The sequence below is a fragment of the Bacillus sp. F2HM genome, assembly GCF_019266135.1.
GTDB lineage: Bacteria > Bacillota > Bacilli > Bacillales > Bacillaceae > Bacillus > Bacillus safensis.
Genome location: NZ_LRMO01000007.1, coordinates 57,672 through 98,979 on the forward strand (window position 1 = coordinate 57,672; position 41,308 = coordinate 98,979).

General features: G+C 40.4%; 40 protein-coding genes, 4 tRNA genes, 3 pseudogenes and 1 other annotated feature (1 of these 48 running past the window's edge). Of the genes and pseudogenes, 40 read left to right on the forward strand and 7 right to left on the reverse strand.

Annotation, left to right across the window (positions count from 1 at the left end):
• Together AWT60_RS04805 and AWT60_RS04810 are read right to left on the reverse strand one after the other, a co-directional pair.
• Nucleotides 1-135, reverse strand: partial view of a 2,3-dihydro-2,3-dihydroxybenzoate dehydrogenase gene (locus tag AWT60_RS04805; protein ID WP_041105831.1) — the start only. Its footprint begins 651 nt before the window's first position; 135 of the gene's 786 nt are visible here — the first part of the coding sequence; the start codon lies at nucleotides 133-135; its stop codon lies beyond the left edge, outside the window.
• 4 nt (nucleotides 136-139) lie between these two features.
• A complete protein-coding gene (locus AWT60_RS04810) occupies nucleotides 140-1,024 on the reverse strand; it encodes an alpha/beta hydrolase (protein WP_218676979.1) in 885 nt (294 codons plus the stop codon).
• 533 nt (nucleotides 1,025-1,557) lie between these two features.
• On the opposite strand from AWT60_RS04810, the gene AWT60_RS04815 reads away from it, so the two are divergent.
• On the forward strand, nucleotides 1,558-1,776 hold the full coding sequence (locus tag AWT60_RS04815; RefSeq protein ID WP_218676980.1) for a hypothetical protein: 219 nt from the start codon (nucleotides 1,558-1,560) through the stop codon (nucleotides 1,774-1,776).
• A gap of 161 nt (nucleotides 1,777-1,937) precedes the next feature.
• On the opposite strand, the gene AWT60_RS04820 is transcribed toward AWT60_RS04815, so the two are convergent.
• Nucleotides 1,938-2,795, reverse strand: coding sequence for a hypothetical protein (locus AWT60_RS04820; RefSeq protein WP_087976588.1), 858 nt, complete (start codon nucleotides 2,793-2,795; stop codon nucleotides 1,938-1,940).
• Between the two features lie 108 nt (nucleotides 2,796-2,903).
• Here AWT60_RS04820 and AWT60_RS04825 point away from each other — a divergent pair, with 108 nt between their 5' ends.
• From AWT60_RS04825 to AWT60_RS04835, 3 genes are all read left to right on the forward strand, one after another.
• Nucleotides 2,904-3,860, forward strand: coding sequence for a DUF4885 family protein (locus tag AWT60_RS04825; protein WP_218676981.1), 957 nt, complete (start codon nucleotides 2,904-2,906; stop codon nucleotides 3,858-3,860).
• A gap of 252 nt (nucleotides 3,861-4,112) precedes the next feature.
• Nucleotides 4,113-5,477 carry a replicative DNA helicase gene (dnaB, locus tag AWT60_RS04830; protein WP_003214779.1) on the forward strand — a complete coding sequence of 455 codons (1,365 nt, stop codon included), beginning with the start codon at nucleotides 4,113-4,115 and terminating at the stop codon, nucleotides 5,475-5,477.
• A 129-nt stretch (nucleotides 5,478-5,606) separates the two neighbouring features.
• Nucleotides 5,607-6,020 carry a VOC family protein gene (locus tag AWT60_RS04835; RefSeq protein WP_041106759.1) on the forward strand — a complete coding sequence of 138 codons (414 nt, stop codon included), beginning with the start codon at nucleotides 5,607-5,609 and terminating at the stop codon, nucleotides 6,018-6,020.
• A gap of 32 nt (nucleotides 6,021-6,052) precedes the next feature.
• Here the strand turns inward: AWT60_RS04835 and AWT60_RS04840 are convergent.
• A pseudogene (locus AWT60_RS04840) lies at nucleotides 6,053-7,257 on the reverse strand (cytochrome P450).
• 136 nt (nucleotides 7,258-7,393) lie between these two features.
• On the opposite strand from AWT60_RS04840, the gene AWT60_RS04845 reads away from it, so the two are divergent.
• From AWT60_RS04845 to AWT60_RS04860, 4 genes and pseudogenes are all read left to right on the forward strand, one after another.
• On the forward strand, nucleotides 7,394-7,975 hold the full coding sequence (locus AWT60_RS04845) for a TetR/AcrR family transcriptional regulator (RefSeq protein ID WP_041106756.1): 582 nt from the start codon (nucleotides 7,394-7,396) through the stop codon (nucleotides 7,973-7,975).
• A 216-nt stretch (nucleotides 7,976-8,191) separates the two neighbouring features.
• A complete protein-coding gene (locus AWT60_RS04850; protein WP_024424032.1) occupies nucleotides 8,192-9,481 on the forward strand; it encodes an adenylosuccinate synthase in 1,290 nt (429 codons plus the stop codon).
• A 136-nt stretch (nucleotides 9,482-9,617) separates the two neighbouring features.
• Nucleotides 9,618-10,750 (forward strand): annotated as a pseudogene (locus AWT60_RS04855) (DUF418 domain-containing protein).
• Between the two features lie 13 nt (nucleotides 10,751-10,763).
• Nucleotides 10,764-10,973 carry a hypothetical protein gene (locus tag AWT60_RS04860; protein ID WP_041106751.1) on the forward strand — a complete coding sequence of 70 codons (210 nt, stop codon included), beginning with the start codon at nucleotides 10,764-10,766 and terminating at the stop codon, nucleotides 10,971-10,973.
• A 28-nt stretch (nucleotides 10,974-11,001) separates the two neighbouring features.
• Here AWT60_RS04860 and AWT60_RS04865 read toward each other — a convergent pair whose 3' ends face one another.
• Complete coding sequence (locus AWT60_RS04865) at nucleotides 11,002-11,526, reverse strand: peroxiredoxin family protein (RefSeq protein ID WP_218676982.1); 525 nt, start codon at nucleotides 11,524-11,526, stop codon at nucleotides 11,002-11,004.
• Between the two features lie 342 nt (nucleotides 11,527-11,868).
• Between AWT60_RS04865 and AWT60_RS04870 the strand changes: the two genes are divergently transcribed.
• From AWT60_RS04870 to AWT60_RS04920, 11 genes are all read left to right on the forward strand, one after another.
• A tRNA-Lys gene (locus AWT60_RS04870) sits at nucleotides 11,869-11,944 on the forward strand.
• 6 nt (nucleotides 11,945-11,950) lie between these two features.
• Nucleotides 11,951-12,022: transfer RNA gene (locus tag AWT60_RS04875), tRNA-Glu, on the forward strand.
• An 82-nt stretch (nucleotides 12,023-12,104) separates the two neighbouring features.
• Nucleotides 12,105-12,181, forward strand: a tRNA-Asp gene (locus tag AWT60_RS04880).
• Nucleotides 12,182-12,208: 27 nt separating this feature from the next.
• Nucleotides 12,209-12,281 (forward strand) — tRNA-Phe (locus AWT60_RS04885).
• 347 nt (nucleotides 12,282-12,628) lie between these two features.
• A complete protein-coding gene (yycF, locus tag AWT60_RS04890) occupies nucleotides 12,629-13,336 on the forward strand; it encodes a response regulator YycF (RefSeq protein WP_024424030.1) in 708 nt (235 codons plus the stop codon).
• 7 nt (nucleotides 13,337-13,343) lie between these two features.
• Nucleotides 13,344-15,182 (forward strand): cell wall metabolism sensor histidine kinase WalK, encoded by a 1,839-nt coding sequence (walK, locus tag AWT60_RS04895; RefSeq protein WP_024424029.1) that lies wholly within the window; start codon nucleotides 13,344-13,346, stop codon nucleotides 15,180-15,182.
• Nucleotides 15,172-16,551: a two-component system activity regulator YycH gene (gene yycH / locus AWT60_RS04900; protein WP_163114560.1), complete on the forward strand. Its 1,380-nt coding sequence runs from the start codon at nucleotides 15,172-15,174 to the stop codon at nucleotides 16,549-16,551. Before walK ends, yycH begins: the two co-directional genes overlap by 11 nt.
• Complete coding sequence (locus tag AWT60_RS04905) at nucleotides 16,538-17,401, forward strand: two-component system regulatory protein YycI (protein WP_163114562.1); 864 nt, start codon at nucleotides 16,538-16,540, stop codon at nucleotides 17,399-17,401. Before yycH ends, AWT60_RS04905 begins: the two co-directional genes overlap by 14 nt.
• A 6-nt stretch (nucleotides 17,402-17,407) precedes the next feature.
• Entirely contained in the window at nucleotides 17,408-18,202 is a 795-nt protein-coding gene (locus AWT60_RS04910) for an MBL fold metallo-hydrolase (RefSeq protein ID WP_024424026.1), read from the forward strand.
• Between the two features lie 78 nt (nucleotides 18,203-18,280).
• The gene (locus tag AWT60_RS04915; RefSeq protein ID WP_373272897.1) at nucleotides 18,281-19,471 is read left to right on the forward strand and encodes a S1C family serine protease; all 1,191 of its coding nucleotides are present in this window, start codon (nucleotides 18,281-18,283) and stop codon (nucleotides 19,469-19,471) included.
• A 68-nt stretch (nucleotides 19,472-19,539) separates the two neighbouring features.
• Nucleotides 19,540-20,004: a GNAT family N-acetyltransferase gene (locus AWT60_RS04920; RefSeq protein ID WP_065215015.1), complete on the forward strand. Its 465-nt coding sequence runs from the start codon at nucleotides 19,540-19,542 to the stop codon at nucleotides 20,002-20,004.
• Between the two features lie 40 nt (nucleotides 20,005-20,044).
• Here AWT60_RS04920 and AWT60_RS04925 read toward each other — a convergent pair whose 3' ends face one another.
• A complete protein-coding gene (locus AWT60_RS04925; protein ID WP_041106741.1) occupies nucleotides 20,045-20,926 on the reverse strand; it encodes an ABC transporter ATP-binding protein in 882 nt (293 codons plus the stop codon).
• Nucleotides 20,927-21,616, reverse strand: a complete 690-nt coding sequence (locus AWT60_RS04930) for an ABC transporter permease subunit (RefSeq protein WP_025093692.1) — start codon at nucleotides 21,614-21,616, stop codon at nucleotides 20,927-20,929. It abuts the gene before it with no gap.
• A gap of 192 nt (nucleotides 21,617-21,808) precedes the next feature.
• Nucleotides 21,809-22,079, forward strand: a binding site (T-box leader).
• 111 nt (nucleotides 22,080-22,190) lie between these two features.
• Between AWT60_RS04930 and AWT60_RS04935 the strand changes: the two genes are divergently transcribed.
• From AWT60_RS04935 to AWT60_RS05035, 21 genes and pseudogenes are all read left to right on the forward strand, one after another.
• Nucleotides 22,191-23,051, forward strand: coding sequence for an SAM hydrolase/SAM-dependent halogenase family protein (locus AWT60_RS04935; protein WP_024427616.1), 861 nt, complete (start codon nucleotides 22,191-22,193; stop codon nucleotides 23,049-23,051).
• 14 nt (nucleotides 23,052-23,065) lie between these two features.
• Entirely contained in the window at nucleotides 23,066-23,623 is a 558-nt protein-coding gene (locus AWT60_RS04940) for an ECF-type riboflavin transporter substrate-binding protein (protein WP_024424020.1), read from the forward strand.
• A 19-nt stretch (nucleotides 23,624-23,642) separates the two neighbouring features.
• Entirely contained in the window at nucleotides 23,643-25,358 is a 1,716-nt protein-coding gene (locus AWT60_RS04945; protein ID WP_218676984.1) for an ABC transporter ATP-binding protein, read from the forward strand.
• On the forward strand, nucleotides 25,349-26,176 hold the full coding sequence (locus tag AWT60_RS04950; RefSeq protein ID WP_218676985.1) for an energy-coupling factor transporter transmembrane component T family protein: 828 nt from the start codon (nucleotides 25,349-25,351) through the stop codon (nucleotides 26,174-26,176). Before AWT60_RS04945 ends, AWT60_RS04950 begins: the two co-directional genes overlap by 10 nt.
• A 164-nt stretch (nucleotides 26,177-26,340) precedes the next feature.
• On the forward strand, nucleotides 26,341-26,511 hold the full coding sequence (locus AWT60_RS04955; protein WP_008360116.1) for a CxxH/CxxC protein: 171 nt from the start codon (nucleotides 26,341-26,343) through the stop codon (nucleotides 26,509-26,511).
• An 80-nt stretch (nucleotides 26,512-26,591) separates the two neighbouring features.
• The gene (gene rlmH / locus AWT60_RS04960; protein ID WP_025093694.1) at nucleotides 26,592-27,071 is read left to right on the forward strand and encodes a 23S rRNA (pseudouridine(1915)-N(3))-methyltransferase RlmH; all 480 of its coding nucleotides are present in this window, start codon (nucleotides 26,592-26,594) and stop codon (nucleotides 27,069-27,071) included.
• 262 nt (nucleotides 27,072-27,333) lie between these two features.
• Nucleotides 27,334-28,428 carry a DNA cytosine methyltransferase gene (locus AWT60_RS04965; RefSeq protein ID WP_218676986.1) on the forward strand — a complete coding sequence of 365 codons (1,095 nt, stop codon included), beginning with the start codon at nucleotides 27,334-27,336 and terminating at the stop codon, nucleotides 28,426-28,428.
• Nucleotides 28,429-28,438: 10 nt separating this feature from the next.
• Nucleotides 28,439-29,056 (forward strand): hypothetical protein, encoded by a 618-nt coding sequence (locus AWT60_RS04970; RefSeq protein ID WP_218676987.1) that lies wholly within the window; start codon nucleotides 28,439-28,441, stop codon nucleotides 29,054-29,056.
• Complete coding sequence (locus tag AWT60_RS04975; protein WP_218676988.1) at nucleotides 29,053-30,135, forward strand: DUF262 domain-containing protein; 1,083 nt, start codon at nucleotides 29,053-29,055, stop codon at nucleotides 30,133-30,135. Before AWT60_RS04970 ends, AWT60_RS04975 begins: the two co-directional genes overlap by 4 nt.
• 605 nt (nucleotides 30,136-30,740) lie before the next feature.
• The gene (locus AWT60_RS04980) at nucleotides 30,741-31,043 is read left to right on the forward strand and encodes an ArsR/SmtB family transcription factor (RefSeq protein ID WP_218676989.1); all 303 of its coding nucleotides are present in this window, start codon (nucleotides 30,741-30,743) and stop codon (nucleotides 31,041-31,043) included.
• 136 nt (nucleotides 31,044-31,179) lie between these two features.
• Complete coding sequence (locus AWT60_RS04985; protein WP_218676990.1) at nucleotides 31,180-32,346, forward strand: MFS transporter; 1,167 nt, start codon at nucleotides 31,180-31,182, stop codon at nucleotides 32,344-32,346.
• 66 nt (nucleotides 32,347-32,412) lie between these two features.
• Entirely contained in the window at nucleotides 32,413-33,261 is an 849-nt protein-coding gene (locus tag AWT60_RS04990) for an MBL fold metallo-hydrolase (protein ID WP_073979563.1), read from the forward strand.
• A gap of 283 nt (nucleotides 33,262-33,544) precedes the next feature.
• Complete coding sequence (locus AWT60_RS04995; RefSeq protein ID WP_073979562.1) at nucleotides 33,545-33,982, forward strand: helix-turn-helix domain-containing protein; 438 nt, start codon at nucleotides 33,545-33,547, stop codon at nucleotides 33,980-33,982.
• Entirely contained in the window at nucleotides 33,979-34,713 is a 735-nt protein-coding gene (locus AWT60_RS05000) for an ABC transporter ATP-binding protein (RefSeq protein ID WP_073979561.1), read from the forward strand. The genes AWT60_RS04995 and AWT60_RS05000 overlap by 4 nt, the downstream gene beginning before the upstream one ends.
• Entirely contained in the window at nucleotides 34,710-35,447 is a 738-nt protein-coding gene (locus AWT60_RS05005) for an ABC transporter permease (RefSeq protein WP_218676991.1), read from the forward strand. The genes AWT60_RS05000 and AWT60_RS05005 overlap by 4 nt, the downstream gene beginning before the upstream one ends.
• A 103-nt stretch (nucleotides 35,448-35,550) precedes the next feature.
• Nucleotides 35,551-36,057: an LURP-one-related/scramblase family protein gene (locus AWT60_RS05010; RefSeq protein WP_041089480.1), complete on the forward strand. Its 507-nt coding sequence runs from the start codon at nucleotides 35,551-35,553 to the stop codon at nucleotides 36,055-36,057.
• A gap of 16 nt (nucleotides 36,058-36,073) precedes the next feature.
• Nucleotides 36,074-36,580 carry a hypothetical protein gene (locus AWT60_RS05015; protein WP_218676992.1) on the forward strand — a complete coding sequence of 169 codons (507 nt, stop codon included), beginning with the start codon at nucleotides 36,074-36,076 and terminating at the stop codon, nucleotides 36,578-36,580.
• A gap of 21 nt (nucleotides 36,581-36,601) precedes the next feature.
• Nucleotides 36,602-36,752: pseudogene (locus AWT60_RS18640) on the forward strand (LysR family transcriptional regulator); the annotation flags it as partial.
• A 211-nt stretch (nucleotides 36,753-36,963) separates the two neighbouring features.
• Nucleotides 36,964-38,403: a 6-phospho-beta-glucosidase BglA gene (bglA, locus tag AWT60_RS05025; protein ID WP_099663856.1), complete on the forward strand. Its 1,440-nt coding sequence runs from the start codon at nucleotides 36,964-36,966 to the stop codon at nucleotides 38,401-38,403.
• 150 nt (nucleotides 38,404-38,553) lie between these two features.
• On the forward strand, nucleotides 38,554-39,534 hold the full coding sequence (locus AWT60_RS05030) for a restriction endonuclease (RefSeq protein WP_218676993.1): 981 nt from the start codon (nucleotides 38,554-38,556) through the stop codon (nucleotides 39,532-39,534).
• 328 nt (nucleotides 39,535-39,862) lie between these two features.
• Nucleotides 39,863-41,098, forward strand: a complete 1,236-nt coding sequence (locus AWT60_RS05035; RefSeq protein WP_041089489.1) for a TerD family protein — start codon at nucleotides 39,863-39,865, stop codon at nucleotides 41,096-41,098.
• Nucleotides 41,099-41,308 lie beyond the last annotated feature (210 nt).

Here is a 41,308-nt window from a genome sequence, read left to right on the forward strand (position 1 = left end):
CAGCTGCTCTTCATTTGCGTCAACTGCTGCAATAATCGCACCTTCCTCGGCTAGTCTTTTTGCGACTGCTTGTCCAATACCTTGTCCTGCGCCTGTGATCAGGGCAATTTTTTGAGATAGACCATTGTGTTTCATGTGTTCACTGCCTTTCCTTCATGTCTGTGGTTGTGAAAGGATCATGATGATAGAGTGCAAAACGAAAAGCGTCATTCATCAGCACCGGTAAAACGGACGTATGTCCTTCTTCAGGGAATTCATGATAGGACGTATGCAAACCATATGCGGATAAAGGCAGCATACGATTTGCTAGTGAATTTGCATGATCATTCATTTGACATGGATGATGTTTTTCTAACTCACCTACACCTACAAGCAGCCTGACATCCATAGGCACCTGATGTATATGATTGGTGAATTGGTGTTCTTTTTCTAGAAATAATTCTTTGTTCCAGTGGATAGAAGGACTGCCCGCAATATATGTCTGATAAGCATCAGGGTGCTCAAATAGTGTGTGTAATACAAAAAGACCGCCAAGAGAGTGTCCAAACAGTGTTTGACGACTCTGGTTGATCGGAAAGCGCTGCTCGATATAAGGCTTTACAATCTTTTCTAAAAAAGAAAAGAACGCAGAGGCCCCGCCATATGTATGGTTGGAGAAGTCCTTTCTTTTGCCACCAATGGAAGCGTCAGGGCCGGTAAGAGTGAGATCATAATGCCTGAGCGGATGATAGGGCGCTTCTGTCTGATAGCCAATTCCAACAATGATGGCAGGTACAACACCTGTTTTTTCAGGCCTTCTTGACTGTAAACGAAGTGCTTCGACCATTGTGCCAAAAAGTGAATTTCCATCAAGCACGTACATGACTGGAAAACCAGCCGCTGGAGGAGTAGTATTCGGTTTAAATATAAAAAGTCTGTATGGGTGTGCTGTGGTATCCAGTTGCTCCGTCCCGGGTATAAAAAAAGGACGGCTTTCTCCGAAAAGAGAATTCTCAGTACCCATTCCTTCAGGGCGTTTGGACATGTGTAAAAAATCCCCTTCCTCAAATTGACTCTCATACGATGATAAAAGCAGGCTTGCGGATATAGGATGAATGTAGAGATTGAAGAATGGTCTCCTCAAATGAAAATGATTCTCAATTATCACGCAAGCAAATCAAATGATAATGGTTATCAATTATGAAGTCAAATGTTCATTAAGTTGTGTAATTGACAATTGAATTAAAAGATTCAGAAAATAAAGGACTAAATAACTACCAAATGATTGGAAATAGAGAGTGCCGGACCGTGCAAGTAAAAAGAAGAGAAATGCCAAAAAGCCTTGACCTTCTCGGGATATTTATCATTTTCTTCTGTTTGATTCAGGAATATATATAGGTTTTTCTTCTTGAAATCATTTTGAGGAAAAATAAGTCTATAGACCTTCTTGTATTTTTAGGAAAAAAGAGGAGGATTTTTCGAAAAGCTGGTGATCATATCTCACAACTTATTCAATATTATACGTAAATTCATATACAATTTTCTAAGGGAGACAAGAGCGAAGGGAATGTAGGCAGAATGAAAACCCCATTAGGAAAGATGAGGCTGAAATTGCTTGAACATCAGCTCAAACTGAAAAATTCGTTTACAGTGGAAGAATATCATGAAATGAGGCAATCATTACATGAAATACGGATGACATTTGCGGCCTATGAACAATGGGATTTATACCAGCGGGCCACCGATATGATCACCATCCTCCTCTTTCAACACGCCCTCAAGCAAAACCACCATTAACACTTTCACTTTTTATGAGCAGCGTATTTCTTATGAAAGGACGGTGCTGTTTGAAGAGTGGCAAAAGATCATATAGCATCAAAAATGCGGCAATGAAAAAAGTAAGGGAGGTCCCCTTACTTTTTGATCAATCGGTGTACATGTCTGTAAACACCATTCAATTAGAATCCATCTGTGACATCATATTCGTAACGAATATCGGCTTTGACATTGCTCATAGTAGATCTCGCAGTAGCCTTTGCGTTGTACTTAAAGCTCCATTTTTGAGCCACTTTTAATTCATCTTCCAGTGAAATACGATAAGACCCACTTGTTGCAGATGAAAAAAGTGATTGGTTCCAAATTTTGTTTTCATCAGCCATCAGTTTGTGTGTGACATTTCCTTGGTTAGGCGATTGGGTACTAGTTGTTGAAATCGATTTAACGATAGCATTGTTAGGAATAGAAGAATTGGTCGTTAAATCCATTGTAATGACAGAAGAATCAACACCTGCTAGATTCAAAGATGAATTCCCTAGGTTGGTAGCAGTCCCGGTAAAATTGAATGTCCCATTCCCAGATTTGATACGATCTTGAATGGAGACAGTAAAATACATATTCCCTGTATATGAGCCACGGGTCACTTTCACAAAATAAGTTTCTGAAGTTGAAGTAACGTCACCAGTATTTGCAAATATAAAGGGTGTTACTGAATCAGGATTAATCACTCTTGACCCTGGTTTAGAACTCTTCGAATTATACACCTCGATTTTCATTCCCGTATATTGCTTATTATACGAACTTCGCACATAGACCCTTTCACCCTTATTGATCGTGAACTGATAATACGCTTCATTTTCACCTTCAGGTAAGATTGTTGTATCTGGGCGACTATTTTTCCAATATCCCATTGAGCTTGCTGTGTTAGGGCTGTTATTCCCCGTAATAGCCGCTTCTGCTGAATGAGTTGCAAAAAAACTAGTAACAAGCACTAATGCCAATGCAGGTAACAAAAAACGTTTGAAGATAGTATTTGTCATATTTTAACCCTCCTTGTAATAATTACTATATCGGATCAAAACTAACAAATTTTAACTGAATTGCCGATATATTTAATAATCACTATTTTTTTAAAAAGGAGAATCAAAATGAATATTAATACGTCATACACGGCAGGTGCTTCAAACAATCAGAACAGAATCGATTATAAAGGTCAATCAGCTATTAAAAGTACAAATGAGGTGATGACCGAATCTGATAGACGGATGAAAATACTAGATGAAAAATATGAAAAAATAAATGAACAAAATAAACGTTTCAAAAATCCTCATGGTCATATACACGATAAGTATCGAAATCCACGCTCGCCTTATTTCAGGAGTGATCTAACTAAAGTAGAAAGAGAAGCTGCATATACGATGGAGATTGGCTGGGCTAATTCTGGAAAAGGAGGTCAATATGACTTTAATGATGCCATCTTCCGTAATGAAAAACGGTACGATCCTACGCAAGAAAGCGTAGAGAAAAAAATATTCAATCGTCAAAAGGTCAACGAACAATTACAAGATTTATTCTCTAAAAACGGAATATCCATTCCTAAAAACACAAATCTAACTTTTACCATTGACCCGAACAATTTTAAATTGGTGGTAAGTGGTTCAAAAGACGAATCGCTGATGAAACAAATAGAAGACTTATTAAATACAACCAACAATACAAGAGAATTATTTTTCCATATTATGAAAAGCAGAAATGATGATTCTACTCAATTCACACCGGATTCTCTAGCAAAGTTCCATCTTGTCAATCAAATCAAAACGGTGACAGGCTACAATTTAAAGGATTTAAGCATTGTAAATGGTCAATTTGTAACGGATAAAGGAATCAATATTTTTGATATATACAAAGAAGATCTCATGAAAAACCCATACACAGCAGAAAATGCACGAATTGCCGCTTCACATTACGGTGCACAGCTATTTGACCTAGCGAAAAACGGGTTTGATTCTATTCCCGATTTGGTGTTATCTATTGGTTATCAAAACGGTTCCTTACAAGACATTGGGCAAAAAGTGAATTATGGGGTTAAGAAAACGATAGATTAGAAAAACGCACCCGAACATGCCATGTTGGAGCGTCGATTACATGTGTGAACGGCAACAAATCTAAATTCTATTAGCAATAACGAAGGACTCTATAACAATTGATGTTACAGAGTCTTTTCTATTGAAATGCGCTGGTTTGCACAAAATATCCTCATGGTAATTTTGACTATAGTCGATGTTTTTCACTTTTTTATTGATGAAAATGTTAAAATGATGAGTAGCGTATTTTTTTATGAAAGGACGGTGCTTGGCATGACGGAACTTCTCGATGACCGGCTGCCGCCGCAAAATATAGAAGCCGAGCAGGCCGTATTAGGTGCTGTTTTTTTAGAACCATCCGCGCTAACGCTCGCTTCTGAGGTATTAATTCCAGAGGATTTCTATAGAATGTCGCATCAAAAGATTTACAATGCGATGCTTGTACTTGGCGATAGAGGGGAACCGGTCGATCTTGTCACGGTGACATCTGAGCTTGCCAATACAGATTTACTAGAAGAGGTAGGCGGGATTTCGTATTTAACCGATATTGCGAACTCTGTCCCAACTGCTGCAAACATTGAATACTATGCAAAAATTGTAGAAGAGAAATCTATTTTAAGACGTCTGATCCGTACTGCGACGACCATTGCACAGGATGGGTACACGCGTGAGGATGAAGTAGAAGACTTATTGAGCGATGCTGAAAAGACCATTATGGAAGTGGCGCAGCGTAAAAACTCAGGAGCCTTTCAAAACATTAAGGACGTTCTTGTTCAAACATACGATAATATTGAACAGCTTCATAACCGTAAAGGCGATATCACAGGGATTCCAACAGGTTTCTCTGAGCTTGACCGGATGACAGCTGGATTCCAGCGAAATGATTTAATCATTGTAGCGGCTCGTCCATCAGTAGGGAAAACCGCCTTCGCATTGAACATTGCCCAAAATGTCGCAACCAAAACGGACGAAAGTGTTGCTATCTTTAGTTTAGAGATGGGTGCGGAGCAGCTCGTTATGCGTATGCTTTGTGCAGAGGGGAATATCAATGCACAGAACCTAAGAACCGGTAATCTGACAGAAGAAGACTGGGGCAAGCTGACAATGGCGATGGGCTCGCTGTCAAACAGTGGGATTTTCATTGACGATACACCTGGAATTAGAGTAAGTGAAATTCGCTCGAAATGCCGCCGATTGAAGCAAGAAAATGGTCTTGGCATGATCCTGATTGACTACTTGCAGCTTATTCAAGGGAGCGGACGATCAAGTGATAACCGTCAGCAGGAGGTTTCTGAAATCTCTAGGGCACTAAAATCACTGGCGAGGGAGCTTGAAGTTCCGGTTATTGCTTTGTCTCAGCTTTCACGCGGGGTAGAGCAGCGTCAGGACAAACGTCCGATGATGTCTGATATTCGTGAATCAGGAAGTATCGAGCAGGATGCCGATATCGTGGCATTCCTTTATCGTGATGATTACTATGACAAAGAATCAGAGAATAAGAACATTATCGAAATCATTATTGCCAAACAGCGTAACGGTCCAGTTGGTACAGTATCACTGGCGTTCGTCAAAGAATATAACAAATTCGTCAATCTGGAAAGAAGATTTGATGATGCGGGAGTTCCGCCCGGTGCTTAAAGCCCAGCTCAAGAAGCTGGGCTTTTTTGATTGATCTACATCGAAAGAATGATTGAAAAAACAATCAAAATGAGGAGGAGAGAGAAAAAGAGAGAGCGTATACTAAAAGGAGAAAAGGAGTGAAGACTGATGAAATTTCAACAGTTTGAAGCCGCTCAATTACGTATCGCACGCCCAACCGTCAACATGAAAGAGGTTGTTTCCTTTTATGAAGAAGGCTTAGGGCTCAAACGAATAGGCTCATTTGATCAGCATGAAGGGTACGATGGTGTGATGCTCGGGCTGCCTCACCAGCATGTTCATTTAGAAATCACCAAACATGAAGAAGAAGAAAGCCTGCCCGTCCCGCATCCAGAACAGCTGCTTGTTTTCTATATTCCAGATGCAGAGGAATTTGAGCAAATGAAAAAGAGATTGCTCTCATTTGGCGGACGGCATGTCACCTCAACGAATCCATACTGGGACCGGGGAGGAGCAACCATTGAAGACCCAGATGGGTATCGAGTTGTGCTGATGAACACAGATGGAATCACCCCCGTTTAAAAAAAGACTCCCATGCCCGGGAGTCTTTTCTGTTATGAACGAGGCGTGACACACAGTTTTAGCTCTTTCAGCCCATACATACTGCTGCTTGTCATTGGAACGTACGAGAGGAGCTCTAGTGCCTCATATCGTTCTATTAAAATCTTTATAGCTGTACATGCTTCAAGACGTGCCAGTGGTGCACCAAGACAGAAATGGATACCGTGCCCGAAACCAATATGAGGGTTAGGGTGGCGGTGTATATCGAATTCATGTGCATTTGAAAATTGACGCTCATCCCGGTTGGCAGAAGCAAGAAACACAATCACATTGTCACCCTTTTTCAACACTTTCCCTCCAAGCTCTGTATCTTTTGTGACATAGCGGACGATTGTAGGAGCTGGTGCACGAAAACGGACGGCCTCTTCCACCGCACGTGGGATGAGTTCAGGTGATTGCGCGAGCGCTTCATACGCACCCGGCTGTTCTAACAAGCTGAAAATCATATTGGAGATCAAGTTGGTTGTTGTTTCGTTGCCGGCTAAAAGAAGAAGATTACAGAATGGAATTAATTCATCCGCTGCCAGCTTGTCTCCATTCTCCTCCGCTTGAATGATGAGGGAAATCAAATCATCACCAAGATTGTGACGCTTCTTTTCAATGGTGTCTGCAAAAAACGCCATCATGTCAGCTTCCCCTTTGTCACGTGTTTTCTGCCATTCAGCTACATCCTCCTCATTTTCACTTTTAGGCATGCTGACGAGAATATCTGACCATTCTTTAAAGGATTGTTTATGCTCTGACGGCACACCTAAAAGCTCTGCAATGACAATGACAGGAAGCGGATAGGAGATGTCCTGCACTAGGTCAATCTCTTTTTTCCTTCAAGTTGTGCCATGAGTCCTTCCATTAATTCATAAATACGAGGCTCCCACAATTTCATGACTCGAGGGGTAAAGGCTTTGCTGACAATGGAGCGGACGCGAGTGTGATTGGGCGGGTCCATCATCACCATTGTTTTCATCAGGGAATGCTTCCGCTGGTTTTTAGGGGGCTGACTCGAAAAGGTATCTTTATCGATTGTCACACGCTTGGCTTCCTCGTAGGTGAATACACTCCACGTTTGGCTGGCTTCATCAAAATGAACAGGTGATGTCTGACGCATGTTGGCATACCAATCAAATGGGTGATACGGGTCCTGCTTGTTTTTTCCTCTTAATAACGTTTTTTGCACGGCACTTGGGGACATTGTTTCCATGATCATCACTCCTTATAGGTTGTCAGATGCTTCCTTTTTTTCATTGTGTTAGATTAAAGTTAATTCATCAGCCTGGAGGATTCAACCAACAGAAAAGCGAAATCTGTTGAAGAAAATAGGAAGGGGAGAGCGGCTTGTGGCGGACTGCTACAGAGGGGATAAGCGCGCAACGGAATCAAAGCAGCAATTAAGAAAAGCATTATTTCAGTTATTAAGCGAGAAAGAATGGGGGAAGATTTCTGTACAGGATTTGACGAAAGTGGCAGGCATCCACCGCACGACCTTTTATCAGCATTATGAGGATAAATTTGATCTTGCCCAGCAGGTGATGGATGAGATGTTTGATGTAATGAAATGTGCCATTTTTGCGCCTGTACAAGAAGATGATTTGGAAAAAGAGCATCCGGCATATGTATATATTTTTCGATTTTATCAGCATTTGCAAGAACATGAAAAGGAGTATCAAATTCTCTTGAAACGAGGACGAGAGCTCAATATTCATGAAACGGTTCGTGCTTTTTTTGAAGAAAGCTTTTCTTTGGGGATAGAGGGGGTTGCAGGCTCAAAGCCTGATCCGCATCTCGTTCCTATCGACATGCAGAAGCAATTCGTTATTTCTGCTTACGTTGGAACGGCTGAATGGTGGCTGAGGACAGGTAGACCGTACTCACCAGACTTTATGGCAAATTCGATGATTCATTTAATTGAAAATCAATAGAAAGTAAGAACAATCAAAAACGTTGTTTTTACTCAAAATCTCCCTTTTTAAGCGCTGAAGAAGTGAGTAAAGCGCTTTTTCTCATATTTAAAACGAACAAAATTCGATTTCGAGATATTAATGTTCGGATTTTGCATTGACTTTTTCGTTGTGCATTGATAAAATAAATGTGTTTGAAAGAGATAACGTTTTGAAAGGTTAACGGAGGTGCACGATATGTCTTCAGTAGTCGTAGTAGGTACGCAGTGGGGTGACGAAGGGAAAGGGAAAATTACCGATTTCCTTTCAGAAAATGCAGAGGTGATTGCCCGTTATCAAGGGGGAAACAATGCAGGTCACACGATCAAATTTGATGGAGTGACTTATAAGCTACACCTCATTCCATCCGGTATTTTTTATAAAGAGAAAACTTGTGTCATCGGTAATGGAATGGTGGTTGATCCTAAAGCGTTGGTCACTGAGCTTGCGTATCTTCACGAACGGAATGTGAGTACAGATAACCTCAGAATCAGCAATAGAGCCCATGTTATTCTGCCTTACCATCTAAAATTGGACGAGGTAGAAGAGGAGCGGAAAGGGGCTAACAAGATCGGTACGACGAAAAAAGGAATCGGACCAGCTTATATGGATAAAGCTGCCCGCGTCGGTATCCGCGTCGCAGATCTATTAGATCGTGAAGTATTTGAAGAGAAGCTTGCACGCAATCTAGAAGAGAAAAATCGTCTTTTAGAGAAAATGTACGACACAGAAGGCTTCAAGATTGAAGATATTTTAGACGAGTATTATGAATATGGCCAGCAAGTGAAAAAATATGTCGTAGACACATCTGTTGTCCTGAATGATGCACTAGATGAAGGCCGCCGCGTGTTATTTGAAGGCGCACAAGGGGTCATGCTTGATATCGATCAAGGGACATACCCATTTGTGACGTCATCTAACCCAGTAGCTGGAGGCGTGACGATTGGTTCTGGCGTAGGACCAACGAAAATTCAACATGTGGTCGGCGTGTCAAAAGCGTACACAACACGTGTTGGAGATGGCCCATTCCCAACAGAACTCCATGATGAAATTGGCGATCAAATTCGTGAGGTTGGCCGTGAATACGGTACGACAACTGGACGCCCGCGCCGTGTCGGCTGGTTTGACAGCGTTGTTGTCCGTCATGCACGCCGTGTGAGCGGAATTACAGATTTATCTCTTAACTCAATTGATGTACTAACAGGGATTGAAAAATTGAAAATCTGTGTCGCTTATAAATTGAATGGAGAAATTACTGAGGAATTCCCAGCAAGCCTAAATGAATTAGCGAAATGTGAGCCTGTCTACGAAGAAATGCCAGGATGGACAGAGGATATTACAGGTGTGAAGAACTTAAGTGAGCTGCCTGCAAATGCCCGCCATTATTTAGAGCGCATTTCACAATTAACAGGTATTCCACTTTCCATTTTCTCAGTCGGACCAGATCGTTCACAAACGAACGTTGTCCGCAGCGTGTACCGTCCATAAGAATAGATTGATGAAGCACCAGTAAAATCTCGCATTTTACTGGTGTTTTTTTGTTTAAATATTCCTTAATTTCACTAGAACGGACTTCCGGTCATTACCAAAATATGATAACTGTATAGGAGGAAGGAGCGTTCTAGTGAAAGAAAGAATACGATTATTAGATATTTTACGAGGTTTTGCCATACTAGGCACCTTGGGAACGAACGTCTGGTTTTTTGCGTATGCAGGGGATACCTTTGCGACAGATCAGATTGCAGATGAATATGAAAATGGCAGTTTTCTAGAAAGTCTTGTCTCCATGTTCGTTTATGGAAAAATGCTCTCGCTGCTCACGATCATGTTTGGTGTTGGATTGGAGCTGAAATACCAGCAGGCAAAAAGGAAAAACACGCCTTGGCCGGGTACTTATTTATGGATTCTTTTATTTTTATTTATCGAAGGCTTTGTCCATTTTGCGCTTGTGATGGAATATGATGTGCTCATGAGCTATGCCGTTACTGGGCTGCTTGTGGCTTACATTGTACGGGGAGGAAGCAGGCGCATCAAAAAGGGCATGATGTTCTCAGGTGTGATTCATCTGCTCGTGATGTCATGTCTGATGCTGTACTCCCTCTCTGAAATGGAGTCAGCATCCGATGATCAAAGCGGTGAACCGGCGCTGGAAGAGCAGCTGCCAGAGACATGGATCTCGCAGATTCAAGAACGGTTACAATACTTCTTCATGTATGAGAAGAAGCAATCTTTATTATTCCAATGAACACATTTCTGTTTTTATTGGGTGTGCGGATGATGAGAGCCGGTGTATTTTATGCAAATGAACGCGGACAATCTCTCCGGAAAATATTGTTCCGAATCGGGCAGTGGGTTGGTCTGCCGCTGAATGCACTAGTCTTCGTTCCGAACGATCTAGTGGAATTTGTGGTGCGCTACGTCTTTTCACCATTCCTCTCTATTTTCTATATAGCTGTCATTGCGAAGTTCCTCGCATGCACGGAGTCATGGTTCATGTGGACTTGGTTTGAATATGTAGGGAAAATGGCGCTTAGCTGCTACATCCTGCAAAATGTCATCTGCTCCATTCTTTTTTATAGCTGGGGATTGGGTCTTGGCGGTCAAATCAATGCGCCCCTTATTGTATTGGCATGGGTGTTGATTTCACTTCTGCAAATCGCAATTTCAGCAGTTTGCCTAAAGGTTTGGAGAATTGGACCAATGGAATATATCCGTTCACGGGCACTTCGCAGGGTGACGATGAAACAAGCATCATAAAGGGGAGAGCACAATGTTTTTTAAAAAAATGACGAAAAGAGAACAAGCGAATGCACATAAAGCAGCTGTGCCAGCATTTGTCTTTTATCTTCTGGCATTAGGAGGGCATGCGCTGTACGCGTTTTTCCAAGGTGACAGACCACCGGTTACTTTTGTCATTTTAATGGCGGGACTCCTTGTTTTTTTCTCCGCTGACTGGCTAGTTAACAAAAAACGTTCATAAAAAAGCCCCCATCACGAGGGCTTTTTCCTTACTTCAGGCTTTTATATTGGCCTTTTAAATTTTTGCGGATGTACTGAATGATTTTGCGTAGTTCGTTGGCATGCGGTCTGCCAAACGGACTTGTTTGTCTTTGCTGATAGAGCACTTGACCTTTTTCATTTAATAAGAAATAGGCGGGTTCACCGTGCACCCCGTGGTCTTCATATGGGGCATCTTCCCCGTGATAGTGGACTTCATATGCTTTTAATGACGTGAGGTCATGGTCATACATGATCGGGAAGGACAGTCCCTCTTTATCCGCAAATGCCTTCAAGTCATCAGGGTTATCCGTGGAAATCGCCATCAAGTGAATACCCTTGTCCTGAAAATATGACTGCTGCTGTTCGAGCTCTTTTAATTCTTCTACACATACCGGGCACCAAGATCCTCTAAAGAAAACGATCAGGTGCCAGCTTTGATGCTCCTCTAAATGTTTGTCGAATTCAATGTGATCGCCCTGTATTGTTGGAAGTGAAAAGTTGGGCATTTTATCTCCTAATTTGAATGAACTCATACTGCTTCCTCCTTTTTCAATGACAATGTCACTTGTTTCATGTATAGCCATTTTTGAGCGGCCTGAAACGTGTCTATGTGTTTGAGTAGGCAGAAGACTTCCGAAAGGCGTATCTAATGAAGGCGGTTGCAGAAGTGGGAGCTTTGATAGAAGATATTTAAATCCGACACTTTTTTTAAAAAAATGTCGAAAAACGTATTGCCATATGTAATTACTCTATGATATTATAAATCTCGTTGTTGCAAAGGTCTCTGAAACTTGTTAGGATGCGATGTTCCAGCTTTTTTAAAGCGATTGGTTTGGCGCAATACAGCTTCTTCAGATTCACTTTTCACAAGCCGAGAGCCATTAGCTCAGTTGGTAGAGCATCTGACTTTTAATCAGAGGGTCGAAGGTTCGAGTCCTTCATGGCTCACCATGTATTGGCCCGTTGGTCAAGCGGTTAAGACACCGCCCTTTCACGGCGGTAACACGGGTTCGAATCCCGTACGGGTCATTGATTTACTTTAGCGTTAAGCTAATTTTTTCCTCACTTGCTTGAAGGAGCACCACGATTGCTTTTTCGGGCAAGTTACTGAGGTCCGGTAGTTCAGTTGGTTAGAATGCCTGCCTGTCACGCAGGAGGTCGCGGGTTCGAGTCCCGTCCGGACCGCCATTTATACATATTCATCTTTTTGATGATGGCTCGGTAGCTCAGTTGGTAGAGCAACGGACTGAAAATCCGTGTGTCGGCGGTTCGATTCCGTCCCGAGCCACTTCCAAACGCATCTGCAATCGCAGGTGCGTTTTTATTATGAAAAGAAGGCATAAAAAGGGAGAAGCCGGACCTAGGTAGGGCCCGGCTCCATAAGAAGAAGACGTTACATCTATATAGACGGCTGGTGATTGGAAAAGTTTCAATAAAAAAGGAAAAAGTCATCAATTTTTTCGAGCGGCGCCTTCCTATCCAACGTTTACTAGAAAAGAAAGCCGTTATTATTTTTATCTTTGCCTCGTAAAACGTTATAATAGACAGTGAGCCTTTTTTTCGCAAACGGAAAAGGCGTTATGATACATGCAAAATGGAATGACATAGATGCTAAAAATGCAGGAGGAAATCACAATGGAAAAAAAGATTCTTGTCGTAGATGATGAAAAACCGATTGCTGATATATTGGAATTTAATTTAAGGAAAGAGGGCTATGAGGTTCATTGTGCATATGATGGAAACGAAGCCCTTGAAATGGTAGAAGAAATCAAGCCGGACATTATTCTGCTCGACATTATGCTGCCGAATAAAGATGGTGTTGAAGTATGCCGTGAAGTGAGAAAGAAATATGACATGCCGATTATCATGCTGACAGCAAAAGACTCTGAAATTGATAAAGTCATCGGCCTTGAGCTTGGCGCAGATGATTATGTGACAAAGCCTTTCAGCACGCGTGAGCTGCTTGCCCGTGTGAAAGCGAATTTGAGAAGACAAACCGCTGCTCCGCAGACGGAGGAAGAATCTGAATCAAATGATATTGAGGTTGGATCACTTGTTATTTATCCAGATGCGTATGTGGTGTCTAAGCGGGAGGAAACGATTGAATTGACGCACCGTGAGTTCGAACTGCTTCATTATTTAGCGAAACATATCGGACAAGTCATGACACGTGAGCACTTGCTTCAAACGGTATGGGGCTACGATTACTTCGGGGATGTCCGTACAGTAGACGTCACAGTCCGCCGTCTTCGTGAAAAGATTGAAGACAACCCTAGCCACCCGAGCTGGATCGTGACAAGACGAGGCGTCGGCTACTATTTAAGAAACCCAGAGCAGGACTAAGATTCTTATGAGTAAAGTAGGTTTTTTTCGCTCGATTCACTTCAAATTGACCTTGATTTACGTGCTGCTGATCATCGTCGCCATGCAGATCATTGGCGTGTACTTTGTGAAGCAGCTAGAGCAGTCCTTAATTAATTCATATGATAATTCCTTGAATCAGCGAATCTACTCGTTATCGTATTACCTAGAACAAGATTCATCGAAAAGCAAGGCAGAATTAAAAGAGGATGCTCAAAAGATATTAAACGATTTTAACAACAAAGATGAGTCTAATGAAATCTCTGAAGTCAGCTATATTGACGAAAGCAGAGAGGTCATTGCCTCTGTAAATAACGGCAGTCAAGAGATTGCCGGCAAGAAAATCACTGATCAAATCATTAGCCGTATTTTTGCGGTCGGCAAAGACTATGAGAAAAAATTCTATGACCCTGAATCAAATAAAAGGGTGCGTATTTCTGCGACAGCCGTAAAAAATGAGAACCAAGAGACCGTTGGTGTGATTTATGTTGTGTCTTCAATGGAAAGTGTTTTTAACCAAATGCGAACCATTAACACCATTTTAGCGACTGGGACACTGATTGCACTTGGGACGACTGCTCTACTTGGTATCTTCATCTTTAGAACGATCACTCATCCTATTTCAGATATGAGAAAGCAGGCGATCGAGCTTGCCAAAGGGAACTTCTCCAGAAAGGTCCGGAAGTATGGACATGACGAGATTGGCCAGCTTGCGACAACCTTTAACCATCTGACGAGAGAGCTGGAGGAAGCTCAGCTGATGACGGAGGGGGAGCGGAAAAAGCTTTCTTCTGTTATTGCCTATATGACGGACGGTGTCATCGCAACGAATCAAAACGGTGCAATTATTCTATTAAACAGCCCTGCATTAGAACTGTTAAATGTTTCACGTGAAACAGCACTAGAGATGCCGATCACGTCTTTACTTGGCTTAGAGGAAACTCATACATTTGAAGATTTAGTCGAAAATCAAGATTCCATGCTGATCGAAATTGAGCGCGAAGATCAGCTGTCTGTATTGCGTGTTAATTTCTCCGTCATTCAGAAAGAGCATGGGAAAATTGATGGCTTAATTGCGGTCATTTATGACGTCACAGAGCAGGAGAAAATTGATGCTGAACGTCGTGAATTCGTAGCGAACGTATCGCATGAGCTGCGCACACCGCTGACGACGATGCGAAGCTATCTTGAGGCACTGGCTGAAGGTGCGATTGGTGATAAAGAGCTTGCGCCAAGATTCCTCAGTGTCACGCAAAATGAAACTGAGCGCATGATCCGGCTTGTCAATGACCTGTTGCAGCTGTCTAAGTTCGACAGCAAGGATTATCAATTCAACCGTGAGTGGACGAACTTTATCAGGTTTATCTCGCTCGTCATTGATCGTTTTGAAATGACGAAGGAGCAGCATGTCGATTTTATCCGCAACCTGCCGCAGCGTGAAGTATATGTAGAAATCGATCAAGATAAAATTACACAGGTGCTCGATAATATCATTTCCAATGCCATGAAATACTCACCAGAGGGTGGACACATCACGTTTACCGTTGATCTGGATGAAGAGAAAGGCCTTGTGTTATTCAGCGTCAAAGATGAAGGAATCGGTATTCCGAAGAAGGATATGGATAAAATCTTTGAACGTTTTTATCGGGTAGATAAAGCAAGAACAAGAAAGCTCGGCGGAACCGGCCTCGGTCTTGCGATTGCAAAAGAAATGGTTCAAGCTCATGGCGGAGATATTTGGGCTGACAGCATTGAAGGAAAAGGGACAACGGTGACCTTTACCCTTCCGTACAATGAAGAACAAGAGGATGATTGGGATGAAGCGTGAGACCTTTAAAACCATAATATTGACAATCCTAATTGCGATCAGTCTTGTATTTACGTGGAACATCTGGATGTTCCAGCCCGTCATGCAGGATCAGGCAGATACCGGCACAAAGGTCGTGGAAACGAAGAAGATTTCAAGCGACGAGCCTAGAAGTCTCATTGATGTCGTGAAGCCACGCGAGATGTTCATTCATTCAAATGGAGAGCATTTTAAAGTGGATCAAAAGGAACTCTTTCAAAACTTTTGGAATGATGTGAGCCTTTGGGATGTCAAAGAGATTAATGATGTGTCAGATCAATATTCCGAGCAGAAATTTAAGAATTTCTTCTATGGACGCGAAGGACAAGGGAAGACATTGGATCTTGTGTTCAATGATCCGATTCCGATTGATATTTTCCAAGCGCTCTTTAAATGGCCGAACAAGTCCATTGAATACAACTCGTTTGATCGGATGATTGTGCCGTTCGCCCAGCAGGATAAGGCCAATAAAAAAGTGTATTTGGTCTCATACAGCAAGGAAACGGTGCTTGAGCTGACAATTGAGTCCGCCAACTACCGTAATCTGATGGACAGTATCGCAGCCGCTCAAAACGAGATGCCGCGCTATGATCTTTATACATTCTCGACGAATTCTAAACGAGATTTCCTTCTTCCGAGAAAGCAAAAGCAGCTTGAATCGAAAATGTTCTTTATCGAAACGATTAAGACAAACAAATTCAAAGACGCTTTGTTTACGGACCCGAGCCTTGTCGGTGAGGAATCTAATTTAAACCGGACGGTGTACACAGATGGCACAAGCCGCCTTGAAGCCAATCAAAAAGACCACCGCATTCAATATCAGCACCGCAATATCAATTCCAGCACTGTTTTCCAAACGGGGGATTTGATTAAGCGAAGCGTGAAATATTTCAATGATACGGGAAGCTTTACTGATGACTATCAATATTTTGGCATCAACAGCAACCAGCAGCTGTCCTTTAATATGTTTATGGACGGTCTGCCGATTGTGAACAGTACAAAGCATCCATTTGGGATGACCTCCCTTGAAGTCCAATGGGCGAATGATGACATTTTGAATTACAAGCGCCCAAACTATATTCTTGGCAATAAAGCGAGTCAAAGTGAACAGGTCAAGCTGATGAATGGGACAGAGCTGAAGGACTTGATCATCAAGCAGACGAAATATGATGACCTGGAGAAAATTGAACAGATTTTCCCTGCATATCAAGCTGTTTCAACTGCATCAGATCAAGATCAAGCAATGTTTGTCTGGCTGGAGCCTGTATGGTGTATGAAATATAACGGCAAAACCGTGATTCTATCGAATGATCTTTTGACAGAGGGGAGCGAGAATCATGGAGTGGAATAAGACCAAAACGATCTTTATCCTAGCCTTTCTCGTTCTCGATATCTTTCTAGGTTTTCAATACTTTGAAAAACGGTCAACCGATCATTTTGCGATTATCGAAAAAACGGATACGCTGGAAGAAATGAAGGCAGACGGGATCAAATATGGCAATCTATCAGATGAAGCGAAGATTGGATACCGCATTACAGCTGAAAAGAAGCAATATACGAAAAAGGATGTCGACGGATTAGCTGATCAAAAGGCGAAAAGCACATTCCCGAAAACAGACAAAGATGATCCTGTCACGCTGCTTGAAATGACCTTCAACAAACCAGTTGCCTTGCCGAAAAAGGATATCAAAACAGCGGCGACGAACCTTGTGAACCAGCGTTTGCTGGATGGGAAGAATTATAAGCTGTGGAATATAGATGAGGAGACAGGGAAAATCGTCTTTTTCCAAACGTATAAAGGGAAATACATCTTCCAAGAAGGCCTTGATGACACCGAAACCATCGGGCAAATCACCTTAAATCTCAACGATCAAAACGAAGTCGTCTCTTATCAGCAATCGATGGTGACATCGATTAATGAAGTGAGAAAAGAAACCCTTGTCCCAGCACTTGAAACAGTGAAGGACTTATATACGCAAAATATGCTGAGTCAAAATACGACCGTGAAAAAGGTAGAGCTTGGCTACTATACGCAATACCCTGGGGCAAGCACGCAAGTCATGGTTCCTGTATGGCGGGTGGAGCTTGAAGGCGTATCAGCAGGTTCAAAGAAAAAGACAGAAGAAGAATATTTGATCAATGCCATTGATGGCTCAACACTTGATCATATAGAGAAAGATGACAAATCTTCAATGGAGTGAGAGAACATGAGCTTGCAGTTCAGTGTACTAGCGAGCGGAAGTACGGGGAACGCTTTTTATTTAGAAACAGACGAGCATGCCTTTTTGGTGGATGCTGGTTTAAGCGGCAAACAGATGGTCGAGCTGCTTGGCCAAATCGACCGCAAGCCTGAAGACTTGGACGGCATTTTTGTGACACACGAGCACTCCGATCATATTAAAGGGCTTGGGGTCATGGCAAGAAAGTACAAGCTTCCTGTCTATGCAAATGCGAAAACATGGAAGGCAATGGAGTCTCATATCGGAAAGATTGACACAGAGCAGAAATTCCATTTTGATATGGAGACCGTTCAATCCTTTGGCGGTCTTGATGTCGAGTCATTTGGCGTCTCTCATGATGCGGCAGAGCCTATGTTTTACGTGTTCCATTATGGAGGGCGCAAACTTGCCCTCATGACAGATACAGGCTATGTGAGTGACCGCATGAAAGGCATTATTAAGTCAGCCAATACGTTTGTGTTTGAGAGCAATCATGATGTCGGGATGCTGCAAATGGGCCGATACCCATGGAGCATTAAGCGCAGAATTCTGAGCGATGTCGGACATGTATCAAATGAAGATGCTGCTCTTGCGATGACTGATGTCATTGGAGATGCCACCTCACGCATTTATTTGGCTCACTTGAGTCAAGACAACAACATGAAGGATTTAGCCCGTATGGCAGTCCAGCAGACGCTTGAAATGAAGGGCTTTGTTGTGGGGGACGGCTTTGATTTATTTGATACGGACCCGAAAAAAGCAACCCCGCTTTGCGCCGTATGATTTTTACAATCGTATGATTAAGATAAGAGCTTCTTACCAACACTATATACATCATCTATTCACTGAAAGGAAGGAAACATAGTGGATTATCGCGATGTAGAGTGGAAGCCGAGACGAAGCAGAAAAGGATATTTTCTTTCTGGTTTGATCGGTGTATTGGTAGGAGCTTTTTTAATGGGATTCTTTTTCCCCTATGTATCTGGACAGAGCGGCAGTCCCTTTGGATGGCAGCAGAACGGTGATGGACAAGCATCACAGGGTCCTTTAAAGACGGTGAATGTGAACGTCAATGATGCTGTCACAAAAGTGGTGTCTAATATGTCAGATACGGTGGTCGGCGTCATTAATATCCAAAAGTCGAGCTTTTGGGAGGAAGGCGGAGAAGCAGGCAGCGGGTCAGGTGTGATTTATAAAAAAAAGGGTGACACGTTTTATATTGTCACAAACCATCACGTCATTAAAGGCGCCAACCAGCTTGAAGTGAGCCTCCATGACGGGACAAGAATTGGTGCCAATCTTGTCGGCAGCGATCAGCTTATGGATTTAGCTGTTCTCACTGTCAAAAGTGATAAAATCAAGAAAACGGCAGCCTTCGGTAACTCAGATCATGTGAAGCCGGGTGAGCCAGTCATCGCCATTGGAAATCCATTAGGGCTTGAATTCGCAGGGTCTGTCACACAAGGAGTCATTTCAGGCACAGAGCGAGCGATCCCTGTTGACTCAAATGGAGACGGACAGACGGATTGGAATGCAGAGGTACTGCAAACAGATGCCGCTATCAACCCTGGAAACAGCGGTGGTGCCTTGATCAATATGGACGGAAAGGTGATCGGCATCAACTCAATGAAGATTGCTGAATCAGAGGTAGAAGGAATCGGGCTGTCTATTCCAGCGAATCTGGTCATTCCTGTCATAGAGGATTTAGAGCGCTACGGAGAGGTAAAGCGTCCGTATCTTGGTGTCGGCATGAAATCATTAGCGGATATTGCGAGCTACCACTGGCAGGAAACGTTGAAACTGCCATCTAAGGTTACATCTGGTGTTGTTGTCATGAGTGTTGAGCCGTTATCTCCAGCAGGAAAAGCGGGACTAAAAGAGCTGGATGTCGTGACCTCTTTTGATGGCAAGAGTGTACAGAATATCGTGGATCTTCGTAAGTACTTATATCAAAGGAAGGTCGGCGACAAGGTAAAGGTGCAGTTTTACCGAAGCGGGAAGAAAAAATCAGCAGAGATCAAACTTTCTCAAACCGACCAATATGGCGGCTAACCAGTTCCAGTAAGGGACTGGTTTTTTTGGCATGACTGACATATGATGAAGAAAAGGGGGTTGTACGATTGGTTACACTACAACGGATGTCACAAACCGATTACGATGTATTGATGGAGAAGGCCATTCAGCGGTACGCGGAAGAAAAGGTACTCGCAGGAACATGGAAGAAGGAAGAATCACTTGCGAACGCAGAAGAACAATTTGACAGGCTTCTTCCAGAAGGACTTCAGACAGAGCATCATGAGCTGTGGAATTTCTTAAATGGAGATGAAGCGATTGGCTGGGTTTGGCTTTGCTATGACCCGAATCACCCGCAGCACGAAGGATTTATTTATAACTTTATTTTGTTTGAAGCTTATCGAGGAAAAGGCTTTGCAAAGCAGGCCATTGCTGCATTAGAGGAGCAGGCAAAGTCATTAGGTGTGCAAAAACTCTCGCTCCATGTCTTTGCTCACAATCAAATCGCCCGTTCGCTGTACGAGAAAACAGGATTTGCAGAAACCGGTATCTATATGAGTAAACCTTTATAAAAAAAGAAGAAGTACCGTGCAGAAAGCGTACGGTACTTTTTTATGAGGACATCATGGCATCCTGAGCCGTGACTCTGTATAAATCGACTTTACACTTCACGAAAGCGCGAATGATCGCTGGAACTTGAGCTTCTGAACGAATTAACAATGAGGTCTCGTCATCACTGATCACAAGATCTGTTCCGACAGTTTGTAGGTACTGCGTGAGAACAGGTTTCACCTCATCATCAATCCATGCATGCTTGAAGGTTGCACGTATGTTTGAGGATGTGATGGTTTTCTCTTGAGGATGAGTATGTGGGGACACTAATTTTCCTTCAGAAATGAACGCCGTTTTGGTACAAATACTATTGGTGAACCTTGGGCGGTCAGCAGTTAAAAAGACGGTTTTCCCTTCATCCTTTAATGTTTCAATGACCCGCTGGATGTGCAAGATCGAATCTGCATCAATATCGGCAAAAGGTTCGTCGAGTAAAATAAATTCCGGCTGATGGGCGATGGCCTGCGCCATTCCAAGCCGCTTTTTCATACCAGGTGTGAAGGCACCGACCTTCTCCTGATGATCATGATGTAAACCGACAAATTCGAGCAGTTCTTCATAATCACTTGTTTTCTGGCGTGTTCCGGTGATTTTTGATAAATAGGCAATATGCTCAAGAGCCGTAAGACCTTCATATAAATCCGTATATTCTGGCAGAACACCGATATGCTGTCTCACTTTTTTTAGCGAAGGCTTATTCATCACTGTAAACGTACCAGAGGTAGGGCGGGAGATGCCGGTAATGATATTGAAAAAGGTCGTCTTACCAGATCCCTTTGGTCCAATGAGGCCGAAGATATCGCCTTGATTGACATCAAGATTAATATGGTCTATTGCGACTTTTGTACGATATTTTTTTGTAAGACCTTTTGTATGAAGCATCTACACATCCCTCCTTTGAAACAGCAGTGCAGTTCCAATGAGTAAGATAACGGTCAATGCCGTGTTCATTAGGACATAGGTCAGCGGTTCACTCCAGCGCGCATAATAATAAGGCGTCATATATTGGAACCAATGAATCATTCGTTCTGAAGAAAGAACAGAAATCATACTGACGATTGGGAAAAGAAAGGAAAATAACATGCCGACAAACATTGATTTCTGCGGTGTTGGAAAGAGCATGGACAAAAATAAAGCACATGAGATACCGACACTGATAAAGGTTAAGATTTTTAAGGCATCTGAGAACAGAAAACGGTGTGAAATCACCATATTCAGGACATATGTCGTCATAATACAGCTAAGCCAAAACAGCATCAGTCCAAGATATTTCCCGATGATAATGTTCAAACGGGTTGTTTTACTGACGAGAAAACGAATGGTTTTCAAATGAATTTCGCGGCTCAAAATATCATGAGACAACAAAAAAATAAGGAAGAAACCAAATAAAGACATCACCAGTTCATTCCCAATAGAATAAGGATCCTTTGCCAGTTCCCATTTTTCCTGATGAGCAGCGATAAACGGAAGACTTGAAACAAAAGTAGATAAAATGAAAATAATAACAATTGTTAAAATAGATTTTGTGCTTTTGAAGAGCTGCTTAAACTCATTCATACAGATGGTCCACACACGCTGTACCTCCCTTCACCTTTATTATACCCCTAGAAAAGAAAGACACCATATCTCGCTCTTTAACATTTGTTTAAATTTCATAAAAAGAAGACTCTTCCAGCACCAGTTGACTCATTTTTAAAAATGTTCAGAAAAATATCTTGATTTATCAAAAAACATCATGTATGATAGCTTTAATTCAAGATAACTATACAGGCAATGACGAGAGAAAGTACAATCATCAATTTTTCCACAGAGAGCTTCGGCAGCTGAAAAGAAGCAAAAATAATGATTCGAAAAATGGTCTCTGAGCCTCGTGCTGAACATATCTATGATATTAGTAGGTGACGACGAGAGTTGGTACTCGTTATCAAAACCACAGTATATGAGCCAGATTGGAGCTTTGTACTTGTAGAGGCTGTTTAGCGCGAGCAAACAGTAAATAAAGGTGGTACCACGAGACAAATACCTCGTCCTTATGATTCAAAGATAAGGATGGGGTATTTTTTATTGTCCACTTTTTTTCATACAATTGTTCAAATGTTCCACGTGAAACACCACATCCATTTTTTCAAATGAAAGGGAGATTGACATGAGTGAACATGCATTGGTTTTACAATCAGATTTCGGCATTGATGATGGAGCTGTCAGTGCAATGTACGGAGTGGCAAATACGGTCAGCAGCAGCATCCGCATTTTTGATTTAACACACAATATTCCGCAGTATGACATTTGGGAGGCTTCTTATCGCCTGCTTCAAACCGTCACATACTGGCCGGAAGAGACGGTATTCGTTTCTGTCGTTGACCCGGGCGTTGGATCCGAGAGAAAAAGTCTTGTCGTCAAAACGACAAGCTCACATTATATCATTACCCCAGATAACGGGACACTGACGCACGTTGCCCAGGATATTGGCATTGTGGAAGCCCGTTACTTAGATGAAACCATTAACCGACTGCCAAAGTCGGGAAAATCACATACATTCCATGGGAGGGACATTTACGCTTATACAGGGGCGAGAATTGCATCAGGTGTGATTTCTTTTGAAGAGGTTGGGCCAAAGGCAAATATTGATGATATTATCCATCTCCCAGTCGTACAGGCTTATGCCGAAGAAGATGTGATCACAGGGACGATTGATATTTTAGATGTGAGATTCGGAAACCTATGGACAAACATTCATCACACGCTATTTGAACAGCTTTCAATTAATTATGGGGATGCAATAGAAGTTACCATTGCCAACGGGCCGAAAAATGTGTATAAAAATATCATGACCTATGGACGATCTTTTGCCGACTTAAAAGTAGGCGAACCACTCGTATATGTCAATTCACTCGACCATTTAGGCGTGGCGATCAATCAAGGGTCATTTGCAAAGGCTTATAACATCGGCACAGGCACAGGCTGGCGCCTTTCGATTCGCAAAGCTCCGCGCATTATATACGAATAAGAGGAGGATACATCATGGCAGGAAAACAACTTTCAACGAAAACTGTCGTTGCCATTGGCATTGGCGCAGCCGTCTTTGTCATTTTAGGACGATTCGTCTCTATTCCAACTGGTATTCCGAATACACAAATTGAAACCTCATACGCATTCCTTGCATTAATGGCCGTGCTATTTGGTCCTGTTGCAGGCGCGCTGATTGGTTTTATTGGCCATCTCATTAAAGATGCGACCACATTTGGCCCTTGGTGGAGCTGGATTATTGTATCGGGTGTCGTTGGTTTATTGATCGGCTTTATTTCTAACCGTTTAAAAGTAGAAGAGGGAGACTTCGGCTGGAAGAAAATCACGCTCTTTAACGCCGTACAAGCAGGTGCACAGGCATTAGGCTGGTTTATCATTGCTCCTGTACTCGACATTGTGATCTATGCAGAACCTGCGAACAAAGTGTTTGTTCAAGGCATCGTGGCAGGGATTTCAAACATCATCACAGTCGGTGTACTAGGGACCATCATCATTGCAGCTTATGCGAAAACGAGAAGCAAAAGCGGCAGTCTATCGAAAGAAACATCATGAAGCAAGGTGGAACACATAAATGAAGAAACCGATGATTCAATTCGAACATTTCGGATTCAAGTATCGCAGTCAGGCAGAACCAACATTAAAGAATATCAACCTGACGATCTATGAAGGAGAAAAAGTTCTCATCGCAGGCCCGTCTGGATCGGGAAAAAGCACACTAGCCCATTGTATCAATGGGCTAGTTCCTGCGTCTTATAAAGGTTCTATGGAAGGAAGTCTTCACATCGGCGGGAAAAATGCAGAGAAAGAAAACATTTTCTCCCTCTCACAGCTTGTCGGAACGGTGCTTCAGGACCCTGATGGACAATTCATCGGGCTGACCGTTGGAGAAGATATCGCGTTCACGCTTGAAAATGATCAAGTCACACGCGAAGAAATGAAAACACGTGTTAAGGAAGCAGCTAGATTAACAGAGGTAGACGGCAAGCTGGCATCTTCCGTGCATGAGCTGTCAGGCGGACAAAAACAACGTGTCGCCATTGCTGGCGTACTTGTCAATGATGTCGACATTTTACTGTTTGATGAACCACTTGCAAGCCTTGATCCCGCAACAGGTAAAGAAGTCATCGACCTCATTGACCGGCTGCAAAAACAAACGAAAAAAACCATTGTGATGGTTGAGCACCGATTAGAGGACGTCCTCTTCCGTCATGTGGACCGCATTATCGTTGTCAATGAAGGAACGATTGCAGCGGATATGACACCAGATGAATTGCTCGCCTCAAACGTATTAGAAGCGGCGTATTTGCGTGAGCCTTTATATGTGAAAGCGATGAAATATGCAGGTATTCCGGTTGAAACAGGAGATCAGATCGCTGATTTACAGCGTCTCACCTTAGATGATGAGGCAAAAGAGAAAATCGAACAGTGGATGGAAGCATCTGAGCCATCAGTAGAACAGATTGCAGCACAGGATTTACTAGAAGTGCGCGAGCTGAGTTTTGATTATCCAACAAGACCAAACACGCTGAGCAACATCTCTTTTACCGTCAAAAAAGGAGAAATGATCAGCATCGCAGGAGCCAATGGCGCAGGCAAGACGACATTATCTAAGGTGCTCTGTGCATTTGAAAAACCAACGAAAGGGTCCATTCTTTTAAATGGTGATGACATCACAGAAGATACGATCAAACAGCGCTCCGAACGAATCGGTATTGTTATGCAAAACCCAAATCAAATGATTTCAAAACAAATGATTTTTGATGAGGTGGCACTCGGTCTCGTTTTAAGAGGCGTAAAGGAAGACGAGATCAAGGAGCGTGTGGAGCGGGTTCTGAAAGTGTGTGGACTGTATCCATTTCGGAACTGGCCGGTCTCAGCCCTTAGCTTTGGACAGAAAAAACGCGTCACCATCGCATCAATTCTTGTATTAGAACCAGAAATCCTCATCCTAGACGAACCAACCGCAGGACAGGACTTTAAACATTACACAGAGATGATGACGTTTTTAGAGCAATTAAATCAACAGGGAGTCACGATCTTCATGATCACCCATGATATGCACTTGATGCTCGAATACACAACAAGAACCATTGTCATTTCAGATGGAGAAAAAATCGCAGATGATACACCAGCCAAAGTACTGACAAATCAACTGCTTGTCCAAAAGGCGAGTTTAAAGGAAACGTCGTTGTATGAACTGGCGCTGAAAGCAGATTGGCCGAATCCAAATGAACTCGTGGAACGCTTCATTGAGGTTGACAGAAAGGAACGAATGACATGGCTGTAGACATGCTGTCCTATATCGATCGCCCGTCACCGATTCACCGGCTGACAGGTGCAACCAAACTCATTTGCTTTATCCTCTGGTCATCCGCAGCGATGCTCACGTATGATACAGGCGTTTTAGTCTTTATGTTAGCCGCCAGTATCGTATTCTTTCAGATGTCGAACGTACGATTTCGTGATATTTCCTTCGTGGTGATCGTCCTGGCGATTTTCCTAGTGATCAATAACATCGCCATTTATATCTTTGCGCCCCAGCAAGGTGTCGCCATCTACGGAGCAAAGCACGAGCTATTTCATATTGCCGGCTGGTACAATGTCACACTTGAACAGCTTTTCTATCAATTGAACATTACGCTAAAATATGTGACCGTGATGCCAGCAGCGCTTTTATTTATTGTGACAACAAATCCAAGTGAATTCGCCTCATCTCTCAGCCGAATCGGTGTCAGCTACCGGATTTCGTATGCTGTAGCGATTGCTCTGCGCTATATTCCGGACATTCAGCGGGATTTTCGAACGATCGCCATTTCTCAGCAAGCAAGAGGGATTGATTTATCGAAGAATGAAAAGCTGGGAAAACGAATCAAAAATGCGCTGTCGATTGTGATGCCGCTGATTTTTTCCAGCCTAGAGCGGATAGAGACGATCAGCAATGCGATGGAGCTGCGGGGGTTTGGGAAGCATAAAAAGAGAACATGGTTTACGGCGAAAGACTTTCAAAAAGCAGATTATGTGGCGTTCATATTTGTTGGTGTGGTACTGATTGTTTCGTTAGTGATTACATTTGTTAGAGGAACGAGATTTTATAATCCGTTTTGATAGAAGGAAGCCTTCACAGGAGTGGAGGCTTTTTTGTTTGGTTTGTGGATAAAAGGTGTGGAAAATGGTAAAAGACTATTAACATGTGAATAAATCGGTTATATTGAACAATGAGCGAAACACTTGTGAATAATGAAACAACATATTGGAGGAATTAGAAACTTATGAACAAATCACTTTATGCTTGTGCAGAACACATAGAAACCGTATTAGACATGTACATAGATGATCACGAAACGCCGCCAGAATTCAGAAAAATCGAACATACACACAGTTTATCCACAACCTGTGAATTGTGCGATGAACCTGCAATATATATAGTGGGGAACGAATGATCGGACACAAAATACACAAATTTTATCCACAATTGTTGATAACTTATATGAATAACTTGTTCTTAAGGTGGGGATGACCTGTGAATATATCAATTATCACAGTAGGAAAATTAAAAGAGAAATATTTAAAGCAAGGCATAGCCGAATACACAAAACGATTACAAGCCTATGCGAAAATTGAAATCATTGAGCTTGCGGACGAAAAAGCACCCGAGAATCTCAGCGATCAAGACATGAAAATCATCAAAGACAAAGAAGGCGAACGCATCCTAAGCAAAATCAACCCAGACGCCCACGTCATCGCCCTCGCCATCGAAGGAAAGATGAAAACTTCCGAAGAATTAGCCGATACAATAGATAAGCTGGCAACATACGGAAAAAGCAAAGTATGTTTCGTCATAGGCGGATCCCTTGGCTTAAGCGACGCTGTCATGCAGCGTGCGAATGAGAAACTGTCATTTTCGAAAATGACGTTTCCGCATCAGTTGATGAGATTGGTGTTGGTGGAGCAGATTTATCGGGCGTTTCGGATTGTGCGGGGGGAGCCTTATCATAAGTGAGTTTTATATATAAATGATTTTTAAGAGTTTAAGAGAGTCTTTTTGTTCACTTATAAGTACATAATAAAGAAAAATTTGATGGGATTTTGCGTAAGTGGAATAGAAGAATGTAAAGGAGACCTTTAACACTACTTATCTTTAATTAACTTCGACAATTATAGCATTTTAATATAAAATATAAAGTTTGAGGGGTTATAAATGATTAAAGTAAGTGGAGGTTTATAACTTCAATATAGATTTATAAACAGACTGGAGTAGTGTTATGAAGAGTATTCCAATATATTCATTTTTTTCAGGTGCAGGATTTTTAGATTTGGGGTTCTCCTTTTCTGGTTTTGACATTACTTTTACAAATGAAATTTCAAAGGAAATATCAAGAATATATAATTCCGGAATGAGCTCATGTTTAGATAAAGAAGTGTCTATTACTAGCAATGAATCTATAGAAAATATTTCTGCTGAGGACATTAGAGAAATGGTTCAGATCAAGAATCATAATCAATTATGGGGGATTATTGGAGGGCCACCTTGTCCAGATTTCTCTGTAGGTGGAAAAAATAAGGGGCATCAAGGTGAAAATGGGAAATTAACGGAGACATTTGTAAATTTAATTTGTAATACTAGACCAAGCTTTTTTGTTATTGAAAATGTCAAAGGTCTTGTAAAAACTAAGAAACATAGGGAATTTTTTGATAGAATGATCTCTTTATTAGAGACTAATGGATATGCTATAGATTTTAAAATATTAAATTCCCTTGATCTAGGGGTGCCACAAGATAGAGAAAGAATATTCATACTGGGAGTAACAAATTCAATATATGAAAAAGTTTTTAAAGCCAAATTTTCTGGAGAACGAGGCTGGTTCTATTGGCCATATTATGAGAAATATCATAATTCAAAATACAGGTATAATTGGCCGACTACAAACGAATTTGGTATGAATGTTGAAAAGCCTAACTCGATTCCTCAGGAATTAATGGTAGGTACATACCTACTGGATAATGATTTGAGCAATATTCCAAACTCTAATGAATTTTTCAATCCAAAATCGTCAAAATTTAGTTTTATAGAAGAAGGAGACGATAAAAGAAAAAGCTTTAAAAGGTTACACAGATGGAGATATAGCCCTACTATTGCATATGGAAATAATGAAGTACATCTTCACCCCACCCTTGAGAGGAGATTATCAGTTCGAGAGGCACTTAGGTTACAAACAGTACCTGATAACTTTATAATAAATGAAGATATATCATTGACAGTAAAATTTAAGGCTATAGGAAATGGTGTACCAGTTAGAATGGCAAATTTGTTGGCAAGTAACCTAAATTACTTTTTAAAACAGTACTTGTATAGTTAGAGGTGGTATTATGACATCTGAAGAAAAAATAAAGTTTGACCTTGAAAATTTAGATGAGATCACTATTGTAAAAAAATATTTGTTTAATACAGATATTTGGTACTTCACTTGCCATTTGAATCTAAATCATAGTGAATTTATGAATAATCTTGATTTAATGAATGAAATAATCTCAAAAAATTTATCTATAAGCATGAAAAATATATTAATTGTTGGTAGTGGGAAAACTGGCTTTAGTTTTTCGCCACAAAAAGCATTAAGAAAGTTTGATAGTAATGAAGAAACCGAATCGGATATTGATATAGCAATAGTTTCTGAAAAATATTTTTTTGAATATTGGGATCTAGCAAGAGAAGAAATTAGTGTCAGATATTCCCATTACTACAAAGAAATATCATCAGGGATATTTAATGGATTTATATCTAAAAACACGTTAGAAAATATACCTTCAATAAGAAAGGTTTGGAATGAAAGAATAAGAGCAACAAAAAGGGAGTTAAAGGAAAAAGCAAAATTCCGTCATCCAATTAATTTTAGAATATATAGATCATGGGAAGATCTTGAAGAATATCATGTTAAAGGTATCAATAAATTGAAAAAGGCAATAATGGAGGAGGTAAGTAAATGATTTCAAAAAATTTTCATATTGTGAAGGTGAAAGATCTGTATGACAAATTTACAGCAGGGGTTCTTGTTGTAGATGAATCATATCAACGAAGAAAGGTTTGGAATGAGACTGATAAAATAAGATTAATAGAAACAATATTAATTGGATATATCGTACCTTCATTATATTTATGGGATGCTGAAACCAATCCAACTACTGGACAAACTATTACTCATATTGTTGATGGTCAACAAAGAGTAAATGCAATAGTAGAATTTATTGAAGGTGAATTTTCCTTACTTAAATCAAGTCTTACTCAGCCTGATATAACTGGGAGTTATGCAAATAAAAAATTTGATGAATTGACTAAAGAAGAAAAGGTTAATATTTGGTCTTACAATATACCTGTTGTTCAACTTTCAGAAGTAGATAATGTTGAAACTATAAAAAGTATATTTTACAGATTAAATTTAACTGATTATAATTTAAGAGCACAAGAGAAAAGACATAGTACATCTAACGGTTTATTCGCGGAATTAGCTATTGAACTTTCAGAAAATGAATTTTGGTCTAATAATAACTTATTCAATGCAGGAGATATTAAAAGAATGAAAGATATTGAATTTTGTGCTTCGTTAATATTACTCGCACGTGATGGTATTATAAACCAGACAACTCAAAGGCCTCTTAATAATGCTTATGATGACTATAAAGATGTTTATGAAGAAAGAGATACTGATAAAATCAGAATTTTATCATGGATTGACTCTCTTGATAAATTTATTAATGATAAGACTATAGGATTTATTCAAAAGAAATCACAACTATATACCATGTTTACAGTTATAGATCACTTTGAAAGGAATGAAATTGAAATATCCGATAATATTATATCGAATTTCACTGAATTTGTAAAAATGTATTTAGATTATAGAAATGAAGAAGTAGATAATAATGATACAATAAAAATTATACTAAATACGTATAAACTCGCAGTATCAGAAGGTATAAATAAATTGCAAAATAGAATGATTAGATTCAACATCATGAAAAAAGTTTTATTACAAGGGATAAGTAATATTGATATCAATGATATATAGTATAAACAGGTAATATAGCTAACTATTTATAAAATAAAATTCATGGTATAAAAAATATATAAAAAATTCAATACAAGACTAATTCTATCGACTTACAACTTTCAATAATGGAAGATTCAATCAAAAAAAGAAGCAGTAAAACATCAAGCAAACCTGTGAAGCATTCCTATTTTTAAAAATCGTTTTATTCGTCTTTTTAGAAGGGAATATAGTTGAGAAGTGGTTGATTGGGTTAGTATAGAAAGGAGAACCCCTTGCTTACTTTGTAAATGGGTATTAAATAATCACTAAAAAAAGTCTCATTTGAGTGATTTCCCTCAAACGGGACTTTTTTGCATCACGGATTGTGACAGACTTATTTTTGGCATTGATAATAAAAACAACCCCAAGTAGGCCTTATCATAAGTTAGTGAGGGATGAGAAGGCTAAATTTAGCTGTACAAGCACCATCAAACATCTCCATTGCACCAGAATAGATATAACCACTCCGTAAAAAACCACGATTAAGCCTAAAGCGGAGAGAATAACATAGTAAAACAGAAACTTTTAAGGAATCTCCAACAACACATGTTGACATATCGTTATTTATCGATATAATGGGGTGTATGGAGCCAATAGAAGTTTTCAAAGCCTTATCCAATGAATCCAGATTGCAAATTTTACAATGGTTAAAGGAACCTGATCGTCATTTTACACCCCATGAAGGGATTGATATGAATACTACAGGGGTATGTGTTAGTCAAATAACAGATAAATTGAAAATGACGCAATCAACCGCATCTCAATACCTTTCAATTTTACTACGAGCTGGATTAATTACGACAGAGCGTATAGGTAAATACACGTATTATAAAAGAGATGAAAATGCCATAAAACAAATTTCTGAGATTCTAGAAAAAAATATTTAATAAATGAACTGAATTCATACATCAGAATTCAGTTTCATTTATTAAAACAAATCGACTTATCGTAATATGTTTTTTTGTCCATACATATTAACAATTCTAGATATGTAAATGTATTATATATAAGGAGTGATCTACATTGTCAAACACTGTAAAGATTTACATTTTAGCTATTGTCAGTTTTTTAGTTGGTACATCAGAGTATATCATCTCTGGTATTTTGGATAATATTTCTGAATCATTAGGGATTACGATAGCTGCAGCCGGCCAGTTAATTACAATTTTTTCTCTTGTGTATGCCATCTTCACCCCAGTATTAATGGCTTTAACATCGGGAATGAATAAACGCAAGTTAATGTTATTTTCACTTAGCGTTTTTATTCTAGGTAATATTCTTGCATTCGTCCTCCCTGGGTATCAATTATTTATTGTGTCAAGAATTATTATGGCTCTTGGAGCGGGGATGGTCGTAGTTACTGCATTAACAATTGCTGAAAAAATTGCACCAAAAGGTAAGCAAGGTACCGCTATTGCTACAGTAGTAATGGGCTTTACAGCATCATTGATCATTGGAGTCCCACTTGGCAGAATGACTAGTGATTTCTTTAGTTGGAAGGCTGTATTTGGAGGAATAGCCTTACTCGGATTATTAGCCATGGTGATCATTTCTCTTACGATTCCAAAAATCCAAGGGGATAAACCTGTACCTTTAATTCAACAACTCGCTCTTTTTAAAAAACCAAAAGTAGTGTTGGGATTAGCCATCACCTTTTTCTGGCTTGGTGGTTATTCAATTGCCTATACCTACCTATCCCCTTACCTTTTAAATATATCAGGTGTAAGCAGCAAATTGCTGAGTGGAGTTCTCCTTGTATTCGGGATTGCTAGTCTAGTTGGGTCAAAGTTTGGTGGATTTAGTACCGATCGATGGGGTGTGAATTTTACTCTGATTAGTGGAATGACATTACATGTCATCATGCTCATATTGCTCTCACTAGTTACGCATTCTTATGTTGGAGTATTGCTCATTTTAATATTATGGTCATTTGCTGCATGGTCTTCTGGCCCGACTCAACAATATCACTTAGCTACAATGGAGCCAGAGTCATCAGGTATACTATTAGGTCTCAATCAGTCAATGATGCAATTGGCGATGGCCGCAGGTGCAGCTATTGGAGGTATCTTTGTAGAGAGGGTTTCTCTATCTTCTGTTACTTGGGCAGGTGCTTTAGGCGTTGCAATAGCGATCATTGTCACAATATTGGCTTCGCGTGCTACTTCGAGTAATGAAATTCGATATACTTAAACAGTAGAACGATGGGAAAAAACGTGATTCAATTTAAAAAATAATGACAGAAAGTAGGAAGCACCTTTGCACTCAATTAAAAAAATAGGTCAGAGTTTTTGGTACATCACACCGGTATCACTTACCGACCGCCCCATCCTAGGTATGGTCGCAGGCACTAACAAAACATTAATGATCGATGCGGGTAACTCAGAAGATCATGCGAACTATTTCATCCAAAGAACTTTAAAACACGAGAACACCAAGCCCGATCTCGTTGTCCTCACGCATTGGCATTGGGATCATATTTTTGGTCTGCCTGCGCTGCCTGATTCGCTTTCGATTGCTTCTGCAAAGACAAGAAAGGAAATGGAGAAGCTTGTTCCGTTTTCGTGGTCAGATGAGGCGATTGATGAGCGGGTGAGGGAAGGAACGGAGATTGAGTTCTGCGCGAAGGCCATTAAGGAAGAATATCAGGGTCATCGAGATATTCAGGTGGCTTTACCGGATGTCACGTTTGACCGTCGGATAGATATTGATCTTGGCGGCGTCACTTGCATCGTGCAGCATGTTGGAGGCGATCATGCGGCTGATTCAGTGATCGTGTATGTGAAAGAAGAGAAAATCCTGTTTCTTGGTGATTGCATTTATCCGAAAATGTATGCTGAGAGAGTACATTATACAGTGAAAGAAATATTGCGTCTTTTAGATGAGTTAGAAGCTTTTGATGCCGATACGTATATTCCTTCACACCAAAGACCGTGGAGAAAAGAGGAGTTTCGTCAGGAAACAGACAAACTTCGGATGATAGCGAAATTCACTGATCAATGTGGTGGAGATAAGCAGAAAATCACGAAAGAATATCAACATTACGTGAACAGAGAACTGAAAGAAGATGAATTAGAGACGATTGCTTATTTTGTAAATGGTTATTAAGTGATTCCGGTTATTCACTGATAACATTACCTATTTTCTAAGCCAGCTATAGTTAAGCAACAAAATCTCTCTTCTTTCCCTTTTAGCCTTAGCAGAAGGTATTGTAGCAGAAGAAAACATGATTATAAATACTACAACTAGTCCCCTCCACTAAGTTTGAGGGGCTTTTTGTTAAACTTAGGCATTTAATCAAATGTAAGTTGAAGATAACTTTTGATGTCATGTTTAGTTGGTAGATAAATGGAATAAATTTAATATAATAATGATGAAGGGTGTGAAAAGTATGATCAATATGAATTTGAAAAAAATGCGAAAAATACACAGATTTACACAAGAAGAAGTGGCTGAGAAAATTGGTGTTTCAAGGCAAGCTGTTGCGAAATGGGAATCGGGGGAAACTGTGCCGGATATCAATAATTGCAAGGCTTTGGCTGAATTATATGGCATTGCTTTGGATGATCTCGTGAATAATTTGGATGGTACAGAAATGGCAGGGGTGAAACCAAAAGGAAAACACATATTTGGACTTGTAAAGGTTGGCGAACGCGGGCAAATTGTCATCCCTAAAAAAGCGAGGGAGGTATTCAGTATCTGTCCTGGAGACAGCTTGTTGATGTTGGGCGATGAAGCTCAAGGAATTGCCATTGTAAGAAATGAGGACTTCCTGCAGTTTGCTGACGAGATATATAAGGCACAGGAAGGTCAGGAGGATGAAGAATGATTGCGATTCAAACAAAGAATCTAACCAAGAAATTCGAAGAAAAGATTGCAGTCGATTCTCTTAATCTTTCAATTGAACAAGGCGAACTTTTTACGTTACTTGGAGTGAATGGTGCAGGTAAAACGACAACGATTAAGATGTTGACCTGTCTTAGCACCCCTACAACCGGTGATGCGTCGATTCTGGGTAACAGTATTGTTTCTAATCCCTACGCAGTAAAAGAACAGATTAATGTTTCACCACAGGAAACGGCAGTAGCTCCTAATTTATCCGTGAAAGAGAATCTTGAATTAATCGCTCAAATATACGGGTTCCATAAAACAAAGATCGATATAAAAGTCGAAGAAATGCTCGGTACGTTTAGTCTGACGGAAGTATCTAAAATGAAGGCTAAAACCCTATCCGGAGGGATGCAAAGAAGACTCAGTATTGCAATGGCACTCATTACAGACCCCAAAATCCTTTTCCTTGATGAACCTACTCTTGGTCTTGATGTCATCGCAAGGCGTGAGCTATGGAGTGCTATTGAGAAATTAAAGGGGAGCATGACCATCATTCTCACGACACATTATATGGAGGAAGCAGAAGCCCTTTCGGATCGAATAGGCACGATGGCGAAAGGAAAATTAAAGGCAGTTGGAACAGCAGCCGAATTGAAGGAAAGCACCAACACCAAATCACTTGAGGATGCGTTTGTGTCATTAGCTGCTAAAGAGGAGGTCGTAAGATGAAATCACTCGCTTTTGCTTCACGTAATTGTAAAGAGATTTTAAGAGATCCTTTAAACGTAGCTTTTGGTATAGGCTTTCCGTTAGTTATCTTATTATTGCTTCATGCTATTCAAACGAATATTCCATCTGATGTATTTGCTATTGATCAACTTATTCCTGGCATAGCTGTTTTTGGTCTTTCTTTTATCTCACTATTCGCTGGAATGTTAATAGCTAAAGATCGAAGTACCTCATTCTTGATGAGATTGTTTACTACACCCCTTTCTGCCTCAGACTACATTGTAGGGTATATTGTGCCACTCCTACCTATTGCGATTGTTCAAGTTATCATTAGTTTTATCACAGCTTTTTTCTTAGGTTTACCTTTTAATGCCAATGTTTTGTTATCTATTCTTGTCCTTTTACCAACATCTTTACTATTTATCGGCATAGGGCTCTTAGTAGGGAGTATATTTAACGATAAGCAAGTTGGTGGTATTTGTGGAGCGCTACTAACGAATATGAGCGCATGGTTAAGTGGTACATGGTTTGATTTGAATTTAGTTGGAGGCTGGTTCAAAAATATTGCATACGCACTACCATTTGCTCACGCAGTAGACGCTAGCAGAGCTGCCTTATCTGGAGACTATGCATCAATTTTACTGCATTTTTGGTGGGTGATAGGATATACAGGTATTATTGTAGCTATCGCCATTTTTGCTTTTAAAAAGAAAATGAATGGGGAAAACGATTAGTTTGGTACAGTTTTTGGTGAAGAAATTTACAGCTGGGTTACCTGTGTCTTTTTCTGTATGATAAACTTTAATGAAGTTGTCATTTGAGTAGAGGGAGGTACATATGAAACAGCTTTACATGAAGCAAAAAGTATTTAGTCTGAGCGGCAGGTTTACCGTCAAAGATCAGCAAGAGAACGATGTGTATGTGGTCGAAGGCAGCTTTATGAAGATGCCGAAGACGTTTACCATTTTGAATACAGAACGAGATGAAATCGCTGTGATTACGAAGAAAATGTTTACCTTTTTACCGAAGTTTTTAGTAGAAGTTGATGGTCAAGAGGTATTGACGATTAAAAAAGAGTTTACGTTTTTTAAAGCAAAATATTCAATTGATGCTGCTGGGATCGAAGTGCAAGGTAACTGGTGGGATATGAATTTCCAAGTGCTGCAGAATGGCGAAGTGATCGGTCAGGTGAAGAAGGAATGGTTTACTTGGGGTGACAGCTATAAGGTTGATATTTTGAAAGAAGAAATGGAGCCTGTGATGATTGCGCTCGTTGTTGCGATTGATTGTGTAAAAGCTGATGAAGCAGCGTCTAGGTCTTCGTCGTCGGCAACGACGAATTAATTGGAGGGTTTAAAAATTGGACAACCTCACTCGCATCATAAGATTAAGAGATGCAGAATTATGGGAGTATGAATTTCTCGATAAAAAAGAAATCATTATTTATTTCTCCATTACAGATTTAAACAGAAAAGCAATGCCCCATGATAACCCGCTAGCTACCCGAGAAGAATTAGATGAAAGAGATAATTACATTTCAATTGATGTCCATAGTAATCTGGATCTCAAAAAAAAGCTTGAAGAAGATACATTTGATGATTTTATCACCACGATCTCATCTTTAGTAGAGCATATGCACGATTTTCACAATGCTCATGTTTATACTTATATGCACGTTCATGAAAAAATGGATTTAACAGATTTTCAGTTGGAGAAGGATGAAGATTTGCATGGTGATGAAAAAGAACAGCTCTATACATTTAAACGTTTATGGATTCAGCAGGCATGCTTTCAAATGATAGAACAACATTTAAATCGAAAAATCAAAGAAATATCTAACAGTAGATTTTGCCAAGATCTAATATGAGCTTGTGAGGTGAGCACACTGATCACATTCCAATACAAAGTATTTCTAATAGTCGTCGAATGCGGCAGTTTTACAAAAGCCGGGAAGAAGCTTGGGCTGACGCAGTCTGCTTGAGTCGGAATTAGGGATTGTGCTGCTTCGGCGTAATCGAAATGATTTGGCGATTGAAGACCTTTCTTCTCAGGAAAGAAGAAGGGAATGATAAAGGTTGAGAGGTAAATAGTAAGAAAACCTTCTGATTGTCTCAGGGGGCTTTTTTCGTCCATTATCCATAATAATTAAATTATTCACTTGAATAAAAAATTGGGATTGCGTGTAGTTATACGTGATTCTCGAGTAATCGAACAGACGTCATGATCACAATTGTGAAATAGGAGGAATGAATAATGACATTACCAAAAGATTTTCTATGGGGCGGAGCATTAGCTGCACATCAATTTGAAGGTGGATGGAACGAAGCTGGAAAAGGCCCAAGTGTTGTAGATGTGATGACAGCAGGTGCTCATGGAGTACCGAGACAAATAACTGAAACGATAGAAGAAGATAAATTTTATCCGAATCATGAAGCAATCGATTTCTATCATCGATATAAGGAAGATATCGCGATGTTTGCCGAAATGGGTTTGAAATGCTTACGTACATCGATCGGCTGGAGCCGGATTTTCCCTAAGGGAGATGAAGCAGAACCGAATGAAGCAGGGTTACAATTCTATGATGATGTATTTGATGAACTGCTCAAGCACGGCATTGAGCCTGTGATTACGCTGTCCCACTTTGAGATGCCGCTCCATTTAGCAAGAGAGTACGGCGGGTTCCGCAGCCGAAAAGTCGCTGAGTATTTCGCGAAATTCGCAGAAGTATGCTTCAATCGATACAAGGACAAGGTCACATACTGGATGACATTTAATGAAATCAATAACAAAATGGATGTCAACAACCCACTATTCCTTTGGACAAATTCAGGGGTATCAGTCAAAGAAGGTGAAAATGCCAAAGAAGTCATGTATCAAGCAGGACACCATGAGTTACTTGCAAGTGCATGGGCAGTAGCCAAAGGAAAAGAAATCAATCCTGCTTTCCAAATTGGAGCGATGGTGTCTCACGTGCCAATCTATCCATATTCCTCAAACCCTGAGGATGTCATGCTGGCAGAGGAATATATGAGACAGCGCTATTTCTTCCCAGATGTACAGGTGCGCGGCTACTATCCGAGCTATGCATTAAAAGAATTCGAACGCGAAGGCTATCACATTCCATTTGAAGAAGGCGATGAAGAAAGCTTAAGAAAAGGGAAAGTGGATTATCTAGGCTTTAGCTACTACATGTCGACAACGGTTAAAAGTGATACGGTGTCTGATCACAACGGAGACATTGTCAACGGAGCCCTGCCGCATGGTGTAGATAACCCTTATATCAAATCAAGTGACTGGGGCTGGTCCATTGACCCGACAGGCTTAAGATATACATTGAATCGTTTTTACGATCGCTATCAAATCCCGTTATTCATCGTAGAGAATGGATTTGGTGCAATAGATCAAGTGGAAGAAGACGGTTCTATTCACGATCCAGAAAGAATTCAATATCTCGCTTCGCATATCGAAGCACTGAAAAAAGCCATTGAATACGACGGTGTCGACCTTATTGGCTACACACCTTGGGGCATCATTGATATCGTGTCATTCACAACAGGAGAAATGAAAAAACGCTACGGCATGATCTACGTTGACCGCGACAACGAAGGAAACGGCTCAATGAAGCGCCTCAAAAAAGATTCGTTTACTTGGTATCAAAACGTCATCGCAACGAACGGTGAAGAAGTGTAATAAAGGAAAATAGAGCCCGGACGAGCGTGGTATATACTTGTGCGGGTTTTTGCGTTCTTTCAGAAAAATTGGTGTGTATATCCTTTTGTTCACTAGATATAAGTCTTATAATTTAGTAAGAAGAAAAGGTTGGAAAGGGAGAGATTTTAAATGACAAAATGGTGGATGGTTCGTGCAGGCGACCAGAATGATTTAATTCCGATGTGGGAAGAGAAAGGCTTAGCATCAATCGGTTGGCCGAAATTAGGTGATCCAAAACAATATCAAACAAAGCAAGAGATGAATGCCCGAGCTGATGTTATCTTCGCCGAGAGCAAACCGTTTACAAGAAGAAGCTGGGTTAGTCAGGTATGGAGGTTCAGTAGAGAAATTCAAAAGGGAGATCGAATTATTACATACATAAAAGAAAGCCGTGAATATCGGGTTGGTACGGTGACTGCTCCACATTTTTTTGATGAAGCAGCAGGGGATAAAATGTATCCAAATCATATTCAAGTCAACTGGGAACCAATCGCAGTGAAACGAGATTCTTTCAGCCAATCAGCCAAAAACAGCCTCGGTTCTATATCAACTGTTTTTCGTGTAGATGATTGGGGAGAAGAAATTGAACACCTACTGAAAAACCCTACTTCTATATCAGCATCCGAAGATGAAACCGAAGAAGATGAAATTATTGAAGATTTAGTCAGCAAAGCAACTGTGATGATTGCAGATAAGGTGGATAAATTGGACCCGTGGAAGATGCAAGACTTAGTCGGGGGCCTACTGCAAGCTATGTCATACAATGTTCGTGTGAGTCCAAAAGGTCCTGACGGCGGTGTAGATGTATTAGCTTATAAAGATGCATTTGGATTTGAAAAACCTATTATTAAAGTACAAGTCAAGCATCGAAAAGCTTCAGCCAGTGCACCAGAAGTGCAACAATTATTAGGAGCTAACCCCATGAATGCAAATAGTTTATTTGTTTCTACTGGCGGATTTACTTCTCATGCAAAAGCTGTTGCGAAGCATAATGAAGTTCATCTATTGGACTTAGAAGAACTCGTCAATCTTATTGTACAATGGTATGAGGACATGCCAACAGAGACAAGGTCTTTATTACCTTTGAAAAAAGTGTATGTGCCTGAGTGATCTTTTATTGTTTATGTTTTATTAATGCCTGAATACAAAGAAAAAAGAGAGTAATAGCGACAAAATAGTTCATTGGATTGAGAAAGATCTTAATGTTCAAGGATATTTGAAGAAGAATCCAAAAGCCGAATATCACCATAACAGCAGGAATGATTTTTTTATACATCATGATTCTCCTTTCGAGAGTAGTTTGTTTTTAATTGGCATTGTCTCATATCATTGCAGAGATTGAAAATGAGATAAAGATATTCATAGGCTCTATTACACCATTTGGTATAATTGATCTATAAAAGCGATAAATGGTAGATAAAGAATAGGAGTTGTTGAAATGAATCAAACTCTGCAAATGGGTGCCAATACCGTACTAAACTCTCCAAAGGGACAAGTATCCATCAGTTATGAAGTATCATCTGCAATTGATATTTCTTTAACAGCGTTTCTCTTAACAGATTCAGATATAGTTCAAGGAGATAATGGCATTATTTTTTACAATCAGCCGGAGAGTGCCACGGGTGTCGCGACACTTTTACCAGCAGAGATATCAGGTCAGTTGAAAAGGCATCAATTGAATTTTGATATGAGCAAAGTGCCTGCTGGAATCACAAAGGTGGCGATTACACTAACAGAGGATCAAGGAATTGGTTTTTCTCAAGTGAAGAATCTGCAAGCAGAAATTCAAACAGGCGATGAGGTACTATACCTTACACCAGTAAGCTTTACAAATGAAAAGGGTATTGTCGTAGTAGAGCTATATATCAGAAATGGTGAAACGAAAGCACGATCCATCTGGCGTGGCTTCGATTCTGGATTAGAAGGGCTATGCAAGCTTTTTGGGGTAGAGGTTGAACCTGATGAACAGGATGTTTCTACACCTCCTCAAATGACTTCTGAAAAACTAATTGATGAGCCTGCTCCAATAAAGTCAACTGCTAAAGAGAAAGTCGCTTCACCTATTAGCTTAGAGAAAGTTCAAGGTAAAATTAATCTAGACAAAGGTCATAAACCGATCATCATTGAAAAAACGCCTGAGATTACAGCTACAGTATCCTGGGAGTCTGGAACTGATTATGATATTTATGCATTGGTCTATACGAAGTCAGGAAAACAAATAGATGTGGCCATGTTTGGCGCAAAAGGTGTTCCTGCTCTCAAAAGTTACGGTAACGGGGCTGTAGAGCATATGGGAGATGTCGGTAGAGACCGTGAATCGATGAAAACAGAAGTCATTAAATTACGGTTAAATGACGATATCCTTGCTATCGTTCCGGTTGTTTATTCTGCTCAATCAAACGGAACAGGTTCCTTTTATAGATATAGGGTATCTATGAGTATCGATAATCACCAAGGAACATCTGTGACAATTCATGCCAAACATGCGAATGATAATGATCGGATTTATTCTTGTGTGCCGGGTATGCTTCAAAATACAAATGATGGTGTGATCATCCGTCCGCTAGAGCTTTACAGCAAACCAAATTCCGAGCGCAGACCTAAATTAAAAATGAAGTCTTCTAATGAAATTGATGTTTTGATGGATAAAGGACCAATCAATGATTATAAATAAAACGAATGTATGGCTAGACAGAGCAAAGTCCATTGTCTAGCTTATTTTATTTGACCTTTAAATAGAGATTCTATTCCATTTTTTGTGTCATTTAGCCCATTTTTCCGTTTTGAAGGTCACGGTAAAATAGACTTTATGATCAATAATGGAGGGAGTGACTTCTTCTGGGCAAGATACTTGATGCAAAAGAACTAACAAGTGCCATGGACA

Coding starts and splice junctions, on each gene's coding strand:
- AWT60_RS04950 (WP_218676985.1), top strand. CDS start 25,349: ATGGCTGTAGACATGCTGTCCTATATCGATCGCCCGTCACCGATTCAC.
- AWT60_RS04825 (WP_218676981.1), top strand. CDS start 2,904: ATGAATATTAATACGTCATACACGGCAGGTGCTTCAAACAATCAGAAC.
- AWT60_RS04850 (WP_024424032.1), top strand. CDS start 8,192: ATGTCTTCAGTAGTCGTAGTAGGTACGCAGTGGGGTGACGAAGGGAAA.
- AWT60_RS04820 (WP_087976588.1), bottom strand. CDS start 2,795: ATGACAAATACTATCTTCAAACGTTTTTTGTTACCTGCATTGGCATTA.
- AWT60_RS04860 (WP_041106751.1), top strand. CDS start 10,764: ATGTTTTTTAAAAAAATGACGAAAAGAGAACAAGCGAATGCACATAAA.
- AWT60_RS04815 (WP_218676980.1), top strand. CDS start 1,558: ATGAAAACCCCATTAGGAAAGATGAGGCTGAAATTGCTTGAACATCAG.
- AWT60_RS04980 (WP_218676989.1), top strand. CDS start 30,741: ATGGAGCCAATAGAAGTTTTCAAAGCCTTATCCAATGAATCCAGATTG.
- AWT60_RS04910 (WP_024424026.1), top strand. CDS start 17,408: ATGAGCTTGCAGTTCAGTGTACTAGCGAGCGGAAGTACGGGGAACGCT.
- AWT60_RS04970 (WP_218676987.1), top strand. CDS start 28,439: ATGACATCTGAAGAAAAAATAAAGTTTGACCTTGAAAATTTAGATGAG.
- yycH (WP_163114560.1), top strand. CDS start 15,172: ATGAAGCGTGAGACCTTTAAAACCATAATATTGACAATCCTAATTGCG.
- AWT60_RS05010 (WP_041089480.1), top strand. CDS start 35,551: ATGAAACAGCTTTACATGAAGCAAAAAGTATTTAGTCTGAGCGGCAGG.
- AWT60_RS04810 (WP_218676979.1), bottom strand. CDS start 1,024: ATGTCCAAACGCCCTGAAGGAATGGGTACTGAGAATTCTCTTTTCGGA.
- AWT60_RS04935 (WP_024427616.1), top strand. CDS start 22,191: ATGAGTGAACATGCATTGGTTTTACAATCAGATTTCGGCATTGATGAT.
- yycF (WP_024424030.1), top strand. CDS start 12,629: ATGGAAAAAAAGATTCTTGTCGTAGATGATGAAAAACCGATTGCTGAT.
- AWT60_RS04965 (WP_218676986.1), top strand. CDS start 27,334: ATGAAGAGTATTCCAATATATTCATTTTTTTCAGGTGCAGGATTTTTA.
- AWT60_RS04865 (WP_218676982.1), bottom strand. CDS start 11,526: ATGAGTTCATTCAAATTAGGAGATAAAATGCCCAACTTTTCACTTCCA.
- AWT60_RS05000 (WP_073979561.1), top strand. CDS start 33,979: ATGATTGCGATTCAAACAAAGAATCTAACCAAGAAATTCGAAGAAAAG.
- AWT60_RS04835 (WP_041106759.1), top strand. CDS start 5,607: ATGAAATTTCAACAGTTTGAAGCCGCTCAATTACGTATCGCACGCCCA.
- AWT60_RS05035 (WP_041089489.1), top strand. CDS start 39,863: ATGAATCAAACTCTGCAAATGGGTGCCAATACCGTACTAAACTCTCCA.
- AWT60_RS04940 (WP_024424020.1), top strand. CDS start 23,066: ATGGCAGGAAAACAACTTTCAACGAAAACTGTCGTTGCCATTGGCATT.
- AWT60_RS05030 (WP_218676993.1), top strand. CDS start 38,554: ATGACAAAATGGTGGATGGTTCGTGCAGGCGACCAGAATGATTTAATT.
- AWT60_RS04925 (WP_041106741.1), bottom strand. CDS start 20,926: ATGCTTCATACAAAAGGTCTTACAAAAAAATATCGTACAAAAGTCGCA.
- AWT60_RS05005 (WP_218676991.1), top strand. CDS start 34,710: ATGAAATCACTCGCTTTTGCTTCACGTAATTGTAAAGAGATTTTAAGA.
- AWT60_RS04945 (WP_218676984.1), top strand. CDS start 23,643: ATGAAGAAACCGATGATTCAATTCGAACATTTCGGATTCAAGTATCGC.
- dnaB (WP_003214779.1), top strand. CDS start 4,113: ATGACGGAACTTCTCGATGACCGGCTGCCGCCGCAAAATATAGAAGCC.
- AWT60_RS04905 (WP_163114562.1), top strand. CDS start 16,538: ATGGAGTGGAATAAGACCAAAACGATCTTTATCCTAGCCTTTCTCGTT.
- AWT60_RS04995 (WP_073979562.1), top strand. CDS start 33,545: ATGATCAATATGAATTTGAAAAAAATGCGAAAAATACACAGATTTACA.
- AWT60_RS04975 (WP_218676988.1), top strand. CDS start 29,053: ATGATTTCAAAAAATTTTCATATTGTGAAGGTGAAAGATCTGTATGAC.
- walK (WP_024424029.1), top strand. CDS start 13,344: ATGAGTAAAGTAGGTTTTTTTCGCTCGATTCACTTCAAATTGACCTTG.
- AWT60_RS04955 (WP_008360116.1), top strand. CDS start 26,341: ATGAACAAATCACTTTATGCTTGTGCAGAACACATAGAAACCGTATTA.